Genomic DNA, 43148 nt, shown 5'->3' with positions numbered 1-43148 from the left:
TCAACCTGGACATCGGCTCAACGGCGCAACCCGACCCCGTGTCTGAGTGATGACAAGATAGAGAACTGTATCAAGGCTTATCGGAGACAGCCACTCAACGCGATCGGTCCGTCGTTTCGGCAGGAGACGAGCGCCCCGGTGGAAAAGGAAACCCTGCAAATTCTCAAAGACCTGGAAAATATCAAGCGCGCCTTTGGTGGAAGGATTCAATACAACACCCGATTCAAACAAGTTGAAATTGACGGCGAACCACTCAACCCCGATGCCCCCGAAATTGACCTGGCAAAGAAGGGGAACATTCAGATCAAAGGGAGTCTGAGAGTCAAACATCAAATCATCCTTGATGTCGCCAAAGAAAACAGCTTTGACCCGTTCCTGAATTACCTGGAAGATTGCCATAGGAAGCGGGATGGGGTCAGCCGGATCGCAGGAGCTGCACAACGCTATTTCGGAACGGAAAACCCATTGCACCAGCGTTATTTAGAATGCGTTTTGGTCGGAACAGTCGCCAGAGCCTACAAACCCGGGTGCAAATTTGATACCCTATTTATCCTGCACGGCGAGCAAGGGTTGGGGAAATCAACGTGGTTCAGAAAGATGGTCAGCGATAACTTGTTCTGCGATGACATGGGAGATTTTAAAGACAAAGATGAACGGCTCAAAATGCACCAATCCGTCTGGACAGAATGGGCTGAAGTGGAAAACAATATCAATCGCAGTACATCGGGAAAAATCAAGGCTTTTATCACAACCCAAACGGATAATATTCGCCCCCCTTACGCCCAAAGATCGACACCATATCCCCGCATGAGTGTATTAGTCGGCTCCACCAACCGAACCGACTTCAACCACGATGAGACGGGGGCGCGTCGGTTTATGGTCATCCCCGTCTCACAACCCATTCCGGTTGACTTGGTGGATGAAGAGCGCGATCAGGTTTGGGGTGAAGCAGTTGACCTCTATAAACAAGGCTACCGATTCCATCTCACCCGCGAGGAACAGCAGCAAGCTAACCTACTCAATGAGGAGTTCACCGATCGCGGCTACCTACACGATCTGATTGAGGAGTTTGTCGCAGATAGGGACGAGGTTTGGACTGAAGAGATCAAGGAATGGCTTGATACCAAAGAAGATGAAAAATACAAGATCGGCGAGTTCAGTCGCCTTGAGCGAGACATCAAGAAAGTGATGACGGGTATCGGCTTCAGGCACGGGCGCTGGAAGCGAAACAGCATCAAGCGATCTGGGTACAGAAGAATCCACTCTATCCAGCAGGGGGACAGGCAGGACAGGCAGGGACAGGCAGAGAACAGGCAGGGTGTCCCCCCTGAAACGCCTGCACAGCAAGACTTCCAGACACAGGGGACAGGCAGGACAGGCAGACAGGCAGTTTTTGAAACAAACGATCGCGCTACTCCCGATCTGATATCCTGTAACTCCCGTAACGAATATGTGAAGGCTTTTCAGGAAATCTTCAAAGACTTGGCGGGACAAGGTAAATACCGAATCGGACGAAAAAAACTCCTGCTCAAATTCAAAAAATGGGGTGAAGCCGAAGCCGTCCTGACAGAACTGATAGACATCTGGCGATTGCAGGAAATCAACGGCTACATTCACCCCGTCCCACCAACACAACGGCGAGAATGGTTTTCTGTTGGCAAAGAAGTTGTTATCACCAAAGATGGCGATAAGCTCAAAGGCATAACCGGCAAAATCACCGAAATCGTCAACGAGAGGACCGTCCGAATTACAGCCGAAAGACAGTCTTTTCAGTACCTGGTCAAAGACCTAAAACCCGGTGATATTTAACGCCGAAAATTAACCCCATCAATAACAGTTATGAAAAAAGCATCCACCCCTCGTTACAAGGGAAAAGTCGGGGTGTCTTGTGTCAGAGGCAGATTCAGGCTAACCCTTCCTCGCGAACTGTTTGGAAATGAACAGGTACATCTATACCTTGGTTTGCAAGAAACTCCAGAGAACCGAAAAATTGCAGAGGCAAGAGCCAAAACGATTGAAGCTGATATAGCTTTTGGCAACTTTGACCCCACACTGGAACGATACAAGTCAACGACAGCGACCCCCCAAAAACGACTCAAACCTCAAACCCTGGTAAAAGTTTTCGATGATTACATCCAAACTCGTAAAAGTCGCGTAAGACCGGGCACCTGGAACAATGGCTACTTGGTGACGTTGCGACGCATCGAGCGATCGCCGTTCTGCCATGCGGACATATCAACGATTGTCGGCCAAGACATTTTTGATTGGGCAATCCAGCATTTTACCCCCGATACCACCGCCCGGTTTATGACCCAACTCAACGCCGCATTCAAATGGGCGATCGCCAAAAAGTTGGCGAACGGACCGTCGCCATTTGATGGGATGAGTACAAAGGCCAAAAAACTTAAGAAGTCGGACGACGACGACGACATCAACCCATTCGGCAAGGACGAACGCGATCGCATCATCCAAAGTTTTGGAACGGACCCGCGGCACAGTCACAATCTTCTATACGTTCTTTTCTGTTTTTTTACAGGTTGTCGCCCATCCGAAGCGATCGCCCTGCAGTGGTCTGACGTTGCCCCCGACTATTCCAAAGTGACTTTCACCACGGCGATCGTCTCAGGGAAAGGAGGGCGCAAGCGCTGCAAAGGACTCAAAACCCAGAAGCGCCGCGAGTTCCCTTGCAACGAACAGGTTCAGGACATTCTCAAGGAAGCTCGATCGCGATCGAACTCGGAGATCGTGTTTCCCAGCAAAACGGGCAAGCCGATCCAGATCGGGGACTTCAGAGCGAGACACTGGAAACCCGTCCTTTTAGAGTTGGGGATTGAGTACCGGAAACCCTACCAGATGAGACACACCTTTATCACCCAATGTCTTGAAGCCGGGGTTGATGTCAAAGACGTGGCCCGTTTGGTGGGGAACTCGCCGGGAACGATTTATAAGAACTACGCGGGGAAGAAAAAAGGACTTTCAGTCCCCGAACTTTAAGGCGTTTTGATGTGCAATTGATGTGCAATTAAACATCATTTAAACAGAGCAAACTTGAAAAGCTTTACGCCGTCGGAAATGTGGCGTTTTGACACCGTGGGACTTGAAATCGAGTGAGCCGAAAGGTTCCGTGGGTTCGAATCCCACCCTCTCCGTTGTTTCAGCCCCATACCCAATCACCTTCGGCGATAATTTGGATATAATTTGGCGATAATTTCCGGGGTTATAGTCAAACCGAAACCGACCCCGCCCCCCGTCGGCGCGATCGCCCCCACCATCATCCCGATCGCTCCCGGACACTTCCACGCCCCGCGACGGTCAACCACGGGTGCCAAAGATTCACCCCGCAGCGATACCCAACACCGCCGATCCGCGATCGCCCCCTCACCATAACGGCTATCTTATCAATGTACATTGATAGGAACGGGGTCAACGGGAGTTGTTTTTTCTCAATATTTTGATGGATCATTGATGGATCTGATGGATCGTTGGTGGGCAAAAAAATGACTTCCGGTCTGGTGCGATCGGGGGTTGGTGTAGAAACGGAGGCAGGTGGGCTGTTATTCTGATTCGTCCACCAATTCTTCTTTTTCAGCTTCCTCTTATCCTTTCTTTCATCCCCATTACTCAGTTTTGCTTTCAACGACAATGACGGGCCGCACGGGGGCCGGATATGGACCGAACCGGCTCCCGCGATCGCCCGCTGCGGGTGAGGACATTTTGGAACCCGAAGCGAGCCCCAAAAAAACTCCGTGCATCCGGCGGAAAACCAATTGGGTTTCCGTAGCTGTGTTGTACATCCGTGCAATCGCTATCCGATCGTGACCCGAAAAAAAACGTCTTGCTTCGGGGGAAAGCCTACGGGTTTCCGTAACCCCGTAGAACAGCCGCGCGATCGCTCTCGGAGCGGACGGCAAACGACCCCCACACGGCGGGACTCCCTCAACCGAACATTTCCCCACCCGACCCGAAACGAACCGCCAGACGCGCCATCACCCCCCGCCAGATGCCTCCAATCGGCGGGGACGGGTCGCCGGAGACAGTCCGACCCGGATCGGCTCCCCTGGATTAAGTTACCACAGGAAATCGCGATCGCCGACGCCTCCGAATGGGTAATCCAGCAGATGTTGGTTGACGTTCCCCAGTCACTCCCGCTTGTCGCGTCATCAGTTCAAGCGAACTGCCGCGATCGCACTCCGCCTCCCCGTCCACCGTCGGCGGCGATCGTGCCACTGACGCCCCGGATCTGTTTCCCGCCAATTCCCTCCCACAGATCAAAGAGCCGACTGTATGACGGTCAGCAAAAATATCACAGTTTGAGGCTGACCAAAACGCCAGAGAACTGGAAAAATGGCTACCTGGTGACGTTGCGCCACATTCAGCGATCGCCGTACCGCCTGTCGCCCGTCCGAAGCGATCGCCCTCAGATGGTCGGATGTCGCCCCCGACCTGTCCGAACTGACATTCAACAGCGCAATCTTGGCGGGGAAGGGGGGACGCAAGCGTTATCAGGGACTCAAGACCGAACCGAGCCGGACGTTCCCCTGTGGCAATCTCCTCCGAGATCTTCTCACCTCAGCGCGATCGCGGGGGGATTCAGAACTGGTGTTCCCTAGCGTGACGGGCAAGCCGATCAATCCGGGTGATTTCACCCGCAAGCACTTGAGTTTTGATTTTTGAGTCAAAATTGACTGATTAATCAACAATTGACCAATTATTGAACCTATGTCAGGAATAGGTTATGAGTAACTTTTAAGTTGACAAATGGTTATAGCGCCTTGAGTCAAGTGCTGTAAACCGTTGCAGGACAAGGATTAAAAGGGAAACGGGCTAGGAGGGATTCGAACCCCCGACACCGTGGTCCGTAGCCACGTGCTCTAGTCCACTGAGCTACAAGCCCGAGCAGGCGTTTAACTGCCCGAGTTCTTATAATAGCACAGGTTTTCCAAATGACAAACAATTTTTCCGAAAATAATCCCCAACCCCTGACCCACCTGGATTCGAGCGGTGAAGCCCGGATGGTGGACGTGTCGGAAAAGGCCAAAACCCGGCGGCGGGCGATCGCGGCGGGGTGGGTGCGGATGCTGCCGGAAACCCTGGAGGCGATCGCGGCGGGCAATGCCCCCAAGGGCGATGTCCTCACCACGGCCAAACTCGCCGGCATCATGGCAGCCAAACAGACGGCTCAACTGATCCCCCTGTGCCACCCCCTGCCCCTGGGCAAAATTGACGTCAACCTCACCCCCGACCCCCAACTTCCCGGCTACCGGATCGAGGCGTCCGTGGTGACGACGGCGGAAACCGGGGTGGAAATGGAGGCGATGACGGCCGTTTCCGTCGCCGCCCTCACCCTCTACGACATGGCGAAGGGGTTGGAAAAGTCGATCGAAATTGGTTCGATCCGGTTGGTGAGTAAAAGTGGGGGGAAGTCGGGGGATTATTATGAGAGTCGGGAGGTGATTTGAGATGGGATGGAGTGTCATATCATCCGCAGATTACGCAGATTTCACAGATTTGTTATTTCCTATCAACCGAGAATTGGCTCAAGATTTGGGGGATTGAGGTGAGTGATTTCTCCGTGTCCTGGAGTGCCTGGAGTGGTGAAATTTTCCGCTCTCAACTCCGAGGCCGAAAACTGCGAGAATCTCAAAAAATACTATAATCTGGATCGACAAAATTGATGCTGAGAGAGGAAACATGGATGTGAGGGCTTTGTTGGAGCCGATCGCGGATTTTTTTGCGGGTTTCAACCTGCCGGAACCTGTCATCGAGTGGGGACACCCGGTGATGATGGGTATCGTCATTTTCGTGATGGGGAGTTTTGTCGGATATACCGGGTGGCGGGGGCGTTTGGCGGCGGACAAAGAGGCCGCGATCGCCAGCCGTTCGGGACACCGCCAACTCGCGCCGTGGATGTTTCTATTTATGGCTTTGGGCTTTATCGGCGGCCTGTTGTCTCTGGTGATGCAGGGGGAACCGATTTTTGAAAGTCCCCACTTTTGGACGGGTACGGCCGTTTTGGGGCTCTTGGGAGTCAACGGCGCTATCTCCCTGAGTCAATTTGGGGGCGATCGGGAAGGGTGGCGGATGGCCCACGCCTACATCGGCAGCGTCGCTTTGCTGTTGATGGTGGTCCACACGGTCTTGGGCTTAAAATTGGGCTTGTCCATCTAAATCTATCGCGATGAATCAGACGGCAGCGATCGCCCTCGGGTTGGCCTACATTCTCGGATTGCTCGTTGCCCCATTTCCCTGGGGGGGCTACGTCCTCCTGGGGGTGGGGGTGGGAATGGCAGTCCTGACGACTCTGTGGCAGTACCAGTTGCGACGGCGTCGTCTGGCTTCTTCCCGGCGATCGAAAACCCAAATCGGGCGGAAGCGGGGTTCCGCCCTCGCCCCCCCGCCGGAGGCGGTTCCCCGGCCCCCGATCCAGCCGATGGCGTGGTTGGGGGTGGGATTGGTCGGTGTCCTCGCCCCCCTGTATTTCCAGATGCAAACCCCCGAACCGGCGCCCGACGATATCAGCCAATATATTGTGTCGGGGGGCAAAGTCGAAGATCTGCTGATCACCGTGCGGGGAAAGGTGGAGGGTTCCCCCCGCCTCACCCGTTCCGGCAATACCCAATTTTGGCTGCGGACGAGGGAAATTAACGAAATTACCAGCACTCAGAGCCCCATCGAAGTCAGCAAACCCGTGTCGGGGAAACTCTACGTCACCGTGCCGGTTTTGCAGGGGACGGGCCTGCACCCCAACGAAACGGTCGCCGTGACGGGGACGCTTTACACGCCCCAGGCGGCGCTCAACCCCGGCGGCTTCGATTTCAGACGCTATCTGGCGCGGCGAGGGGCGTTTGCGGGGATGTACGGGCGCTATCTGGTGCAAAAGGAGGAGCAGGCCTGGGGATGGTGGCGGGTGCGACAGCGGATTCTCCGCGCCCAGGTTTATCGGTTGGGTGTGCCGAAAGGGACGCTGCTGGCGGGGATGGTGCTGGGGCGGCGGGCGGTGGATCTTCCCCCGGATATCGGCGATCGCTTCGTGGAGGTGGGGTTGGCCCACACCCTGGCGGCATCCGGGTTTCACGTTTCCCTGCTGCTGGGGGTGATTTTGGCGCTGACGGTGGGGTTGGCGCCCGGTTTGCGGTTGGGGATCGGGGCGATCGCACTTTTATTTTACGTCGGATTGACGGGAGGATCGCCCTCGGTGTTGCGGGCGGCGCTGATGGGGGTGGCGGCGTTGGTGGGTTTGGTGATGGACCGGCGGGTGCGCCCACTCGCGGTGCTGTTGGGGGTGGCGGTGCTGCTGCTGCTGTGGAATCCGCTGTTGATTCACAATCTCGGATTTCAGTTCAGCTTTTTGGCGACGTTCGGGCTGTTGGTGACAGTCCCGCCGCTGATGCGATCGCTCCGGTGGCTCCCCCCGGTTATCGCCACCGGTATCGCCGTCCCCGTGGCAGCGGCGGTTTGGACGCTCCCCCTACAAATTTACGTCTTCAACCTGGTGTCGCCCTACAGCATTTTGGTTAATATTTTGGCGGTCCCCTTCGTCACCCTCATCACGCTCGGGGGAATGCTGACGGCCCTCGTTGCCCTCGTCTGGCCCTGGGGGGCTTCTCAGATGGCTCTGGCGCTGTATTACCCCCTGCAGGGCTTGATTTCGATGGTGGAATGGTTCGGCAATCTGCCCGGAAATTCGGTGGCGGTGGGGGGGTTGTCGCTGGTGCAACTGATCGCCCTGTACTGTATCAATGTGGCGATGTGGGCCTGGGGAAGCCTGCGGGAGGCGCGGAGTCGGGGAAAACAGCATCGCCGACGCCGGAGCATCGGATTTTATCCCGTGGCGGCGAGCGTCCTGGTCGCGATCGCGATCGTGGCGGTTCCGGTGGCCTACGCCCAATTCACCCAATTTCGCGTCACGGTGCTGGCCGCCGCCGACAAGCCGATTTTGGTGGTTCAAGATCGCGATCGCGTCCTGTTGCTCAACAGCGGGGACGAAAAGACGGTGGAATATACGATACTGCCCTTTTTGATCGAGCAGGGGGTCAACCAGATCGACTGGGCGATCGCCACCCACCCCGAACTGCGGTTGAATATCGGCTGGCTCCCGCTTTTGGAGGAATTGCCCGTCCGGATTTTCTACGACACCCCCGCCCCCAAAGATGCCTTCAAACTCAGTGCCGACACCATCCAGGAAACTCTCGCCGCCCGCAACGGCCTGTATTTGTCCTTGCAACTGGAAAATCCCTTGGAATTGGGGGCGACTCGGGTCAAATTGATCGAGGCGACCATTCCGGTGTTGGAGTTGATATTGGGCGATCGGCGCTGGCTGCTACTCGGGCTAAGTTCCCTCGAAGACCAATCCCAGTTGCTCACCCAAAATGACAATTTATCGGAAATCGACATACTCTGGTGGTCCGGCGACTATTTGGCCCCCGATCTCCTTGAAACCCTTAACCCCAAAGTCGCGATCGCCTCCTCCAACACCGTCAGCCCCGAAACCGCCCAAGCCCTCGAAAGTCGCCAAATTCAACTCTTCTGGACCGCCCGAGATGGAGCCTTGCAATGGACTCCCAACGAAGGCTTCTCCCCCGCCCTGACGGCTGATGTGGGCAGTGGGGAGTAGGGAGTAGGGAGTAGGGAGTAGGGAGTAGGGAATGGGGAATGGGGAATGGGGAATGGGGAATGGCTTCCTCCGCCACCGTGGCTCTTGCTATTTCCCAAAATCCGTGCTAAAATTGTAGACTGACTTGCCCTATTGGAGAGGTGGCAGAGATGGTCGATTGCGACGGACTCGAAATCCGTTAGGGGCGTAAGCTCCTCGTGGGTTCGAATCCCACCCTCTCCGTTGTTTCGGTCTTCTATTCTCAAGACTTCTGGCTGTTTCCTTAAGCCAAAAATCGTGTCGTTGCACTCAATTGAGTCCTAACATATAGGACATTGAGTGCAAATCCCTACCCCCCACCAACCCCCGATCGCACCAGACCGGGGGCCATTTTTTTGCCCACCAACGATCCATCAGATCCATCAATGATCCATCAAAATTTGCTTGATGGATCGTACCCAAAAAATGCTCACCGTAGGCGTTACAGACCTCACGATCCATCAGATCCATCAAAATGGCTGAATATGTAAATTAGGGGTAGGGGTGTGACCCCACACAACAAAAATGGATGAACCGACACCACCACCGCCAGCGACACGGACAGACGCGGTTGGGGAACTGTTGCCAGTTGGCACGTCTGACGTGAAGGCGATCGCCCGTCCGCGTATCAATGTACATTGATTGGGTAATATTGCCAGGTAGCAACCGGGTGGTGTGACGGATCGTAGGGCGATACCCAACACCCCGACAAGGGACGCTTGACCCGTATCAATGTACAATGATAGATGTATCAATGTACAAAGATAGAGCTATGAGCAGTATGGCTAACTACAACCCCGACACCAGTGGGTTAAAACAACCGAAATGGGACCACACCCCGACCGTCCCGATCCGGGTCCCCGCCGAATTTGCACCCGCGCTACTGGCGATCGCCCGACAGATGGATCGGGGGGAAGCGATCGAGGCGGCACCCAACAGCAACGGCAACGGGCGGCCGCAAAGTGACCCGACGCCCGACCCGATCTTCCAGCAGGTGATTGATGCCCTCCAGTCCGCCTTTGAAGTGAAGGCAGGGAACGGCGGCGCGATCAAGGATGAGATAGAAAAGGCCCTCAATCTGATGGGGGTTGAAGCTAACCGTCCGAGGCGTGGCGGTCGCCGATCGTGAAAATTTTGGGGGGTAGTCCAGGGCGGGCATTAAAAGGGACTCTAGCAGTGTTGGGTAAGTTCCAGCAGGTTGGGGGGGGCTGATTTTTGTGTTGGGACGGATAGCCGCGATCGCCCCGACCCGTCCCGATACATCTCCCAAAAACCGGACACATATTGAGACGCACCCCACCCCAGTTTCGCCGGGGTGGGGATTATTAAATCATTCAAAAAACCGCCCGGGTATCAATGTACATTGATAAGAGTGACGGACGGGGGTAGGGGGGCGATCGGCGATCGGCGGTGTTGGGTATCGCCCCGGGGGGAGTTCTTACAAAGCGTGGCCGATCGTCGGGGGGTGTGGAAGTGCCGGGGAGCGATCGAAGTGATGGTGGGGGCGATCGCGCCGATGGGGGGTGGGGTCGGTTTCGGTTTGACGATCCCTGAAGATCGGATCGTCAAATGATCGTCAAATGATCGTCAAAACCGGTTGGGCGAGTCCCCAAAACCCCGATAGATTGAAGCCGATGAGGGGATTTGAACCCCTGACCGCTCGATTACGAATCGAATTAAAAAAAAAGGCTGAAACTCTTTCCATGTAGGGATTTGGGGCTGGCGACAGTCCCGGAGGAATTTCAAATTCGCCTCAAAATTCGCCTCAAAGTTCGGGGACTGATAACCCCTGCTTTCTGCCTGCGTAGAACTTGTAAATTGTTTCGGGTGAGTTGCCGACGAGGTGGGCGACATCTTTGACCTCAACCCCGGCTTCGAGGCATAGGGTGATGAAGGTGTGGCGCATTTGATAGGGTTTGCGGTATTCAATGCCCAGGTCGGCCAGGATGGGTTTCCAGTGTCGGTGTTGGAAGTTGCCGATATCGAGGATGACTCCCCTCTTGCTGGGGAACACGATTTTTGAGTCCGACGTTCGACGGTACACCGATCGCTCTCGGACATCCCTGAGAATGGCTTGGACTTGGTTGTTGCAGGGGAATTCGCGGCTGGGTTCTGTTTTGAGTTTGTCGCACCGTTTTCGACCGCCTTTTCCGGTTACGATCGCGCTCTGGAAGGTCAATTGGGTGAGGTCGGGGGCGATGTCGGACCATCGGAGGGCGATCGCTTCTGAGGGACGGCAGCCGGTGAAGAAGCAGAAGCGAACGTAGTTGTGCAGGTAGCTGGAGTATTGGCTCTCGGCAAAGGCTCGGATGATGGCGTCTCGTTCGTCGGTGGTGAAGGGTTTGATGTCTCCTTTTTTCGATTTTTTGATGTGTTTCTTGGCTTTTCTGCTCAAGCGGTTGAAGGGAGATGGGCCGGGGACGAGTCGCAGATCGATCGCCCACTCGTAGCAGGCGTTGAGTTGGGTCATCAACCGGGATGTGGTGTCGGGGGTGAGTTTCTCGATGGCCCAGTCGTACACCTCCTGTCCGAGAATGGCAGTTATCTCGGTGTCGCGGAATGGCGATCGCTCGATGTGGCGCGACATGACCAAGTAGCCGTTTTTCCAGGTTCCGGGGCTGGCTGTTGACTTTTTGGTGTCGATGTAGCGTTGGTACAGACCGCTGAGGGTGGCGTGTTTGGGCGTGGGTTTACCGGGTGGGGGTTCGGGATTCGCTTTGATTTTGTACCGTTCCAGGGAGTAGTCAAAGCGGCCGGCTTCGATTTCCTCTTGAATGAACCGGGCTTTTTCCTCGGCGATTTTTCGGTTGGCTGGGGTGCAGGTGAGGTTGAGGGAAATGCGCTTCTGCTTTCCGTCGAACAGTTGTCTGGGTAGGGACAGTCTGAGCCTGTTTTTGTCGCAGGAGACTCCGACCCTCCCCTTGCGGCGTGGGGAAGTCTGTTTCATGGTTTTTGATTGAAATGGTGTTTCCGGTGGGGGGCTAAGTCGTCAAGGCTTGTCCCGTGTCTTCAAACCGCTCCAGGTTGGTGGATGGGGTGTAGAAGGGACTGTCCTGCCGACTGAGGAACTTTCCTTCGACGAACGTCTTGCCGTTGTTTTTTGGGTGGATTTCCTTGATAATTCCCTGCTTGCCATTCCACGGGCATTTGGGGTCATCGGAGGAGAGGTAGGTCACGGTGTCCCCAACTGCGATCGCCTGTCCGTTGCGGTCTGTGGCGGTGAGCGTGTTGTCGGGTTTGGGGGCGGTTCGACTCCGCTCGCCGCAAGTCGCACCAGTTTTCGGATCTGCGGGTGCGTCTATTGTGTCTATCGGTCTAGAGTGGGGGCTAGGTTCCTTGTCTGGCGGGGATTCTGGCGTGTCGGTGTCGGTGTCAAGAGTGGGTCTAGAGTCCGGTCTGGCGTCTAGAATTTTGGGGTCGGCAGACTCATCCGCTTTGAATTTCCTTCGAGCGCCGGACCCTTCGATGGTTCCGAGGCCTATCTCGGCGAGTTTGTCGAAGTATGCGCGAATTTGGTCGGGTTTCACTCCTCTGAGCGATCGTATCCGCTGCTGACAGTCGCTGGCTTTGACCGCTCCCCGTTTCTGGGACAAGGTGACGATATGGGAGAGGAGTGCTTCGTGGTTGTCCTTGTCCGCTTCGGCGTAGACACTGGTGATTTCATTGATCAGGAACTTGGCTAGTTTTACGGCTAGTTTTAGGGTTGAGGGGCTGATTTCCTCAGTGATGGGCTGTCCCTGTCCGAGGCAGTGGATGATGTGGAGGTTGCCCGCAATTCGTCCGACCTTTCCGGGGAGCTTGCCCCATTGGGAGGCGATCGCCGGGTTTTTCTCCGCGTATTCTACTCTACGGACATCTGCTCTGTTGTAAACCCGGGCGAAGTAGTCTTGGGCTTTTTCAGACAGTCGCAGTTGCACGGGTTCCGAAATTTTGAGCAGTTGGCGGTAAAACTCGACGAGTGTTTCCTGGACGTTGAGTTTTGGGAGGTTCTCTCGTTCCGCCCGCGTCTCGGGGATGTGCATGGGGGATATGGGTTGGCGGATGATGGAGAACCTTGACCACCAGCCGGAGGCGTCGTTCCGTCCGTTGGAGAACTCCTCGAATACTTCGGGTTGGATGTTCCCACAGAGGTTGAAGTTGGAGTGGGTCGTGTTGCTGGCGATTTCCTCGGCTTTCGCCTCAATGCGTCCGTCACCGTTGTAGAGGCTGAGAATGTCCTCGGCAAATCCTTGGTTGTAGGATTTCTGAATGTTCCTCATTTCTCCCGAAAACTCATCGGCTACTAGGAGACACCCCCACCGGGGATTGTGGGCGAGTAGGTTACGCAGTGCGGCTTGAGTTGCCCTATGTATGGCCAGGAGTCTCAACTGTGGCTCGGGTTCGTCAAACTGTTTGTCTGCATCTTCCGCCTGTTTCTGGCGCTTTTTCCAGTCCCGATGTTCGAGTTCGTGCCGTTCGTTGAGTTCCTTCTGTAGTTGCTTGAAGGGTTTGGAGATGATTTGGTTGAGTCCTGGTGTCTTCCGCTGGGACGGTACGGCACAGACCAAAGTAAAGAGGATGAAAGGTTCGCTGTGGTTGGTGTAGTCAAGTAAGTCAATCCTTGACTCGGGTGGCAGCAGCGAGGCAGTTGCCGTTATGAGGTGCATTAAGGCAATCTCGGGTCTGAGTGCCATCCTTCGATAGATTTGGAAGATGGGGTGCAGTGCCGGTGGCAGAAATTTCTCGACTTCAAGGCTGTTGTGTTGGAAGCTCAGGAGTTCCTCGACTGCTTGCTTGCATTCTTCTCTGGTTTCTTCCTGCTCTATTTCATCAATCCGGGCTTGGTAAATTCTGTAAACCTCTGTCGGTGAAATACCTGTCGCTTGTGCGATTTTGGCGAGAGTGGCTTTTAACTGGGCGCCACTTGCGCCGGACTCTATGACTTGTTCGATCGCTTCCTCCAAATCGTTGTCTTTGCCCCCTTTGATGAGGGAAAAGGATCTGTCGCTCTGAGATGGTTTTCCGCCGCGAACCCCCGATGGGTCGGCGAGTTGCTTCCAATAGGCTCGAACGCAGTTCTCGATCTTGTCATCGCTCAGGCATGGGGTTGGGTTGCGCCGTTGAGCCGATTTCCAGGTTGACTTGCGCCGTTCTGGTTCGAGTGGCGGATTGCAGCGATCGCAATATTGCTCGAACAGATCTTCGGGGCGGTCTTTCACCGGATACCCCAGGTATTGCAGCCGTTCATATGTCCCCAAAAGGTCTTGGGCGACCCGGATCGCGTCGTCGCCACGCCGTCCGTCTGGCGACCCGGATTCGATCAGATTCCGGGTTTCGATCGCGAGGCAGATGGTGAGGGGGATGTCGTCAGAAGTGATGCTGTTGAGCAGGGGAGTTTCCGTCCGCCCCGTGTTGTCCCGCATTTGCTCGATGACCCACCGGGGGGCTTCGGCGATCGCGGTTTCCCCTGGGGAGTTAATCCATTGATATTGTCCGGTTTCGGGGTGAACTGATGGCGGTAACACCGACTGGCAGCCATTCCACCGCAATTCCAGCAACACCTCTTTGCCGTCGTCGCCTTTCTGTCCCGTCTTGATTTTGCGGGTTTCGACGTTGCCCCATTCCGATTCGGGAATCTGGTACAGGTATTGGGCGCGTCCGGGCTTGTTACTGGTGAAACTGACGGTCGGTGGCAATCCCCCCGACGATTCGGCCAGTTTATGGGCGGGTTCACCGTCGCAGTCTACGGCTACGATTCCGCCGGAGATAGCGCCCGTTCTGAGTCCGTAGCCTTTCGCCCGTCCTGTTTCGATGTCTTTTTCGATGGTGTCGCGATCGCAGGGTTTCTCGTGTTGCCAGTTTTTCCGGTAGGGCGCTTTGCTGCCTCTGACGGGGGTGAGGATGAAGCTGTCGGGAATCTGGGAGAGTCCCGCGATTAGTTCTTGGGTAGAAGGCTTGTTCATCGCACACCTCCCAGCTTTTTCTGAATTTTCTCGATGTCTGCGATGTGCTTGGGATAGGGCTGAAAGGGTCGATTTGCCTGGTCTGCCTTGGAAATTCGGTCAAGCAGGCTCGTCAGAATAACGCGATCGCCTTTGCTCAATCCGGGAGCCATTAACAAACGCTGTACCGTTACTTTCCACCGCTGGTTGGGGGTACAATAGGCGTGTGATGGGCAAAGAAAAGCTTGCCCTTGCAAAGTATTTCGTTTTAACATGAATATGTGCGACCTCAATAGGTCGCTCGAAAAGTTTTAATTTTTGGGGAGGCTACCAACCTCCCGTTTTTTTTGCTCAAGCGCACTTCTGGCGCTGTTTGTCGCGGTACGCTCTCAGGTACTCAAAGCGTTCGCCGTGTCCTCCTCTGGCTCTGTAGTCCAATTCGGTGGCTTGGGGGGCTTCTGTTTCACCCAGTGGTATTTGGGCGATCCACTCTTTGATGATGGTGGCGACGGGAACTTTCCTCAGTGCGGCATAGAGATTCAGCCTGTCGAAGTCCTCTGTGGTCATCCGACAGTTGAAGTTTTCTATTGCGACTCTCCTCTGTTTTGCCATTTCCCTCTCCTCGATATATGTCTGGCGGGATGATTCTCAGTTTAGCAATATTTTTGATTTTATGCAATAACACAAACATGATAGATACGTAACGGATATAAATCGAAAATTTTTTTTGTGATTCCTCAGTATACATGGGGGTTTTTGTGATTCCTCAGTATACATGGGGGTTCTCTGAAATTCATATTTTTGATTTCTCAGTATACATGGGGGTTCTCCGCAAGTTTTGGGCAGCGTAAATCTGTGGAAAAATCGAATCTAGCATTTGAATTTCGACCTCTTGTTTAGAAGACAGCAAATGCTGTGTACTCCTGGAATGTTCACACTGAATGCTGTGTACCAAACTAGGTGAACTCTACTGGAGCTGCGATCGACTCTGTACTATCGGTGTTTTTCCCAGCAACTTCCGTTGAATAAACGTCCGCTGGAGCAAGTTTTTTCCGGGTTGCTTGTGTTGGGTTCGGCTGTCGGTTCGGATGCCGGGGTGTCGGCTGACTTGCGGTGAATGCATTTGGATTCGCCGTCTACGATACGAAATGCTTGACAGGGCAAGTAGTCGTCTGCAAAGCAGCTTTCCTTACCGCCGTTGAGGGTGCAGATCACTTGATTGGCATTGCCGGGAATCAGAAGCTTGGGTGGTGGCTGTTCTTCCGGATGTTGGGTGAAAGAAGGCTCGACGGGGGCGGGTTTCTTCCTGTCGCTCCATCCGAATATGATGGCTCCGAAGGAAGCGAGTGCGATGGAACTGACGAACAGGGTTTTCAACAGTCCGAACCGGGATGACTTTCTCGGTTGCTGGTTTGTCTCGGTGATATTTTTCATGGCGGGGGTTCGATGGGGGTGTGGCGTGGTGTGGCGAGTTGGAGGAAGCCCCCAGAGGTGGCTCTGGATGGGGCGACCACGGCACCACACCACGGTTGAGATCAGGTCGGGGTGACTCGCAGCCAAAGGCTGGTTCCGTCGGGTTCTGAGGTCAGGTAGCCTTTGTCTTCCATCCACCGCACGGCGATGAGGAATTTGTCTTTTGTCCATTTCTCGCCGTTGGTGGTGATGGTGATGGATCGCATCAGTTCGCCGAGTCTGGCTTCGGCGCCGTTGTTGACAATCCACTCCAGGATGCGGATCTGTTCGGGTGACAGGTCGGGATAGTTGGGGTTGAGGGGGGGTTTTTCCAGGTCGATCGCCCTCGGGTTGGGGTCGCCTTTGGGGTTTTTCCGGGTTCCGGACGGGGTTAGTTCGGCTGATTCGTTGAAGTCGGGTACGGTGCGAAGGTTGAGAAAGTGGGGGTGAATGAGGTGCTGGGGCGCATTGCCTTTGGCGCGGTAAACGGTGTGGTGCTTGTGGGTGGGATGTTCCATCAACTGGAAGGGGGCGGACCCGCTGACGACGCAGGGGTAGGCTGCGGTTTGCAGCCATCGGTATTCGGGGGTGGCGTGTTTCAGTTTGGTTTCGCCTTCGGCGCGGGCCGAACTGCCGGTCAAGATGAGCAGGAAGTTATTGCGAAATTTGCCGTCGATGCCGATCGCCTCGGTGTTGTGGGACAGCATGAAGGCGATGAGGATGATGTCGAATTTGCGGGCGTTTCCCAGTTTGCGGAGGGCGTAGGAGAAGATCTTGGACCGCTTCCGTTTTCCCGGCAGGGGGTCGATTTCGTCAAGGTATTCCAATTCGCTCAGGGTGTCGTTCACTTCGTCGATGAGAAGGACGATGGGGTGGGCGAGGGTTCGCTTGCGACGTTCGATTTCGTCGATGAACCACCGGGCGATCGCGAAGATTTCTCGGGGGTCGTCTACGATTCGGGGGTAGCCCATCTGTTCCCAAATGGGGTTTCGGGATGCGTGCAGGTCCAAGACGATGACTTCTGCGGGTCGATCTCGGGTCAGCAAACCCGCCAGGTGGCCGGCGCCGAGGAGGGTTTTGGCGCTGCCGGAGTTGCCGCCCAGGATGATTCCGCAGGCTTCGTCCGGGATGTCGGCGGGGTTGTAGAAGTCGATCTCCCGGCTTTCCCCGATTTCGGCCTGGGGTGGGGGCGAGGCGATGTCCGGGCCGCATCCGATGTCCGGCGGGGGGAGGAATTCGTTTTCCCATTCGGCCAGTTCGCTCACCTGTACGATGTCGAAGCATCCGTCCTCGATGTCGCGGCGGATCAGGCTGCGTTCGGTTTCTCGGATGCCGGGGATGGAGTAAGCGATCGCGGCAGTTCCCCCCAGCCAGCCGATGCCGACCCCCCAGAAGCGGTTCGGGTTGATGCCGGGGTTGAGGGAGGCCCACCACAGTCCGGCGGTGCCGATGCCGATGCTGACGAGGGAACAGACGGAGGCTTCGTGGTCCGAGAGCCATTGCAGGAAGGCTTGCTGCCAGTCTCGGGTCGAAATCATCAGAAGATCCCCCACAGAAGGCCGATCGCGGCGGTGGCGGTCAGGGCGATGGCGCCGAGTTTGAAGATGAGGGGGGAGGTGGCGAACAGTCCCCCCAGGCGGTCGGGGTGGGCGACTCCCAGGCTCAGGGACAGGAGGGCGATCGCGACGATGCCGAAGTAGAGCCACCCCCCGATGGCGGAGGCCCTGAGCAGCAGGGTGAGCAGTTGCCCGGAACTGGCGCCCACCAGCAGCAGTCCGCCGAACATTCCAAAACGTGCCACGGTCGTTCACCTCCTCAGTTGGTTCTCTGTCCGAAGCGCACGGGCGCAACCGTGCGGGGATGGGGGAGTCCCATCGATGAGTTGCCCCGGATGGACTGCCGCCGTCGTTCGAGTCGGAGTCGTTTCTGTTCCCGGGCTTTGGCGATTTCCAGGTCGCGGGTGGCGCGGGTGACGGCCATGTTCGCGGCTACGTTGTCCAACCCGGTCAGGAGTTTTTCGTTGTGCCGGTACTGTTTGGCGGTTCCTTGGGCGGTGGTGAGGATGGATGCGGTGGCGTTTTTGGAAATGGTGGTTTCCGATCGGGTGATGGATTTGAGCAGTTTCCGGGCTTTGCCGGAGTTGGCGGCGACTTTTTTTCCCTCCCGGTCGATCGCCTGGAGTTCGGCGATGAAGCCGTCGTCGCAGGCCCAGCCGCGACTTTCCCAGGCCCGGATCAGTTGGCTGGAGGCGTCGAGGTAAACGCCGGGGCCGGCCGGGGAGGTGGGGCGGTAGCTCCCGTCGATCATGGAATTGGGGACGCTGGAATGGTCGCCCGCGATGTCGTACCCTCCGGTGGGGGAGTTCCCGCCGAGGTTGAAGATGTTGCCGAAAAAGTTGCCGATGCTGTCGTACCAAGCCATTATTTTGACCTCCTGTGGGGGCTGAGATGGAAAGGGGCGGGTCAGAACATCCCCCCGGTTAACTGCAATTCGAGGGCGGGGGATCGGGCGGCGCTGAGTTCGCGCCACAGGGTTTGCAGATGGGATAGCAGGTGTTTCATGGGTCGGATGTTGTCTGGGTGGTGGGGTGCGCTGTCGCGGATCGCGCGATCGAGTTGGTGTTGGAGTCGGGCGATCGCTTCTTCGATGTTTTGGAGGCGGGATTCTACGGATTGAGTCGGGTCGTCCAGTCTTCGGCGGTTTGCTGCCGTCGCAGGGTGTCGGCGCGGTTGCGTCGCCGGGTCGCTTCCTCCCCCATTTGTCGGATCAGGTCGTCGGGGGACAGGCCGTTTCCCCGTTCCTCGAACTCCGTCAGCAGCCCGGTTTTGGCGTTGGAGTCGATGGCGGTTTCCAGGTGGTAGAGGGATTGTTGTCCCCGCAGGCGGGCGTTGAGGAAGGCGGTTTGTTCGACTTTGGAGGCGGCATCTCCGAGGCGTTCTCCGCGCCGGTGGGCGATTTCGAGGATTTCGGCGGCGTTCCCGGCGGTGATGCTGTCGAGGGCCCGGGCTTTTTCGATGCGGCGATCGCGGTCGTGCAGGTGGGCGAGGGCTTCGTCTTTGATGTCGAGGAGGGCCAGGACTTCGGATCGGGGGATGCGATCGGGGTCGTGTCCGAAGGAGCGGACGAGGGCGGTGGTTTCTTCGGGGGAGAGTTTGAGGGTGGCGGCGGTTTCTTCTAGGTTGAGAAGGTCTTGGCCGTCGGCGGGGGGGGCGGGCTCGCCGGATAGGGTGTTGCGGTGGGGGTCTTGACTTCGACTCCGCTCGGTCGTCTGGTTTCGACTCTGTTCGATCGCCTGTCGGATGGCGGTCACTTCGTCGGGGGCGAGGGTGTCGGGGTTGAAGCCGCGATCGAGGGCGATTTTGAGGACGAGGGATTCGGGGACTTTAAGCGACTTCGATACGGTTGCTGCGGTCGCTTTGGAGGGTTTGGGCGAGTTCATTGAAGTATTGCTCCTGAGTGAGTTGGCTGGCGTTGTTTTGGATGTAGTCGGCGATGGCGGCGGCGGGGGCGCTGCGGGGCAGGGATTCGTAGAATTGGTTGACCTGTTCGAGTACCCAGGCTTGGTAGAGGTTGAAGGCGGCTCTGGGAACGTACCAGCGGCGGTAGTCCGGGACGTGGTAGATGACCCATTTTTCCCATTTGTTGAGGGTGGTGGGGCTTCTGCCCAGGTTTCTGGCCAGTTGTCGGCGTTCGATGTAGGGGCCGCGATCGCTCCCCTGTTTGAGCCGCACGGCGGGGACGACTTCGGCGGTGAGGGGTTGTGTCATGGCGGTGAGTTGGGTTTCGGGTGGATGGTTCGCCCCGCTCTGAAGGGGTTGGGGTGAACATGATTGACTATAGTGTACCTATATAGGTACTGTCAATACCCTTTCAGGTTTTATTTGTTTCCCGTTTGGGGATGGAGTGGGGGAGCGTGTACCCCGATGGGCGCTAAATAGTACCATTGAGGGGAGTTTGCGAAAGTTTGGATGAAGGTTGGAATATGACTGGCTCAACTCCGCCGAGGGGCAAAAAGGTTCATGTGACGCTGCCGCTTGGGGTTTATGAGGAGTTGGTGAGGCGGGCGAATTTTGAGAACCGATCGGTTGCGAATCTGGCGGGGTTCCTGCTGGAGTACGCGATCGCCACCAAGACTCCGCCCCCCCTGGGGACTCAGAAGTATGAGAATCCGGATCAGGAGGGGAACCGTCTGGCGATCGCGTTTATTAGGGCGTTGGCGAAGGGGGAGAAGACGAATGAGGGGACGCTGACGCAGTTAGCCCGAGATTTGGGCATCGGCGAGGAGGTGCTGATCGAGATCCGCGATCGGGTTTTGGGCGAGAGGGGGGATTGAGTCGAAAAAATCCCCCTAAATCCCCCTTAGCAAGGGGGACTTTGAATTTTCCAGCGTCTCTCATCGACTTTGAAAAGTGCCGTATGTTCTTGCAGGTGGGGGTTTTGGGTTTCCTGTGGGGCGATCCGCAAAGTGTACCCATTGCGCTTTCGGGTGATTTTCCGTCCCTCGGATGGCGTTAGCTGACAGGGCAAGGTGGTTGAAGATGTCAGTTTAGATTGATTGTTTTCTGGTTTTCTGATTTGATAGTAATCGATTAAATTTTTTCAAGGATTAAAATTCTCGGGCAAGATAGCATCTTGAAAATTTGCGTGATACTTGCGTGCATCAGTTAGGTTCGCATTTCTAAGATCCGCATTTCTAAAATTTGCATAACTAAGATTTGCATCTCGAAAATTTGTACGATATAATCTTGCATCGGTAAAGTCTGCACCTTTTAGATTTGCATTCCTTAAATCTGCAAACTCGAGGTTTGCACTTCTCAGGTTTGCATTTCCGAGTTTTGCGAACATTAGCTTTGTACCACTAAGTTCTGTCTTTTCGAGATTTGCATTTGTCAAGTTTGCATTTTCAAGGTTTGCGCTTCTTAATGCTGCATTTTTAAGATTTGCACCTTCAAGATTTGCACCTCCAAGATTTGCAATTCTGAGTTCTGCATATTCAATATTTGTATTGGTGAAATTGGAATTATAGAGGTCTTTAATTAAAAGTATAGCGCCACTCAGATTCAGGTGATTGAGACACATCAAGGCTGTTCGGTTCTTTGAACTCGTTCGCTGTCCTTGCAATTTTGACAGCCAATTGCCAAACGCATCAGGCTGTTGCTGGAAGCATTTGATATTTGAAACTATCTCGGTCACATAAGCGCAGCTACTGAGCGCGGCTAAGAGAGCTTCTTCGGCATTGCGGGCTTGGTAAGATTCTTCAAAATAGGAGGGACGGGGATCGAGCTTCTCCATTGGCATTCCCTTTCGCAGCATATAGTCGATGAGTTGACACAAGGTTTGTTGCCACTGCTTCACCTCTTCCGGGTCTTGTAGTGCCATCTCATCCCTCAAAAAAGTTAAGAGATATTGATCGACTTCAGAAGGGCCGCAAAGTTTAGCCCACTCAGATAAACAGTGTTTTTCATCCCACCCCTTATCCGGGTCGTCTTGCTTCCGATGAAATTCTTCATGAGTGTTTTTGAGTTGTAAAACAATCCGACAAGCCGCGAGATATTCTCCGAAGGTCTTGTGGGTGAATTCAAACGTGGCATCGCTCGCATATTGTTCGCTTTGCCTGAAATAGAAAGCGGTCAACAGTTGGGTAACTCCACTTTGAGAATCGTTGCAGCGCATGACCTCTAAAAGTTTTTGAAGTTTAGAGTTACAGCGATTTTCTATTTGCGCGATTGTTGCCGTTCGACGATTGCCATGCCAACAGGCAATGGCGATTTCTTCGAGAATGCGAATAAAATCTTTCTTGTCAATTGCGTTTAGCGTTGGGTGCCGATAATTTTCCCAGTCACGCTCAAAGACACGATCGAGTAAATCGCTATAAATCGAATTAAGATTGTTGGTTTCAGAAAAATCCAATCTTTGACGGTCATAGCTGAGGGCGATCAGGTAGTTCAGTAGAGGTTGAGCCGTAATCTCGGCTAATTTTCCTCGATCTAATTCCGGGGGCAAACCTTGATACACTTTCCCTTTCAGCTCTCCATATTTTTTCCACCAAACTTGGCGTAGGTCTGTCGTCAATAACTGTTGTTCATCAATATATGAGATTCCCCATTCTTTTTCTGATTTTAGGGAATAGGGCAAGAGATGTAAGATTTGACCTTCTTTGCGGAAATAAGTTTGATTATGCTGTACGACAATATCCCGACCGCTCATCAATACTAAAATTTTTGCTTCTGTTTGGTTGTAACGGTTGAGATTGCTTTGAACTTCAGTAATGAAGTCTTGGGCGACTTGAAAAGCAGCTTTTCCCTGCATTGCCAGTTCATCCAGTCCATCAAAGATGAGTAATACCTGGGATTCTTGGTGTTCCTTAGTTAATGGATTGGGGGGCAGAAGGTTATCCAAATCGGTATCTATAAAATCTTGAACTGCATCTTGCAAAGCGTCGCGTATTTTCAAGTGATGGAGTGGTATGAACAGGATTCGTGTGGTTTCATCTTGTGCCAGTTTTGCTGCAAACATTTTACAAAAAGATGACTTGCCACTGCCGGGGCCACCACAAATGACTCGGATCGCGTCCTCTTTATCTGCCCTCTTTACCCAATTGGTGAGGGTTTCGTGCAGGTCGATCGCGACTCGCTCTTTTTTTGGGGATTTCAAATTTTCTGGTTCTCGCGATTCGGATGATTTTTTTTCATAGTAGCCCCGCAAGGGAATGTACACATCTGCCAGTCCGAAACTTTCCTCAAACATGGGTTCATTCACCCGACGCTGCAACCAAATTAAATAATGTTTCCAAGCCAACTCCCTGTCTATCGCTTCGGCAAATGGCGTGTCCAGCTCTTTTGTGAGAATGGCGTAAGTCGCGGGATTCGATCGCCACTCTCGGTGGAGGGCGAAGACGAAATAGCTGGGCAGGCGTTTGGCTAGGTTGGCAGAGTGCGTGGGTTCAAAACCTTGAGATTCTAGCCAGGATTGGTAGGGCTGTCGAACAGCGTCAAGAAGATCGAGATCTTTGGGGCGATCGAAGAACGTCCTGGGCAGCTCCTGATGATTCTCTAACTCACGGTCAAGTGTTTGGCGAAGTTCCTGGGGGTCAAGTTCAGTTTGTAGCGATCGTTCCTTAACTAATTCCAACATGGCTCCGATTAGCGATCGCTGTACCAACAACCACGCGATCGCACTGGGTTCATTTGGATTGATGTCCAGCGATTTGAGGATGTCTACCGCACTTGCACCCGCATTTTCCCAATTCTGGAATATGACGGCAATTCCACCTTTTGCCACCCCTTGCAGCAGTTCTCCCGGTTTCAGGGACATGGGACGTTTCCATATAGAAACTGGCTTTTGTATGGGGATGTCGGATTCGGAATTCATCATTCAGACCTCAAATCGTTGGTGTTTGCTGGTGTTTCAGGTGGCGATCGCCATTATGAGCAGTTTTCCGTTCCCTTGGATGGTGTTAGCTGACGCCGTTCTCGGGTTGGGAGTTGGGCGCGATCGCGTGGTTGATCATCTGGTGTAACTATGAATCGGGACTGCAACAGAAGTGCCGAGTTCGGGAATAGCACCAGTGCGGAATGTCTTTATCTTCCAAGGAGAGATCGACAATTGTGGCAAAGTCGATGCGTTCCGTCTCCTCATATTCGAGGTTGCAAATTTCATCAAAGTAGAAGTGGTTGCCGAAGATTGCGCCGCAGCGAGGACAGCCGAATGAAGTGTATGAATCCCCGACGGTCTTGCTGTATCGGGGTTTGATCGCGCCCATGTTGATTTTGTGGCGTTTGGCTTTTGGAGTCTCCAAACATTCGCGGGCTTTGGCGACAATCTCGGGGAGAAATTGAGGGTCGATTGCGACCTGCTGCAAGTCAAAATCTTCGCCACAGCGTGTTTTACAGGGTTGATTCTGAATGTGATAAATATAATGTTTTTGACGGCATTTCCAACAGTTGACCGGGAAGAATCGAATTCTAATCTTCTGTTGCCTCTCAAATCGGTAGGATTCGCAAAATTTAAAATAGCCGGATAAAATGTCTGCGATAAAATCGGACAACTTTGACGATCGCCGATTGTCCGCTGTGGAAAATGAATACATGGATTTTCGGTCGGTAATGACGAGGGGCTGTTCGGATTCGTTCACCGACAATTGAAACATGGGGATGTCTCTTCTGGGTTCAGAAGTCGGAAACTTCTTGAACAGCCAGTAACATTGAATCCCGTCTTCGGCATACTTCCGTTGTCGCCGTTCGGTTTCTTCCAGCGTTTGGTGACTCCACTGGACTTCAAAGGCGACCCTGACCAACTTGCCGTCGATCTGTTTGGTCGCCAGTACGTCTGCCCTCCAATTCTCTCCACTCGCCTCCGTCTTCACGTCGTAACCCATCGCTTGACAGGCTCGGGCGATTTCCGTCTTGCAAAGGCGGTGCTGCCACGTTTCTGGTTTGGACGTGCATTCGCCCTTCTTTTGGTGGACGAAGTGCTTGATGCCGCGTGTCGATGTTCTCAAGTACCCCCGTGCTTCGCAGCAGGGCAAGGTGACTTTGGCTTTCCCGCGTTTCAATGCATTCCATTCTTCATCGGATAGCAATGGGGCGAGTAGTTCTCGTCCGTCTAAAATGGCTCTCAGTGGCATGGCTTTGTTCCCTGATTCATGGATATTCGATTGGCTATCTTCCGTCCCCTCGGATGGCGTTAGCTGACGTTGTTCTCGGGTGGGAAATTGGGTGCGATAGATGCGCTTCGTGGATCGCGAGTAAGTCGTCTGATGCGACTAAGGCGGGTGGGAATGGGTGAGTTCGTTCATAGCAGGGGTGGTGTCGGGCCAACATCGTTTGGGGTACAGGTGCGTTGTTTTCCCATTTCCTCAAAGACCGCAAGCCGTTACTCGCTGAAACAGAGAGGCATACACCAAACAAACTCTGCGTATCGATGCACCGACGGGCAGTTTCCACCAAAAACTCCGGATGGGAAATCGCAGGATGCCGATCGCCCTGAGAAATCGAGTCAACATCCACAAAATCACCCACTGCACAAACCATAGAAGTGCCAACAGAATCGCCCCCGCAATTCCCCCGCCGATCAAGCCAGCCAAGACCCACAGGACAAACCAAAGAATTGGGGGGACGGGGAGATCCATCACCCAAGATGTGATGCAGGGGAGATGGCCGCGTGGGGCCGACGTATCGAAGGTTAAATCGTCGTAGTAAAGCCAGGTTCCCTTCACCCGCCACCCGGCAGCTTCGCACAGCCGATACCACACTTTATTGTTCGGACATTTGCCGTCGAGCTGGCCCCCATTGTTAAAATAGATTTCCTTTTGAACGGAAAAGCCGAACCGGCCGTTGCTGTATTGGACCCACAATCCGTCAATCGTTCGCAAGTCCTCGCAAGGGAAATCATTGATATTTTTGTGGGTCAATCCCCCATCTTCCGGCCGTTTGGAAACTGCCAGCATGACCCGCCTCGTTTCCCTGTCCGCTTCCCGCCACTGCTTCTGGGAGAGCAAGTCTCTCAGTTTTGTATAGTCCATTCCGACTGCCGATTTCAATTGTTGCATGGTTGGATGTTCCTCCAATAGTTAAGTTGAGATTGAATGCGATCGCCTAAAAATTGCTGTAGCTGACAGGCTCAAATCCCCAGCTTTCGGGTAGCCAATCTTTGGCGACGACACCGAATCCCCGGTCGAATTTTTTTTTCATTGCTTCACGTAATTTGGAATCGTCTGAGTAGTGAGGCGGACAAGCTACCTCGGCGGGGTAGGTTCTGATGTTCTGCTGGGCGAGGGCTTTCAGGATAGATTTACCGCCTCTCCCCCCCGCACCGCTGACGTTCAGGTTGCAGCAGTTGACCGCTGCTAAGACGGTCAGTTGAAGGAGGCTGTCGGGTTCTTTGACGATGAGAAAGACGCTCAGACTGCCCAATTTTTCGCCATCTGCTTCTCGCTCCGACAGCTCCTCTGCCGGGTTGTCCGCCAGCGTCGCGTCGATAAACCACTGGGGTGGCAGGCATTCGGGTTCATTTTCTGCCAGCAACACGCACCCGACGATCGCCTCCGGTTTGTGGGCGATGAGGGTCAGGATGGGGTTGAGAGATGCAGTTATTCCTTCGGGTAAAAAGATAAAGTTCATAGTTGGGTTCTCCCTGATGGTTGTCGATGGTGGTGGATTTTCCAGCCACATGAACGGTGTTAGCTGACGCGGTTCTCGGGTTGGGAGTGAGGCGCGATCGCGGGATTGCTCTGTCCCCGGCACCGTCATCCCACGTTGACACCCCCATCCCCTTGAACTGGAAAATGTCAAGATTCGAGTTCGCTGTACAAGCCCAGTTCCTCCAAGGCGACCCGGGTCTCTTCGCGCTGCTGTTCGGTGATGTCTCCCTCCACCGAAAAGTGAACTTGCAGCGTCAACTTTAAATCTTGTTCGTTGGCAAATTTAGACAGAACTCGCATATAAAAATTCATCCATTTCTGGGACGTAATTTCCCCCGTCCACTCCAGCGACCGGGACCGAGAAACGGGGTCGCCCGTTGCGGTGTCGTAATCGCCGCTTTTTTCGCCGACTTTTGCCGACTCCGGCCGCGCCGATTCGCGAACCCTCCCGACTGAAAACGGGGCGGTGGCGCGGATATCCCCCACGGCGGCGGTGACGGTGAAATTCCCCGCATCTTCCCCGGCCGTCAGGACGCCCTCGGCGGTGATTTCTCCCCCCGTCGCGCCCCATCGAACTTCCGCCACGGGAAAATCTCGCTCGTATTGGTCTTCTCCCCGGACGGTGAAGGTCTGCTTTTGTCCCGGTTCGAGGGTCGGGCTGTCCGGCGAGATGACGATCGCACTCAGCCGGGGCGGGTCGGTAATCCGTTGCTGGTAAGCTTCCGCGTCTTCAGCTTGGATTGCGAAGGCATCTTCGGAGAGTTCCACGTCGTCGTCTGACAGGGAACTCTTGAACTCGAAGGGGTCGTAGCGATCGCCCACCTTGCCGACGTAGGCGAAATGTCCGTCCCGAACCCCCCGCGCGATCGCCGTTTTGACGGCATCGGGGTCGAGGAGGCGGGGGAACTGCGGCGAGGCGAAGAAGGCATCCCGGATGGCTTTGGTACTCCACTCCCGAAAGGCGGGCGGCCAGTTGCGGACTAAAAATCGGGGGCTGATCGCATCTTCGATGTCCCCGTCTTGCTGGAGGCGATCGACGATCAACCGGGGCAGGGATGCGGCGGCGCTCGACGTGATCAACCCCAAGTTGACCGTGCGAATCCGGTTGTCTTTGCCCAGCAGCATCACATATTTGTAAGAGCGCCAGACCGTTTCCCGCAGGTCCCGCTCGGCTTTCTTCAAGCTTTCGGCGAGTTGTTTTCGCTGGGTTTCGTCCAGGCGGTCGGACTCTTCCTCTCGGATGGCTTCCCAGGCGAGGAGCTTCCGGGCATCCGCCCGCAGGGTCGCGTCCGAATCGGCGATCGCGAACATCAACGCGCTCTTGTAAGTCCGCGCCGACGCCCCCACCTCCCGGATCATCCCATCGACAAACTTCGATGTCTCCTCCTCAGACCCGGCGTGTTCCGGGGCCAGCACGGCCAAGGTCAGCGTCGGCTGGTTGGGGATGTCGCCCGGTTTGTCGGGAAACGGGACGATCTGGACGAGTCCCCGCCCGGGGGCGAACTGCTTTTCGATCGCCTCCCGAACCCGGCGGTCGATCGCTTCGTCGCGGACGCTGGCGCGGCGGTCGGCAAGAATTTTGTTCAGGTTGGGGTGGATGCTGAAGTAATATTTCGTGCGGTTTACGCTCAGGTAGTAGCACTCGGCCGACAGGGCTTCGAGTACCGTCTCCACGTTTCCGATGTCCAAATCCGGTTCGCCCACAGCCATGCGGATTTCCGGGAGGGTGGCTTCGGTGCGGGTACACCCCCCGTTGGATTCAAAGAAAATGGCGGTGGCAACTTTGCGGTGCAGCCTCGCCTTTTTGATCGCCTCCACCGACTCTTCGTCCAGTTGGAGGGCGTGGGCTTCTTTTTTGCCGGCGATGTCGGTGGTGATGGCTCCTTCCAGGCGCTCTTGCCCCATCTGCTCGAACAGGGCGGCCCGAAAGTTCGGGTCGTCCAGGGGGGCGGTTCCCAAGCCGATCAGCGGGTCGCGTCGGCTACCCCTGTACCCGTCCTGGTAGGCTTTCGAGACCCACAGCGCCAGCAGCCGCAGGATGCCCCGAGTGCGCTGGAATTGGGGGAGGGCCTGCCACTTGCGCTCGAAGACGGAGAGGACGGAGGGGTGGAAGGGATAAGTCGCCTTGAACGCTTCGAGCGCATCATCGACGGGGAAGCTGGGAAGCTGTTGGCGGTGCTCGATCGCCCAGTCGGCGTATTCGTTGCAGGTGGCGATCGCATCGGTGGGCAGCATGATTTTCCCGTCGGCCGTGACGGCTTTTTCGTTCCATTCAAACAGGCGGCGGCGGATGATTTCGGAGGTCTCCGACTCGGCCGAGAGCATGGTCGCCTTGCCCAGGCGGTCGAGCATTTTCTTGAACCGCTTTTCGTCGGCTTCGTCGGCTTCGGTGTACTCCATTTCGGAGGCGGGAATGGACACCACCAGCACCACGTTATTTTGACCCCGGGCGGTTTCGGAGAGGGCCTGCATGAAGTTGTAGAGGCGATCGCCGTAGCCCTTCTGCCGGTAGGTGCTGACGTAGTTGAGGATTTCGTCCATCAAAATCAGGCAGGGTTTGTCGTCGGGCAGAAATTGCCGGATCACGTCGCCCTTGGGTTCGATAAACTGCTTCTCCTGTTCCGCCACCGCCGCCAGGGCCGCTTCTCCCCCCAGTTGGTAGGCGATTTCGCCCCAGGGTGTCTGCCGCCGGGGCGTGCCGTCGTCGCCCCCCCGCCCGGACAAGGAGTCGAATTCGGTGCCGACGAAGACGGCGACGGCGGCTTCGGGGATGGACTCCATTTCGGCTTTGGCGAGGATTTTGGGAACTCCCGTCCACCGGTCGGCCTTCGACCCCTGCTTGGCGAGGTGGTACAGGAGGGTGAGGGCGTGGGTTTTGCCACCGCCGAATTGGGTGGAGAGGTTGAAAATGGCGGGGGTTTGGGCGGTTTCCCCGGAGAGGCGGCGCACCACCAGGGCGGCGAATTCGGTCAGGGATTTGGTGAGGTAGGTGCGATCGAAAAACCGTTCCGGGTTTTGGTAGTCCGCCGGGGCGCGACGATCTCGCACTTGGTCGAGGTGGACGGCGAATTCGGCCGTATCTTGGGGTTTGCCCTCCCGCAGGTCTTCGCGGGGGGTGAGTCCTTCGATTTTGTGCCAGGGTTTTAACGGCATGATTGGGGGTTGGATGACTTTTACAAAATCTTCGAGCGACCGGTGGAATTGATGGTGAAAGTGCCGGTCATTTGTTGTGAAAAAATATTAGAACTTTATTTGATTTAAAGAGTCGATCAGGCTTCGGATTTCTTCCTGCTTTTCTTTCTGATTGGTTTCCATGTAAATTTTTTCGGCTTGTTGCAGGTCGGCGATGGCGGGATTCAGGAACATTTGAATGCAGCAAAAGGCTCTCTGCGTGTAAGCTTCGTCATGTCCCGGGTTCAATTCGATGACTTGACTCCAATCATCGAATGCCTCTGTATATTGACCCGAGTTTGCCCACATTTGGGCTCGAAGACAGTATGCGGCCTGTTCGGTCGGATCGAGTTCGACGATCTTGCTGTAGTCCTCGAACGCCGCTTGATATTGTTTTAATCGCAGGTGGGTCGCGGCTTTTTTGTAGTAAATATTTTTGTCATTCGGTGCCAACGTCGTCGCCAGGTAGAAGTCGGGCAGAGCTTTTTTATATTCCTCTAACTCTAAATAACAAACCCCCCGGTTGTAGTAACTCCGGGAATCGTTGCTGTCGAGTTCGATCGCCGCGTCAAAATTCGCGATCGCCCGGTCGTACTGTTTCATTTGAAAGTAAGTAACCCCCCGATTGAAGAAAGCTCTTGTGTAGTCCGGCTTTAGGACGATCGCCGCGTCAAAATCCGCGATCGCTCGGTCGTAATCTTCCAATGCCAAATGAACCAATCCTCGGTTTGAAAAAGCCTTTTCATCTTGGTCGTTGAGTTCGATCGCGCGGTCTAAATCTGGCAGGGCTCGGGAATGTTGACCTATATTCGAGTAAGCCCCCCCCCGACCCCGGTAAGCCTCGCCGTAGTCCGGATCGAGTTCGATCGCCTGGGTGTAATACTCGATCGATTCTTCCCATTTCATCTGGTCGAAAAGGTTCGACGCTTTTTCTCTCAGTTGCCGTGAATCCATCTGTTTTGACCTCCGCAAAGTGTTCTGCAATTTTACGATTGAAAAAAAAGATATAACTTCCCCTCACGTCTCTAAAATCCCAAGGTTTTTTTCCGGGCCAGAACCCCGTCCACCCAGCGTTTTTCTTCGCTTCCGGGGGGGTAGAGGGCGGAGAGGGCTTGGGCGAGGGTCCAGAAACGCTTGTCGGCGCCGATGCCCTCCTCGACGAGGAAGCGTTTCAGGGCTTCGCTGCGTCCGGCGGCGAATAAAATCATGCTTTGGTGGATGCGGTCTAACACGGTTTTGCCAGGGGTTTCGATCGCGGTGTCGCCCCAGTCGGCATCCGCCTCCCCGGTTTCTGCGGTGGAGAAAAGGCTCAGTTGTTGGTCTTTTTTGGACGATCGCTTTTTGGCGGGCGCCTTCCCCCCGTCTTTGCCCAGCAGGTGGGCGGAACGTTCGGAGACGGGGAGGAGTCGGGCGGTTTTGCCTTTGATTTCGACCAGGTGGGCGAGGGTTTCCAGGTGGGCGCCGAGTCCCTGGGCGATTTTGCGGGCGGCGTCGAATTCGAGGCTGTAGCCGCCGCCGGATTTTGCGGTTTTTTTGGGGGCGTCGTCGTCGCCGTCGCCGTCATCCTCCGAGTCGGCGGTGTCGCCGTCGGGGGTTCCGGTGGAAAGAGTCCACAGCCACATGGCCGTCAGGCGGGCATCTTCCTCGAATCCGGTGGCGTCGGCATCGGCGAAAATCATGCCGAGGGCTTCTTTGGAGACGCTTTCCCAGACTTTTTCCAGGTATTCTCGCAGGGTGACGATTTCGCCGGAGGCTTTTTCGACGCTGGGGTAGCGGGAGTAAATTTCCAGGGCCGGACCGAGGCAGGCGAAGATGGCGTCGGCGCCGACGACTCCTTCGCTGGCGAGGCGGGGCATCCAGTCGTGGATGCGCCCGGGGAGTTCTTGTAAGATGTCGCGCCAGTCGCCGATTTCGTCTCCGTCGCGGGGGCGGCAGACGATGTGAACGGAGGAGGCGAGGGCGGCTGAGTTTTGAGCGCGGAGTCTCGTTCCCATTTCTGTATCAATTGGCCAGGAACCGGTCATCGTCCAACCCGCATCGACCATCGCCTGTAGTTGGGCTTCCCAGCCGGATGTGGATTTGTGGGCGAAGACGACGACACCGATACCATCGTCAGATAATATTCGGCATCCCTCCGCCATCGCTTTCGCCATTTGTGTTTCAAAGTATGTTTTATCTTTACCTTTGACCTCATCTACAATGCATTCGTCATCTTTGGGAGTGATTTCATCCTTAAAAGAAACACTAAGAGATGGGGGGAGCGTTCGCTTGAGCCAGACATAGAAGAAATCAGATAAGTCGGCGTAAGGTACGGCATCATAGTAAGGGGGGTCTGAAAAAAAACATTGGGAAAAATTATCGGGCAAGGGATGAGTTATGGCACTGACTCCTTGTATCTGAGCAGTAGTCACAATTTTTTGAGTTTTTTCTATTGCCAAGAGACTCCACTTGAACAAACCATTCCAATTTCCAGAGCCGGAGCCAAAAAAAACAGTTTCGACAAAATCTGATACAAAAGGAATTGTTTGTCTTGCAAATGTATGGGTTACTTTTTCCCTGTTTTGATGATGCCAAATGCAAATTGACGACAAGTAATCTGCTTGTTTGTCAATTGCCAGAGATAAAAAACTTTGAACAGCGATCGCCAATCCTTCATCTTCAGTATTGGCTAACTTTTTCCCTACTTCATTGACCAGCTTCACCAAAGTCGTCAACGCCAAAGCCTGACGAGAAGTAAATAAATCTTCAAATTTATCCATTCCATAGTTTCGTTGAGAAAATGCCCGACCTGCACCGCTTCCTCCTCCTTTCGGGGTCGGTTCATCTGGCACTAAGCTCAACTCCCCCTGATGTTCTCGCTTGCGCTTTTCCAACTCCTCCTTCGCCCGTCTCACCGCATCCCAATCTGTTTCTGTGGGCAACCGATAAAACCGCCCCTTCTCACTTTTCCGAGTCGTCACCACGCAAAACAACCGGGCATCGTCCGCCCCCCCGCGTCTCCCTTTCAACTGCTTCCGCACCGACGCCACCGGAGTCGTAAACCCGCAACAGGGACAGGTCGCCGACCCCCGTTTTACCGTCCCGTCGCCCACGTCCTTCGCCTTGACATTTTCGACGATCTCAAAATCCACCCGCTTTTCTTCCGGCCTCGGAATCAACTTCAACGCCACGGATTTATTCTTTTTCTTCGCCAACCACAAAGACCGCATCAACGGCACTTCCGCCCCGCATCCCGGCCCCTCGCAGACGACGGTTCGCGCCCAGAGATAGGCGATGGGCGTACTTCCATCCTCGTCCTCGGGATAAAATCCCCCCAACTCCTTCTCGGCTTCTTCCTTGACCCACTCCCCCCACTTCCTGACCTCATCGGCCAACTGCTGTCCGTACTTGGGGATATATTCCAAAACCACCTTGTTCAACAACACTGCCACGGGGTTCAAATCCGAGGCGAAGGCATCCGCCCCCACCCGCAACGCCTCCAGCGGTATCGCCCCGCCGCCCGCAAACGGGTCAACCACCAGGGGCCGACTCCCCGGAATTCCCCCCAAAGACTCGTGGGCGACCCGAGTTAAAGCCCGACTCGTTTCCAAATAGTCCGGTTGGGTGGAATTGTCCCAGTTGGCGAAATCGGCGATGAAGTCCAACAGCCGATGGCGGAGGATATTCAAATGTTCCGGTTTGCCGGGGTCCAACCGATTTTCCGGTTTCGCCAACACCTGCCAGCGGTTCCAGGTTTCCGTCTCGCAGGAGTCCGCCAATTTTTTATCGGCCGCGGCTTTCTTGGCAAACTCCACCATCAGCCTCGCCGCCTCCTCCCGAAACTGCCGGGGACAAAGTTCGTCCGCCGGGTCGGGCCACAGAGCCGCGCAGACCACCGCCCGACAAGCCGCCAGAGGCCGCCGCGCCCACCAAATATGCAGGGTGGAAATATGCCCGTGACGGATAGATTTTTCCCGTCTGGCGTGGGCGGAAATCCGCTTGATTGGCAGGTCAACTTCGATCAGGCGTTTGGGGTAGGATGTCATGGTTATCTTAGTTGTTTGAGGAATTTTTCTGAGCTGGCTTCGGAGGAGATGTAGCCTCTTTTAATTGTTGAACCAAACTAGATCGTTCATTTTCTGATAAAGTTTGAACGTAAACTTTTGAAAGTTCACTCACTAAAGCTATTTCTTTTATAGAAATTTTTTGAGCCAATTTTTCAAACCAGTAGTGATGATCGATTCCTTTAATAGCAGCAAGAAAATCATCGAGTTTTACTTCATAGTTCTTGTATACATATTCTACAACTTGTGGTGATTCGCAAAATATTTCTACTTCTGGAGCTTTTTTGTTGTGGCTAGGAAGGACAAAAATATTGTTATCTGGAGTCGGATTTTGATCGGCATCTAATACTGCTGCAAACTTATGATTAGTATCTTTTAAGGCTTCGATGGCAGTTTTTACAGTTTCACAAGACCCCACCGGAAAAATCCCAAGAAAACTTAAGAATTCCGGGTCAATAGTTCTAATAACTTCGGTCAATATGCACTGAGCTACAGATTGATCTTTTTTGTCTTCAACAAGAATTGTCAGAGCTTTTGAGTACCCTTCTGACATCAGACTATATGATTGTGATGCAGTTAATCCGGGGATTGTTTTTACGCCCTCATTCGTCTTCTTTAAACATATGATTGAATCCGACGAAAGTGACGACAATAATGATTCGCTGTGAGTCGTCAAAAAAATCTGATGACCTTTCCTTACACTAACATCAACAAGATAACATCCCAATTGATATTGAGCGCTGGGATGCAGGGATATCTCCGGTTCTTCGAGCAAGATTAAACTTTTTTCGGGCAATGCTTCAATATGTCTGACTAGATATTGACTGCGAGCTTCTCCATACCCCATATGTGGCTCCGAATATTCAATTGCTTCGTGTTTGACAGAGTTTATAATATCCCGTTTTCGTCTAAACTGAAATGTATGAGCCAAAATTTCATCATAATTTTTTCCTAAAATTTTACACGTCCACTTCTGCATTGCTTTATTGATCGGCTGGGATTCAATCAATTGAATTCCTTGGGGATAGCGGACGGTAAAATCTGACGTGTCAACTTTGGGCAAATAAGAACCGACACCTACATACAATACTTTTCGATAGGGTCTTCTGGCGTAATTGCTCCAACTTCCATTTCTTCGCCTTGAAATAGTTGTCTGTTGAGATTTATTGTCTGCCGAGCAATACTGATAGCTAACTTTCGCATCGTCTCGAAAAGGTTTGGGGTCAAACTTATGAATATTAATGAATTTGCTGATGTAATATGTATCTTGTGTGAGCTTCCCCTTGTAGGCAACAGCTATCAATTGAATTAAAGTTGATTTGCCGACCCCATTTAATCCACAAAAAGCAGTGATCGGATTTTTGATATCGATCACCGTGTTGGCATGACACCGAAATCCTTGAACGTGAATTTGAATCAAAACATTGCCGAAATTGTTGTAACGGTGAGATTCTTTAAATTTAGATTTAAGCACATTCCGTTGGTCATTCATTGCTCTAGCTCCAAAATTTGATTGGGGTCGATTTGATAATGTTCGATTTGGGTGACGGGGCGCCAACCCAGACGCGCCGGATCTCGGATGACGTGCAGCGTCGGGCGAGTCGCGCAGTCAAACACCACATACAGCCAGTAGTCCTCCCCGAGACGCTGGGCGGTCTTGTACTCGTTGGTGGTCAGGGCCACCTCCCCGATGCCGGCCCGCCCCTTGACCTCGATGAACCGGACGGCGATCGCGGTCTGGGAGTCTTCCGGGTGGGGGCGGCGGGAAATCAGGTCGAAGCCCCGGTTTTCCGATTCCACGCTCTTCACCGCCCGACCCTCTTTCTCCTCGAAGGCGATCGCGGTTTCCACGGCGACGCGCTCGATTTCCGCGTCCGCGACCATCCCCGCCATCTCCGGGGAGGCCCGGTCGGGGTGGGGCAGCACCCAGGCCCGCCCGTGGAGCCGGATGTCGGCGATCGTGAAACTGCGCTCCTGCTTCAACTCCTCCCGCCGCCGTTCCAACCGCCCGTTCAGGGTGAAAAGGCGGTCTTCCATCTGCTTGAGGCGCCCGTCGAGTCCCGCCTCCTTGGAACCCGATTCCTTCTGGGCCATCAATTCGGCGAACTGGCACTGGACGCGATCGATGATCGCCCGCAGGCTGATCTCCAGATGGCGGGACATGGTGTCGATTTCCGGTTCCCGGCGATCGAGAACCTCCTTCAAAAACGGTTCGAGGGCCTGTTCGACCAGGGCGCACTCGACGGCTTCCCGCCCCGGCAACTCCTCGCCCTCGGGCGGTCGAGTGCCTTCGGGCGCCGGGACGAAATCCAGGAAGAGGGTGGGCTGGCGCACGGCCAGGGTGCCCCCCACCTCCGCCTCGACGACGAACAGGCGCTCGTGCAGGGTCCGCCCGCGCCCGTCCTGGATGGCGGCGGAAAAGATGTCCAACCGGGCGGGTTCCCGGCGGTGCAGGTCGAAGAAGACCGCCCCCCGGCCCAGGTCGTCGAGAGCCGCGTCGAGGACGCTTTCGCGGACGCATTCAAACAGGGGATGTCCCGGCGTGACCCATTCCAGGGTCGGGTCGTCCCGCAGCAGGGCTTTGTCGAAGGCGACGTGCTTGTAGTCCCGCCCCAGCTTCCCGTAGCGGGATTCCAGGCGATCGCCCGTCGGCCACAGCGTCCGGGGGATTTTGCCGATTTTGTAAACCGGGCCGTCCTTGGCGGCGGGTTTGGGGCGGATGCCGACCACCGGCGCCGCCTGGAGGAAAAAGTCCGCGATCGCGCGGGGGTCGAGCCGCCGCTCTTTGACCTCGGCGGATTTGGCGACCGTCGCGGACAGGTTCAGTTCTTTTTTCGCCAAACCCTCCAGGGCGGAATTGGTGATCTCCCGGAACCGCTTCAGGTCCACCTGTTCGACGATCCGCTGCTTGATCGTGTCCTCGCTTTGGTTGCTGGCGTACATCTCCCGGATCATCCGCTCCAGTTGGTTGGCGGGAAAAATGTCCCCCAGGACGTTGAACACCTTGCCGGTATTTTCCGGGTCCAAATCCGCCTCGATCGCCCGGATGCGTTCAAACAGTTTCCCCAGCACCCGGCCCTCGCGGGTGTTGTTGGCGACGAAGTTGAAGATCAGGCAATCCTTTTCCTGCCCGTAGCGGTGAATCCGGCCCATGCGCTGTTCGAGCCGCACCGGATTCCAGGGGATGTCGTAGTTGATCATCAGCCAGCAAAATTGCAGGTTGATGCCCTCCCCGGCGGCTTCCGTCGCCACCAGAACCTGGGCCTCTTCCCGAAATTCCCGCTCGGCGTAAATGCGGGTGTTGGGGGTGTCGCGATCGCCGATCTTCATGCCGCCGTGAATTTGGGTGACGGAGAGTCCCCAGTCCCGCAGCTTTCCGACCAGGAAATCCAGGGTGTCTTTGTGTTCGGTGAAGATGAGCAGTTTCATCTTGCGATCGGAGAACAGGTTCTCCTGCCGGATCACTTCTTTCAATTTCACCAGCTTGGATTCGACTTCCCGCTTTTCCAAATAGTTGGCTTCTTTGATGAGCTTGTCGAGTCGAACAATTTCGTCGCGCAGGTCTTGGGGGTTGACGGAGGCGACGACGGATTCCAACTCGCCGACGATGCGGTTCTGCTCGGCCTCGGGGAGCTCCTCGAACCCCTCCGGCAACTTCTGATTGATCTTGTCCTGGCGATAGCTCGCCGGGTCGTCGAGGATCTTCTGCCGTTTGTCTCGCATCCGTTCCAGGCTGCGGCGCACGGCGTAGACGCTCGACGCGAAGCGCCGTTGCAGCATCGCCATCGTGAACCCCAACGCCCGCCCCCGGGCCGAATCGTCGGCGGCGGCGGCCAGGGATTGATCTTCGACGTAGCGGGTCAGGTTGTCGTAGAAATCTATTTCGTCGCTGTCGATCTCGAAGGCGATGGTCTCGACCCTGCGGTTGGTGAAGAGTTTTTTCGACCGGCCCGTTTTGGGGTCGGGAAAGGTGACGAGGGCTTCCTTGGTGCGGCGCAGGTAGAAGGGGGCGCTGTTGCGGCGCATGGCTTCTTCCAGGCTTTTGATGTCGCCGTAAATGTCGCGATCGAGGAGTTCGAGGAACAGCCGGAAGTTGTCGGGGTCGCCTTTGTGGGGGGTGGCGGTCATCAGCAGGTAGTGGTCGGTCATTTCCGACAGGTGTTCGCCCAGTTGATAGGCCAGGGTCTTTTTGTCGCTGCTGTAGGCGCTCATTTTGTGGGCTTCATCGACGATGACCAGATCCCATTCGGAGCGCAGCAGGCTGTCCTTGGCATCTTGGATGCGCGACACCCAGGCGACGGAGGTGACGACCTGATTTTTTTCCTGCCAGGGGTTGCTGCCGTAGTTGGCCCGCAGCGTGTCGCCCCGGACGACTTCAAAATCTTCCCGGAACTTTTCTTTGAGTTCCCGCTGCCACTGGAACGTCAGGTTGGCGGGGGCGACGATCAGCGTCCGGGCCACCAAGCCGCGAATTTTCAGTTCTTTGAGGAGCAAACCCGCCATGATGGTCTTGCCCGCCCCCGGGTCGTCGGCCAGCAGGAAGCGGATGCGGGCGAGTTTGAGGAAATAGTGGTAGACGGCTTCGAGTTGGTGGGGGAGGGGGTCCACCCTGGCGACCGCCAGGGAAAAGTAGGGGTCGTATTCGTGGGCGAGTCCCCAGCGCAGCGCTTCGACCCCCATCCGAAATCGGCGGGGGTCGCCGTCGAAGGGTTCGGTTTCCGGACTCGCGGACAGCGCGGCGATTTTGTCGGCGTCGAGGATGGGCTGGTAAAATTGGTTGCTGTGTACCCCCCTGCCCGTCAGCTTGAAGGAAGCCCCCAACTGTGAAATGGTGACGATCTGCACGGGTTCGGGAAACGAAGTTCCGGTGACGATGACATCCGGTTTGAGCTGGCTGATTTCCATGAGGGGCGAGGAGAAATGACGGCGGGGTTTTCGGTTTTTTCAAAGGCTTCGCGGTGCGGGGTTGAGGGCGATCGCGATCGCGCTACAGTTTCGACTCCAACCGCTGCACCCGCCTTTCCAATTGAGCCACCCGCGTCGAGAGCAATACCCGCTCGACCCCCAAATACTGGGAAAGAGCGGCGAGGACGACTTCGGTTTTGGTGATGTGGGCATCCCGGGCGTATCGGTGAAGGTGGCCGTAGAGGTCATCCGGCAGGCGGACGGTGACGGTATTTTGGGTCATGGGATTGGGGGTGAAGTAATACCTTGTTTTACAGCTTACCCCCAAATCGAACGACATTACCAGTTGTTTTACAAAACTTATTCAATTAAAGAATGCAACAGTGTATAACGAGTGTTTAAACGGCCCCCGAAACGGCGATTTCCAGGGGAGAAGGGGAGACGATCCGAGGGCGATCGTCCCTTCCGCACCGGGGATTTCGTTAGCTACGCCGTCCGGGGGACGGAAAGATCGCCCACGGGCTTGCAGGTTTCCCCGGTATGGGCGAAAGCGATTTGTCTTCCGTCTCCAACCGGCGCATGGCGTCAGCCACCACCAGTACCAATGGCGCGATCGGTACGTTTCGCAGATCAACGTCAGCCAATTTACGGTGGTGCGATCGTCAAGTTCGCTATCACCAATCAATCATCAACTATCAATGAGGTGCGATCGTGAACCATTAACCACCAATCAATCACCAGTGGTGCGATCGTGAAACTCCACGGCGTTAACTCCACAACAGAAATCTCGGGAAGTCAAAAGTATCCAAATCCCGCATTTGAGAGAAAGAGCAACGAAAACACTCAAACCCAGCATCCGAGAGAAATCAGGCAAAAATACTCAAATCCAGCTTTTGAGAAAATTTCAGTTTGGACAACTTCACAACTCTTATCAGTCACGGAAGAATGGGGGTTTCAGCCCCCGTGTTACACAATTGGAGTGCTACATTTGTATTACGGCTTCGGAAATGCCCATTTCTTCGTCCCACAACTCCCCCCACAATCCGCCACAATCTCTAGTATCAACAGTTAAAATCATCAATATGTAGCGCAAATATATACACCCCTACCTTCCTCTCCAGGGGGCTTTCAGTTCTTATTTTTTATCTGGTAAGATAGCAATTAGTGTGTGAAAAGTAGGACTTCGCACAGTAGCTTTTTTGTGTCTTGACACTGGGGCAGTTCTTGTCGGGAGCCACAGGTTACACCAACTGCTGTGAACTTCACCGCACCACTCACTGATTCGCGATCGGTCAGCCAGCCAGTGCCTTTGCTGCACTCAACAACTATAGACCCCCTAAAACCTATACGCCACAAGGGTTTCAGGAAATACTAGACAACTCTAGATCTAACTTTAGACACGCATGATTCCGCTGAAACCCAGTTACCGTAAAGATTTCAAGATATAAAAAATAAACTCTAGACAGAATAGACAACAAATGGAAGTGGGATGACAATGGCGTGGACGTAATGGGTTCGCTTTTGCGACTCGGCGATCGTGCGATCGGTCGGTCGGCCGTAAATCCCTGTAGGACGGCATTTCCAGCGTTTGAGGCGAATCGCCTCAAAATCGCCTCAAAAAATCGCCTCAAAAGTCGTGAAACACAAGCCGATGAGGGGATTTGAACCCCCGACCGCTCGATTACGAATCCGTAATCTGTCACCCGCCACACTTCCGACTGCGTAAATTCTCCCGGCTTTTTCCCAATACTCAAGGGGTAAATTTATCGTCAAATTATCGTCAAAACCCATCACAATTCGGGGACGGACAGGCCTCGTTGTCTCCCCGCATAGTGCCGGTAAATGATCTCTGGCGAGTTCCCGACCCAGGCCGCCAAGTCTTTGGGATTGACACCGGCTTCGAGGCAGAGAGTTATAAAGGTGTGCCTCATCTGGTAGGGTTTCCTGTACTCAATCCCCAATATTTCTAAAACCGCTTTCCACTGCCTCTTTCTGAAGTTGCTGGTGTTGATCGGCTTGCCCGTGACGCTGGGAAACACGATCTCTGAGTCCCACCGCGATCGCGCATCTGTGAGAATTTTTTGAACCTGTCCGTTGCAGGAGAACTCGCGGCGCGGCTGTGTCTTGAGTCCCTTGCAGCGCTTGCGCCCCCCCTGTGCGATCAAGATCGCACTGCTAAAAGTCAGTCGGGTCAGGTCGGGGTCAACGTCGGACCATCGGAGGGCGATCGCTTCTGAGGGACGGCAGCCGGTATAGAAACAGAAGCGGACGAACGGGGCATAGTGGCTGAATCGTGGCTCCGATTCAAACAACTGGATGATGCGATCGCGTTCATCTTTGCTGAATGGGTTGATGTCGTTGTCTTCGTTCAGCCTGTTCAGCTTTTTGGCTTTGGCACTCAACCCGGCGAACGGTGACGGCCCATCCACCAGCTTTTTGTCGATCGCCCATTTGAAGGCGGCGTTGAGTTGGGTCATCAGTCGGGCGGTGGTGTCGGGGGTTAAGTTCTGGATCGCCCAGTCGAAAACGTCCTGGCCGATGACGGTTGATATCTCTGCATGACAGAACGGCGATCGCTTGATATGACTCCACATCACCCGATAGCCGTTATTCCAAGTTCCGGGCCTGACGGTGTTTTTTCGGGCGTGGATGTAATCCTTAAACAGTTGTACCAGGGTCAGCCGTTTGACTTCCTTTGGAGGGGTCGGGGCCTGTTGTTTGTAAGTTTTCAGGGTGTAATCGAAGCGTTCATAAATAATGTCGCTTTCAATTCTCTGGGCTTTGGCTTGGGCGATCTTTCTGTTCTCCGGGGTGTCCTGTAATCCCAGGTAAAGGTACTTTTGTTTTCCGTCAAATAGAAACCGGGGAAGGGAGAGTCTGAGGCAACCGTTGGATAAGCTGACGCTCACCTTCCCCTTGTGGCGAGGGGGAGATGTTTTTGTCATGGCTATAATTGTTGGGGTTATGTATCGGGGTTAACTGCTGCGGGGTTTTAGGTCTTTAACCGGATATTGAAAAGACTGATGTTCTGCTGTCAGCCGGACAGTCCTCTCGTTGACGACTTCGGTAATTTCGCCGATTATACCTTTGAGTTTGTCACCGTCTTTGATGATGACAACTTCTTTGCCAACGGAGAACCAATCCCGTCGTTTTGTTGGTGGGACGGGGTAAATGTAGCCGTTGATTTCCTGCAATCGCCAGATGTCTATCAGTTCCTTTAGGACGGCTTCTGCGTCACCCGGTTTTTTGAATCTGAGCAGCAGTTGTTTTCGTCCGATTCGTTTTTTCCCTTGTCCCGCCAAGTCTTTAAAGATTTCCTGAAAAGCCTTCACATATTCGTCATGGGAGGTACGGGAAATCAGATGCGGGGTGTCACCGGCGCGATCGCCCCCAACAGTGGACGGATCGTCGGACCGCGATCGCGTCGGTTCACTCTGGGGGGTGTCGGTACGATCGGGGGTGTCGGCGCGATCGTTTTTTAAATTTACACTGTCTGCCGTTTTTGATGGATCTGATGGATCGTTGTCCTGAACCATCTGCCGCAAGGGAGTTTCAGGACGATCCATCGCCGATCCATTGATGGATCGTTGATGGATCGATGGATCGTTGGTGGAGATAAGTTGGGGGCATTTGTACCCGCGCACCCATTTCCCCCCCCGGTAGAACCTGTCTGGCTTCCACCCTGCCTTTTCCGCCGCCTTCCTGATGTAAGGCCCTGCCATTTTTGCAGTGTCCCCAAAGCTGACCGGGATTTCTTGTTCTTTCAGATAGCTTAGTATCTCGATCGTCGTCGCCTCTGTCTTGCCGTCCAAGTAATCGGCAACGTATTGCTCCAAGACCGAAAGCTCTGTGAACTGTTGGTTTGCCAGGTCGGATAGCTTTTGCTCCTCTGGGGTCAACCACCACCGCTCACCCTGCAAAAACAGTTCAACAGCCGCGCCAAAAATCCGATCGCGTTCTGACTCCAGTAGGGGGATAGGGATAGGTTTTAGCACGGGGACAACCCAGAATCGGCGGTTTCCCGTTGAGTCGGTCAAGAATTCAGACTCATTGGTTGAACCGGCGATCACCCCCCGAACCGAAAATTCGCTGGATCGTCGGGCGTAAGGGGGGCGAACTGAAAAGGTTTCGGTTGCCAAAAAAGCCTTTAACTGGCTGACCTGCTTTCGCCCGATCTGTGTCTCCAGTTCGGCCCACTCTGTCAGGACATGGGTTAAAAACTTGAGCAGTTCATCTTTGTTGGTGTAATCCCCCATGTCGTCGCAGAAGTTCGGATCGCCAACCAATTTTCTGAACCAAGTTGATTTTTTCCACCCCTGCGGCCCCTGGAGGATAAAAGCGGTGTCGTGCTTGCAACCGGGCCGCATCACCCTGGCGACGATCGCGATCAGAAAACGTTTCACATACTCCTGATGGATGGGGTCATTTGTCCCGAAATACCGTTCGGCGATCCCCTCTAAAATGCGGGTGTCTTTGTGCTTCTGATTGCATTCCAGTAAATATTTTTGGAACGGGTGATGACTGTTCTTTTTGGCGATCGCCAAGATGATCGCGTCCTTCTGTCGTTCCGTCCCCTTCATCTCAATATTGAACCGCTCGGCCAATTCCATCTCGGGACATTCCATGTCCATCGGTTCCCCGTCAATCTCCACTTTCAGGGTCATCTCGTTGAATCGGAGTCGGTTGCCGACGATCGCTTCTATCCGCATCCGTTCCCGTTTCAAGCGAGGAAGTTCGGGGCCGATATTGTTGACCCCCACCAGTCGGTTTGGTTGACCGTTCGCGTTGAGTGGCTGTCTCCGGTGGGCCTTGATACAGTTCTCTATCTTGTCATCACTCAGACACGGGGTCGGGTTGCGCCGTTGAGCCGATGTCCAGGTTGA

General features: G+C 54.6%; 34 protein-coding genes and 2 tRNA genes. 13 read left to right on the top strand and 23 right to left on the bottom strand.

The features are described from left to right. The 4 genes from LKE08_RS22340 to LKE08_RS22325 form a co-directional block, all read left to right on the top strand. Window positions 1-1809 (top strand): virulence-associated E family protein (locus LKE08_RS22340; protein WP_324706476.1); only part of this gene is annotated, 1809 nt, incomplete at its 5' end. Between the two features lie 30 nt (window positions 1810-1839). After that, window positions 1840-2994, top strand: a complete 1155-nt coding sequence (locus tag LKE08_RS22335; RefSeq protein WP_324706475.1) for a tyrosine-type recombinase/integrase — start codon at window positions 1840-1842, stop codon at window positions 2992-2994. Window positions 2995-3198: 204 nt separating this feature from the next. After that, window positions 3199-3387 (top strand): hypothetical protein, encoded by a 189-nt coding sequence (locus LKE08_RS22330; protein WP_324706474.1) that lies wholly within the window; start codon window positions 3199-3201, stop codon window positions 3385-3387. A gap of 428 nt (window positions 3388-3815) precedes the next feature. Further along, on the top strand, window positions 3816-4610 hold the full coding sequence (locus tag LKE08_RS22325) for a hypothetical protein (protein WP_324706473.1): 795 nt from the start codon (window positions 3816-3818) through the stop codon (window positions 4608-4610). 210 nt (window positions 4611-4820) lie between these two features. On the opposite strand, the gene LKE08_RS22320 is transcribed toward LKE08_RS22325, so the two are convergent. Beyond that, window positions 4821-4894, bottom strand: a tRNA-Arg gene (locus LKE08_RS22320). Window positions 4895-4943: 49 nt separating this feature from the next. Here LKE08_RS22320 and moaC point away from each other — a divergent pair. From moaC to LKE08_RS22300, 4 genes are all read left to right on the top strand, one after another. Then, window positions 4944-5459, top strand: a complete 516-nt coding sequence (gene moaC, locus LKE08_RS22315) for a cyclic pyranopterin monophosphate synthase MoaC (protein WP_324706472.1) — start codon at window positions 4944-4946, stop codon at window positions 5457-5459. Between the two features lie 232 nt (window positions 5460-5691). Continuing rightward, window positions 5692-6168: a DUF4079 domain-containing protein gene (locus LKE08_RS22310; RefSeq protein WP_324706471.1), complete on the top strand. Its 477-nt coding sequence runs from the start codon at window positions 5692-5694 to the stop codon at window positions 6166-6168. 10 nt (window positions 6169-6178) lie between these two features. Then, the gene (locus LKE08_RS22305) at window positions 6179-8614 is read left to right on the top strand and encodes a ComEC/Rec2 family competence protein (protein ID WP_324706470.1); all 2436 of its coding nucleotides are present in this window, start codon (window positions 6179-6181) and stop codon (window positions 8612-8614) included. A 134-nt stretch (window positions 8615-8748) separates the two neighbouring features. Then, window positions 8749-8836, top strand: a tRNA-Ser gene (locus LKE08_RS22300). Between the two features lie 288 nt (window positions 8837-9124). Here LKE08_RS22300 and LKE08_RS22295 read toward each other — a convergent pair. After that, window positions 9125-9271: a hypothetical protein gene (locus tag LKE08_RS22295; RefSeq protein WP_324706469.1), complete on the bottom strand. Its 147-nt coding sequence runs from the start codon at window positions 9269-9271 to the stop codon at window positions 9125-9127. Between the two features lie 142 nt (window positions 9272-9413). On the opposite strand from LKE08_RS22295, the gene LKE08_RS22290 reads away from it, so the two are divergent. After that, entirely contained in the window at window positions 9414-9761 is a 348-nt protein-coding gene (locus LKE08_RS22290; RefSeq protein ID WP_324706468.1) for a hypothetical protein, read from the top strand. Window positions 9762-10079: 318 nt separating this feature from the next. Beyond that, entirely contained in the window at window positions 10080-10205 is a 126-nt protein-coding gene (locus LKE08_RS22285) for a hypothetical protein (protein ID WP_324706467.1), read from the top strand. Between the two features lie 192 nt (window positions 10206-10397). Here the strand turns inward: LKE08_RS22285 and LKE08_RS22280 are convergent, their stop codons facing one another. From LKE08_RS22280 to LKE08_RS22240, 9 genes are all read right to left on the bottom strand, one after another. After that, complete coding sequence (locus LKE08_RS22280) at window positions 10398-11579, bottom strand: tyrosine-type recombinase/integrase (protein ID WP_324706466.1); 1182 nt, start codon at window positions 11577-11579, stop codon at window positions 10398-10400. 34 nt (window positions 11580-11613) lie between these two features. Continuing rightward, window positions 11614-14574 (bottom strand): DUF3987 domain-containing protein, encoded by a 2961-nt coding sequence (locus LKE08_RS22275; protein WP_324706465.1) that lies wholly within the window; start codon window positions 14572-14574, stop codon window positions 11614-11616. A 330-nt stretch (window positions 14575-14904) separates the two neighbouring features. Next, complete coding sequence (locus LKE08_RS22270) at window positions 14905-15120, bottom strand: hypothetical protein (protein ID WP_324706464.1); 216 nt, start codon at window positions 15118-15120, stop codon at window positions 14905-14907. 426 nt (window positions 15121-15546) lie between these two features. Then, window positions 15547-15987 (bottom strand): hypothetical protein, encoded by a 441-nt coding sequence (locus LKE08_RS22265; RefSeq protein ID WP_324706463.1) that lies wholly within the window; start codon window positions 15985-15987, stop codon window positions 15547-15549. 101 nt (window positions 15988-16088) lie between these two features. Further along, window positions 16089-17543, bottom strand: a complete 1455-nt coding sequence (locus LKE08_RS22260; protein ID WP_324706462.1) for a hypothetical protein — start codon at window positions 17541-17543, stop codon at window positions 16089-16091. Further along, window positions 17543-17806 (bottom strand): hypothetical protein, encoded by a 264-nt coding sequence (locus LKE08_RS22255; protein WP_324706461.1) that lies wholly within the window; start codon window positions 17804-17806, stop codon window positions 17543-17545. Before LKE08_RS22255 ends, LKE08_RS22260 begins: the two co-directional genes overlap by 1 nt. A gap of 14 nt (window positions 17807-17820) precedes the next feature. Then, complete coding sequence (locus LKE08_RS22250; protein WP_324706460.1) at window positions 17821-18426, bottom strand: hypothetical protein; 606 nt, start codon at window positions 18424-18426, stop codon at window positions 17821-17823. Window positions 18427-18670: 244 nt separating this feature from the next. Further along, a complete protein-coding gene (locus LKE08_RS22245; protein ID WP_324706459.1) occupies window positions 18671-19444 on the bottom strand; it encodes a hypothetical protein in 774 nt (257 codons plus the stop codon). Then, a complete protein-coding gene (locus LKE08_RS22240; protein WP_324706458.1) occupies window positions 19389-19772 on the bottom strand; it encodes a hypothetical protein in 384 nt (127 codons plus the stop codon). The genes LKE08_RS22245 and LKE08_RS22240 overlap by 56 nt, the downstream gene beginning before the upstream one ends. A 215-nt stretch (window positions 19773-19987) precedes the next feature. Between LKE08_RS22240 and LKE08_RS22235 the strand changes: the two genes are divergently transcribed. After that, window positions 19988-20338, top strand: coding sequence for a hypothetical protein (locus tag LKE08_RS22235; RefSeq protein ID WP_324706457.1), 351 nt, complete (start codon window positions 19988-19990; stop codon window positions 20336-20338). A 266-nt stretch (window positions 20339-20604) separates the two neighbouring features. Here LKE08_RS22235 and LKE08_RS22230 read toward each other — a convergent pair whose 3' ends face one another. Beyond that, window positions 20605-23319, bottom strand: a complete 2715-nt coding sequence (locus tag LKE08_RS22230) for a pentapeptide repeat-containing protein (RefSeq protein ID WP_324706456.1) — start codon at window positions 23317-23319, stop codon at window positions 20605-20607. Between LKE08_RS22230 and LKE08_RS22225 the strand changes: the two genes are divergently transcribed. Then, entirely contained in the window at window positions 23318-23524 is a 207-nt protein-coding gene (locus LKE08_RS22225) for a hypothetical protein (RefSeq protein WP_324706455.1), read from the top strand. The two genes, LKE08_RS22230 and LKE08_RS22225, sit on opposite strands and share 2 nt — an antisense overlap. Here the strand turns inward: LKE08_RS22225 and LKE08_RS22220 are convergent, their stop codons facing one another. The 9 genes from LKE08_RS22220 to LKE08_RS22180 form a co-directional block, all read right to left on the bottom strand. After that, a complete protein-coding gene (locus tag LKE08_RS22220) occupies window positions 23525-24631 on the bottom strand; it encodes a competence protein CoiA family protein (protein ID WP_324706454.1) in 1107 nt (368 codons plus the stop codon). Between the two features lie 231 nt (window positions 24632-24862). Then, a complete protein-coding gene (locus LKE08_RS22215) occupies window positions 24863-25555 on the bottom strand; it encodes a GUN4 domain-containing protein (protein WP_324706453.1) in 693 nt (230 codons plus the stop codon). Window positions 25556-25601: 46 nt separating this feature from the next. Then, complete coding sequence (locus tag LKE08_RS22210) at window positions 25602-26126, bottom strand: hypothetical protein (RefSeq protein WP_324706452.1); 525 nt, start codon at window positions 26124-26126, stop codon at window positions 25602-25604. A 167-nt stretch (window positions 26127-26293) separates the two neighbouring features. Continuing rightward, window positions 26294-29299 carry a DUF499 domain-containing protein gene (locus tag LKE08_RS22205; RefSeq protein WP_324706451.1) on the bottom strand — a complete coding sequence of 1002 codons (3006 nt, stop codon included), beginning with the start codon at window positions 29297-29299 and terminating at the stop codon, window positions 26294-26296. An 87-nt stretch (window positions 29300-29386) separates the two neighbouring features. Next, window positions 29387-30271 carry a tetratricopeptide repeat protein gene (locus LKE08_RS22200; protein ID WP_324706450.1) on the bottom strand — a complete coding sequence of 295 codons (885 nt, stop codon included), beginning with the start codon at window positions 30269-30271 and terminating at the stop codon, window positions 29387-29389. A gap of 71 nt (window positions 30272-30342) precedes the next feature. Continuing rightward, complete coding sequence (locus tag LKE08_RS22195) at window positions 30343-33342, bottom strand: DUF1156 domain-containing protein (RefSeq protein ID WP_324706449.1); 3000 nt, start codon at window positions 33340-33342, stop codon at window positions 30343-30345. 7 nt (window positions 33343-33349) lie between these two features. Next, on the bottom strand, window positions 33350-34852 hold the full coding sequence (locus tag LKE08_RS22190; protein ID WP_324706448.1) for an AAA family ATPase: 1503 nt from the start codon (window positions 34850-34852) through the stop codon (window positions 33350-33352). Further along, a complete protein-coding gene (locus LKE08_RS22185) occupies window positions 34849-38265 on the bottom strand; it encodes a helicase-related protein (RefSeq protein WP_324706447.1) in 3417 nt (1138 codons plus the stop codon). The genes LKE08_RS22190 and LKE08_RS22185 overlap by 4 nt, the downstream gene beginning before the upstream one ends. A gap of 82 nt (window positions 38266-38347) precedes the next feature. Beyond that, on the bottom strand, window positions 38348-38548 hold the full coding sequence (locus tag LKE08_RS22180; RefSeq protein WP_324706446.1) for a hypothetical protein: 201 nt from the start codon (window positions 38546-38548) through the stop codon (window positions 38348-38350). 257 nt (window positions 38549-38805) lie between these two features. Between LKE08_RS22180 and LKE08_RS22175 the strand changes: the two genes are divergently transcribed. Continuing rightward, window positions 38806-38967 carry a hypothetical protein gene (locus tag LKE08_RS22175; RefSeq protein WP_324706445.1) on the top strand — a complete coding sequence of 54 codons (162 nt, stop codon included), beginning with the start codon at window positions 38806-38808 and terminating at the stop codon, window positions 38965-38967. A 1088-nt stretch (window positions 38968-40055) separates the two neighbouring features. Here the strand turns inward: LKE08_RS22175 and LKE08_RS22170 are convergent. Beyond that, a complete protein-coding gene (locus LKE08_RS22170) occupies window positions 40056-41210 on the bottom strand; it encodes a tyrosine-type recombinase/integrase (protein WP_324706444.1) in 1155 nt (384 codons plus the stop codon). A 30-nt stretch (window positions 41211-41240) separates the two neighbouring features. Beyond that, the gene (locus tag LKE08_RS22165) at window positions 41241-42896 is read right to left on the bottom strand and encodes a virulence-associated E family protein (protein ID WP_324706443.1); all 1656 of its coding nucleotides are present in this window, start codon (window positions 42894-42896) and stop codon (window positions 41241-41243) included. Between the last annotated feature and the right edge of the window lie 252 nt (window positions 42897-43148).

The sequence above is a fragment of the Lyngbya sp. CCY1209 genome (assembly GCF_035615495.1).
In the GTDB taxonomy this organism is placed as follows: domain Bacteria; phylum Cyanobacteriota; class Cyanobacteriia; order Cyanobacteriales; family Microcoleaceae; genus Limnospira.
The sequence above is the reverse complement of the archived record's forward strand: the minus strand, read 5'-3'. Positions and strand labels throughout refer to the sequence as shown.

Coding starts and splice junctions, on each gene's coding strand:
- LKE08_RS22280 (WP_324706466.1), bottom strand. CDS start 11,579: ATGAAACAGACTTCCCCACGCCGCAAGGGGAGGGTCGGAGTCTCCTGC.
- LKE08_RS22275 (WP_324706465.1), bottom strand. CDS start 14,574: ATGAACAAGCCTTCTACCCAAGAACTAATCGCGGGACTCTCCCAGATT.
- LKE08_RS22215 (WP_324706453.1), bottom strand. CDS start 25,555: ATGCAACAATTGAAATCGGCAGTCGGAATGGACTATACAAAACTGAGA.
- moaC (WP_324706472.1), top strand. CDS start 4,944: ATGACAAACAATTTTTCCGAAAATAATCCCCAACCCCTGACCCACCTG.
- LKE08_RS22205 (WP_324706451.1), bottom strand. CDS start 29,299: ATGCCGTTAAAACCCTGGCACAAAATCGAAGGACTCACCCCCCGCGAA.
- LKE08_RS22290 (WP_324706468.1), top strand. CDS start 9,414: ATGGCTAACTACAACCCCGACACCAGTGGGTTAAAACAACCGAAATGG.
- LKE08_RS22220 (WP_324706454.1), bottom strand. CDS start 24,631: ATGCCACTGAGAGCCATTTTAGACGGACGAGAACTACTCGCCCCATTG.
- LKE08_RS22260 (WP_324706462.1), bottom strand. CDS start 17,543: ATGATTTCGACCCGAGACTGGCAGCAAGCCTTCCTGCAATGGCTCTCG.
- LKE08_RS22245 (WP_324706459.1), bottom strand. CDS start 19,444: ATGAACTCGCCCAAACCCTCCAAAGCGACCGCAGCAACCGTATCGAAG.
- LKE08_RS22265 (WP_324706463.1), bottom strand. CDS start 15,987: ATGAAAAATATCACCGAGACAAACCAGCAACCGAGAAAGTCATCCCGG.
- LKE08_RS22200 (WP_324706450.1), bottom strand. CDS start 30,271: ATGGATTCACGGCAACTGAGAGAAAAAGCGTCGAACCTTTTCGACCAG.
- LKE08_RS22235 (WP_324706457.1), top strand. CDS start 19,988: ATGACTGGCTCAACTCCGCCGAGGGGCAAAAAGGTTCATGTGACGCTG.
- LKE08_RS22185 (WP_324706447.1), bottom strand. CDS start 38,265: ATGGAAATCAGCCAGCTCAAACCGGATGTCATCGTCACCGGAACTTCG.
- LKE08_RS22270 (WP_324706464.1), bottom strand. CDS start 15,120: ATGACCACAGAGGACTTCGACAGGCTGAATCTCTATGCCGCACTGAGG.
- LKE08_RS22335 (WP_324706475.1), top strand. CDS start 1,840: ATGAAAAAAGCATCCACCCCTCGTTACAAGGGAAAAGTCGGGGTGTCT.
- LKE08_RS22250 (WP_324706460.1), bottom strand. CDS start 18,426: ATGGCTTGGTACGACAGCATCGGCAACTTTTTCGGCAACATCTTCAAC.
- LKE08_RS22295 (WP_324706469.1), bottom strand. CDS start 9,271: ATGTACATTGATACGCGGACGGGCGATCGCCTTCACGTCAGACGTGCC.
- LKE08_RS22225 (WP_324706455.1), top strand. CDS start 23,318: ATGGGACGTTTCCATATAGAAACTGGCTTTTGTATGGGGATGTCGGAT.
- LKE08_RS22210 (WP_324706452.1), bottom strand. CDS start 26,126: ATGAACTTTATCTTTTTACCCGAAGGAATAACTGCATCTCTCAACCCC.
- LKE08_RS22195 (WP_324706449.1), bottom strand. CDS start 33,342: ATGACATCCTACCCCAAACGCCTGATCGAAGTTGACCTGCCAATCAAG.
- LKE08_RS22230 (WP_324706456.1), bottom strand. CDS start 23,319: ATGTCCCTGAAACCGGGAGAACTGCTGCAAGGGGTGGCAAAAGGTGGA.
- LKE08_RS22165 (WP_324706443.1), bottom strand. CDS start 42,896: ATGGACATGGAATGTCCCGAGATGGAATTGGCCGAGCGGTTCAATATT.
- LKE08_RS22180 (WP_324706446.1), bottom strand. CDS start 38,548: ATGACCCAAAATACCGTCACCGTCCGCCTGCCGGATGACCTCTACGGC.
- LKE08_RS22305 (WP_324706470.1), top strand. CDS start 6,179: ATGAATCAGACGGCAGCGATCGCCCTCGGGTTGGCCTACATTCTCGGA.
- LKE08_RS22190 (WP_324706448.1), bottom strand. CDS start 34,852: ATGAATGACCAACGGAATGTGCTTAAATCTAAATTTAAAGAATCTCAC.
- LKE08_RS22175 (WP_324706445.1), top strand. CDS start 38,806: ATGGGCGAAAGCGATTTGTCTTCCGTCTCCAACCGGCGCATGGCGTCA.
- LKE08_RS22170 (WP_324706444.1), bottom strand. CDS start 41,210: ATGACAAAAACATCTCCCCCTCGCCACAAGGGGAAGGTGAGCGTCAGC.
- LKE08_RS22310 (WP_324706471.1), top strand. CDS start 5,692: ATGGATGTGAGGGCTTTGTTGGAGCCGATCGCGGATTTTTTTGCGGGT.
- LKE08_RS22240 (WP_324706458.1), bottom strand. CDS start 19,772: ATGACACAACCCCTCACCGCCGAAGTCGTCCCCGCCGTGCGGCTCAAA.